This is a genomic window from Arthrobacter sp. 10T419 (assembly GCF_056394105.1).
This window is the reverse complement of record NZ_JBFTHF010000007.1, coordinates 55,195-111,433: the sequence shown is the minus strand read 5'-3', so window position 1 is coordinate 111,433 and position 56,239 is coordinate 55,195. Positions and strand designations below refer to the sequence as shown.

The 56,239-nt window shown below is 69.4% G+C and carries 53 protein-coding genes (2 of these 53 running past the window's edge); 32 read left to right on the top strand and 21 right to left on the bottom strand.

Annotated elements, in window-relative coordinates; genetic code table 11:
- Both uvrB and coaE read right to left on the bottom strand, forming a co-directional pair.
- Positions 1 to 551: the 5' portion of an excinuclease ABC subunit UvrB gene (gene uvrB, locus AC1DBD_RS12845; protein ID WP_441418675.1), read on the bottom strand. The gene continues 1,531 nt to the left of window position 1, outside the view; only the first 551 of its 2,082 coding nucleotides appear in the window; its start codon is at positions 549 to 551; the stop codon falls past the left edge of the window.
- A 64-nt stretch (positions 552 to 615) separates the two neighbouring features.
- Positions 616 to 1,833 carry a dephospho-CoA kinase gene (coaE, locus tag AC1DBD_RS12840; protein WP_441418674.1) on the bottom strand — a complete coding sequence of 406 codons (1,218 nt, stop codon included), beginning with the start codon at positions 1,831 to 1,833 and terminating at the stop codon, positions 616 to 618.
- A gap of 22 nt (positions 1,834 to 1,855) precedes the next feature.
- Here coaE and AC1DBD_RS12835 point away from each other — a divergent pair, with 22 nt between their 5' ends.
- From AC1DBD_RS12835 to AC1DBD_RS12825, 3 genes are all read left to right on the top strand, one after another.
- On the top strand, positions 1,856 to 2,557 hold the full coding sequence (locus AC1DBD_RS12835; RefSeq protein ID WP_476982262.1) for an IMPACT family protein: 702 nt from the start codon (positions 1,856 to 1,858) through the stop codon (positions 2,555 to 2,557).
- Positions 2,541 to 3,077, top strand: coding sequence for a GNAT family N-acetyltransferase (locus AC1DBD_RS12830; RefSeq protein WP_441418672.1), 537 nt, complete (start codon positions 2,541 to 2,543; stop codon positions 3,075 to 3,077). The genes AC1DBD_RS12835 and AC1DBD_RS12830 overlap by 17 nt, the downstream gene beginning before the upstream one ends.
- 304 nt (positions 3,078 to 3,381) lie before the next feature.
- Complete coding sequence (locus AC1DBD_RS12825; RefSeq protein WP_476982261.1) at positions 3,382 to 3,819, top strand: DUF1810 domain-containing protein; 438 nt, start codon at positions 3,382 to 3,384, stop codon at positions 3,817 to 3,819.
- Between the two features lie 568 nt (positions 3,820 to 4,387).
- Here AC1DBD_RS12825 and rpsA read toward each other — a convergent pair.
- The 3 genes from rpsA to polA all read right to left on the bottom strand — a co-directional run bounded on the left by rpsA (position 4,388) and on the right by polA (position 10,333).
- Positions 4,388 to 5,863 carry a 30S ribosomal protein S1 gene (gene rpsA, locus AC1DBD_RS12820; protein WP_175323298.1) on the bottom strand — a complete coding sequence of 492 codons (1,476 nt, stop codon included), beginning with the start codon at positions 5,861 to 5,863 and terminating at the stop codon, positions 4,388 to 4,390.
- Between the two features lie 211 nt (positions 5,864 to 6,074).
- Positions 6,075 to 7,361 (bottom strand): GNAT family N-acetyltransferase, encoded by a 1,287-nt coding sequence (locus tag AC1DBD_RS12815; RefSeq protein ID WP_476982260.1) that lies wholly within the window; start codon positions 7,359 to 7,361, stop codon positions 6,075 to 6,077.
- A 65-nt stretch (positions 7,362 to 7,426) separates the two neighbouring features.
- A complete protein-coding gene (gene polA, locus AC1DBD_RS12810) occupies positions 7,427 to 10,333 on the bottom strand; it encodes a DNA polymerase I (RefSeq protein ID WP_476892594.1) in 2,907 nt (968 codons plus the stop codon).
- Here polA and AC1DBD_RS12805 point away from each other — a divergent pair.
- On the top strand, positions 10,332 to 10,796 hold the full coding sequence (locus AC1DBD_RS12805) for a hotdog fold thioesterase (RefSeq protein ID WP_441418668.1): 465 nt from the start codon (positions 10,332 to 10,334) through the stop codon (positions 10,794 to 10,796). The genes polA and AC1DBD_RS12805 overlap by 2 nt on opposite strands.
- Positions 10,797 to 10,829: 33 nt before the next feature.
- Here AC1DBD_RS12805 and AC1DBD_RS12800 read toward each other — a convergent pair whose 3' ends face one another.
- From AC1DBD_RS12800 to AC1DBD_RS12770, 7 genes are all read right to left on the bottom strand, one after another.
- Positions 10,830 to 11,378: a dihydrofolate reductase family protein gene (locus AC1DBD_RS12800; protein ID WP_441418667.1), complete on the bottom strand. Its 549-nt coding sequence runs from the start codon at positions 11,376 to 11,378 to the stop codon at positions 10,830 to 10,832.
- Positions 11,379 to 11,492: 114 nt separating this feature from the next.
- Positions 11,493 to 11,714, bottom strand: a complete 222-nt coding sequence (locus AC1DBD_RS12795; RefSeq protein ID WP_441418666.1) for a hypothetical protein — start codon at positions 11,712 to 11,714, stop codon at positions 11,493 to 11,495.
- Positions 11,714 to 12,922, bottom strand: coding sequence for an inorganic phosphate transporter (locus tag AC1DBD_RS12790; RefSeq protein WP_441418665.1), 1,209 nt, complete (start codon positions 12,920 to 12,922; stop codon positions 11,714 to 11,716). Before AC1DBD_RS12790 ends, AC1DBD_RS12795 begins: the two co-directional genes overlap by 1 nt.
- Before the next feature lie 190 nt (positions 12,923 to 13,112).
- Entirely contained in the window at positions 13,113 to 13,796 is a 684-nt protein-coding gene (locus AC1DBD_RS12785) for a hypothetical protein (protein WP_441418664.1), read from the bottom strand.
- 84 nt (positions 13,797 to 13,880) lie between these two features.
- Positions 13,881 to 14,750 carry a universal stress protein gene (locus tag AC1DBD_RS12780; protein ID WP_441418663.1) on the bottom strand — a complete coding sequence of 290 codons (870 nt, stop codon included), beginning with the start codon at positions 14,748 to 14,750 and terminating at the stop codon, positions 13,881 to 13,883.
- A 220-nt stretch (positions 14,751 to 14,970) separates the two neighbouring features.
- On the bottom strand, positions 14,971 to 16,287 hold the full coding sequence (locus AC1DBD_RS12775; RefSeq protein ID WP_441418662.1) for an erythromycin esterase family protein: 1,317 nt from the start codon (positions 16,285 to 16,287) through the stop codon (positions 14,971 to 14,973).
- On the bottom strand, positions 16,284 to 17,666 hold the full coding sequence (locus tag AC1DBD_RS12770; protein ID WP_441418661.1) for an MBL fold metallo-hydrolase: 1,383 nt from the start codon (positions 17,664 to 17,666) through the stop codon (positions 16,284 to 16,286). Before AC1DBD_RS12770 ends, AC1DBD_RS12775 begins: the two co-directional genes overlap by 4 nt.
- 213 nt (positions 17,667 to 17,879) lie before the next feature.
- Here AC1DBD_RS12770 and AC1DBD_RS12765 point away from each other — a divergent pair, with 213 nt between their 5' ends.
- Entirely contained in the window at positions 17,880 to 19,637 is a 1,758-nt protein-coding gene (locus AC1DBD_RS12765) for a long-chain-fatty-acid--CoA ligase (protein ID WP_441418660.1), read from the top strand.
- Between the two features lie 326 nt (positions 19,638 to 19,963).
- Positions 19,964 to 22,321, top strand: coding sequence for an FdhF/YdeP family oxidoreductase (locus AC1DBD_RS12760; protein ID WP_476926174.1), 2,358 nt, complete (start codon positions 19,964 to 19,966; stop codon positions 22,319 to 22,321).
- A gap of 84 nt (positions 22,322 to 22,405) precedes the next feature.
- Here AC1DBD_RS12760 and AC1DBD_RS12755 read toward each other — a convergent pair whose 3' ends face one another.
- Together AC1DBD_RS12755 and AC1DBD_RS12750 are read right to left on the bottom strand one after the other, a co-directional pair.
- Positions 22,406 to 22,723, bottom strand: a complete 318-nt coding sequence (locus tag AC1DBD_RS12755) for a DUF6457 domain-containing protein (protein WP_441418658.1) — start codon at positions 22,721 to 22,723, stop codon at positions 22,406 to 22,408.
- Between the two features lie 123 nt (positions 22,724 to 22,846).
- Positions 22,847 to 23,827, bottom strand: a complete 981-nt coding sequence (locus AC1DBD_RS12750) for a LysR family transcriptional regulator (protein WP_441418749.1) — start codon at positions 23,825 to 23,827, stop codon at positions 22,847 to 22,849.
- Between the two features lie 118 nt (positions 23,828 to 23,945).
- On the opposite strand from AC1DBD_RS12750, the gene AC1DBD_RS12745 reads away from it, so the two are divergent.
- From AC1DBD_RS12745 to AC1DBD_RS12705, 9 genes are read left to right on the top strand one after another with little or no spacing between them, the layout of a single operon-like run.
- Positions 23,946 to 24,848: an FAD binding domain-containing protein gene (locus tag AC1DBD_RS12745; RefSeq protein WP_476926173.1), complete on the top strand. Its 903-nt coding sequence runs from the start codon at positions 23,946 to 23,948 to the stop codon at positions 24,846 to 24,848.
- 5 nt (positions 24,849 to 24,853) lie between these two features.
- Entirely contained in the window at positions 24,854 to 25,417 is a 564-nt protein-coding gene (locus AC1DBD_RS12740; RefSeq protein WP_476982259.1) for a (2Fe-2S)-binding protein, read from the top strand.
- Positions 25,414 to 27,807 (top strand): aerobic carbon-monoxide dehydrogenase large subunit, encoded by a 2,394-nt coding sequence (locus tag AC1DBD_RS12735; RefSeq protein WP_476982258.1) that lies wholly within the window; start codon positions 25,414 to 25,416, stop codon positions 27,805 to 27,807. The genes AC1DBD_RS12740 and AC1DBD_RS12735 overlap by 4 nt, the downstream gene beginning before the upstream one ends.
- 1 nt (position 27,808) lies before the next feature.
- Entirely contained in the window at positions 27,809 to 28,747 is a 939-nt protein-coding gene (locus AC1DBD_RS12730) for an XdhC family protein (protein ID WP_476926171.1), read from the top strand.
- Complete coding sequence (locus AC1DBD_RS12725; RefSeq protein ID WP_476982257.1) at positions 28,731 to 29,360, top strand: nucleotidyltransferase family protein; 630 nt, start codon at positions 28,731 to 28,733, stop codon at positions 29,358 to 29,360. Before AC1DBD_RS12730 ends, AC1DBD_RS12725 begins: the two co-directional genes overlap by 17 nt.
- Complete coding sequence (locus AC1DBD_RS12720; RefSeq protein ID WP_476926169.1) at positions 29,357 to 30,280, top strand: AAA family ATPase; 924 nt, start codon at positions 29,357 to 29,359, stop codon at positions 30,278 to 30,280. The genes AC1DBD_RS12725 and AC1DBD_RS12720 overlap by 4 nt, the downstream gene beginning before the upstream one ends.
- On the top strand, positions 30,273 to 31,610 hold the full coding sequence (locus AC1DBD_RS12715) for a vWA domain-containing protein (protein ID WP_476982256.1): 1,338 nt from the start codon (positions 30,273 to 30,275) through the stop codon (positions 31,608 to 31,610). The genes AC1DBD_RS12720 and AC1DBD_RS12715 overlap by 8 nt, the downstream gene beginning before the upstream one ends.
- Complete coding sequence (locus tag AC1DBD_RS12710) at positions 31,610 to 32,353, top strand: SRPBCC family protein (RefSeq protein WP_476982255.1); 744 nt, start codon at positions 31,610 to 31,612, stop codon at positions 32,351 to 32,353. Before AC1DBD_RS12715 ends, AC1DBD_RS12710 begins: the two co-directional genes overlap by 1 nt.
- A gap of 10 nt (positions 32,354 to 32,363) precedes the next feature.
- Complete coding sequence (locus tag AC1DBD_RS12705) at positions 32,364 to 33,509, top strand: XdhC family protein (RefSeq protein WP_476982254.1); 1,146 nt, start codon at positions 32,364 to 32,366, stop codon at positions 33,507 to 33,509.
- Positions 33,510 to 33,555: 46 nt separating this feature from the next.
- On the opposite strand, the gene AC1DBD_RS12700 is transcribed toward AC1DBD_RS12705, so the two are convergent.
- Complete coding sequence (locus AC1DBD_RS12700) at positions 33,556 to 34,101, bottom strand: NAD(P)H-dependent oxidoreductase (protein ID WP_476982253.1); 546 nt, start codon at positions 34,099 to 34,101, stop codon at positions 33,556 to 33,558.
- Entirely contained in the window at positions 34,098 to 34,967 is an 870-nt protein-coding gene (locus tag AC1DBD_RS12695) for an SDR family NAD(P)-dependent oxidoreductase (protein ID WP_476982252.1), read from the bottom strand. The genes AC1DBD_RS12700 and AC1DBD_RS12695 overlap by 4 nt, the downstream gene beginning before the upstream one ends.
- A 182-nt stretch (positions 34,968 to 35,149) precedes the next feature.
- Here AC1DBD_RS12695 and AC1DBD_RS12690 point away from each other — a divergent pair, with 182 nt between their 5' ends.
- The 4 genes from AC1DBD_RS12690 to AC1DBD_RS12675 all read left to right on the top strand — a co-directional run bounded on the left by AC1DBD_RS12690 (position 35,150) and on the right by AC1DBD_RS12675 (position 38,376).
- The gene (locus AC1DBD_RS12690; protein ID WP_441418646.1) at positions 35,150 to 35,770 is read left to right on the top strand and encodes an L-threonylcarbamoyladenylate synthase; all 621 of its coding nucleotides are present in this window, start codon (positions 35,150 to 35,152) and stop codon (positions 35,768 to 35,770) included.
- 114 nt (positions 35,771 to 35,884) lie between these two features.
- The gene (locus AC1DBD_RS12685; protein ID WP_441418645.1) at positions 35,885 to 36,511 is read left to right on the top strand and encodes a hypothetical protein; all 627 of its coding nucleotides are present in this window, start codon (positions 35,885 to 35,887) and stop codon (positions 36,509 to 36,511) included.
- A 125-nt stretch (positions 36,512 to 36,636) separates the two neighbouring features.
- Positions 36,637 to 37,068 (top strand): LexA family protein, encoded by a 432-nt coding sequence (locus AC1DBD_RS12680; RefSeq protein WP_441418644.1) that lies wholly within the window; start codon positions 36,637 to 36,639, stop codon positions 37,066 to 37,068.
- Positions 37,069 to 37,086: 18 nt separating this feature from the next.
- Complete coding sequence (locus AC1DBD_RS12675) at positions 37,087 to 38,376, top strand: Y-family DNA polymerase (protein ID WP_476982251.1); 1,290 nt, start codon at positions 37,087 to 37,089, stop codon at positions 38,374 to 38,376.
- Between the two features lie 98 nt (positions 38,377 to 38,474).
- On the opposite strand, the gene AC1DBD_RS12670 is transcribed toward AC1DBD_RS12675, so the two are convergent.
- Positions 38,475 to 39,332 carry an AfsR/SARP family transcriptional regulator gene (locus tag AC1DBD_RS12670; RefSeq protein WP_476982250.1) on the bottom strand — a complete coding sequence of 286 codons (858 nt, stop codon included), beginning with the start codon at positions 39,330 to 39,332 and terminating at the stop codon, positions 38,475 to 38,477.
- A 494-nt stretch (positions 39,333 to 39,826) separates the two neighbouring features.
- Between AC1DBD_RS12670 and AC1DBD_RS12665 the strand changes: the two genes are divergently transcribed.
- The 4 genes from AC1DBD_RS12665 to AC1DBD_RS12650 are packed head-to-tail and all read left to right on the top strand — an operon-like array spanning position 39,827 to position 42,558.
- On the top strand, positions 39,827 to 40,252 hold the full coding sequence (locus AC1DBD_RS12665; RefSeq protein WP_476982249.1) for a cupredoxin domain-containing protein: 426 nt from the start codon (positions 39,827 to 39,829) through the stop codon (positions 40,250 to 40,252).
- Positions 40,249 to 40,725: a hypothetical protein gene (locus tag AC1DBD_RS12660; protein ID WP_476982248.1), complete on the top strand. Its 477-nt coding sequence runs from the start codon at positions 40,249 to 40,251 to the stop codon at positions 40,723 to 40,725. The genes AC1DBD_RS12665 and AC1DBD_RS12660 overlap by 4 nt, the downstream gene beginning before the upstream one ends.
- Before the next feature lie 34 nt (positions 40,726 to 40,759).
- Positions 40,760 to 41,509 (top strand): CDP-alcohol phosphatidyltransferase family protein, encoded by a 750-nt coding sequence (locus AC1DBD_RS12655; protein ID WP_476982247.1) that lies wholly within the window; start codon positions 40,760 to 40,762, stop codon positions 41,507 to 41,509.
- A 23-nt stretch (positions 41,510 to 41,532) separates the two neighbouring features.
- The gene (locus AC1DBD_RS12650; protein WP_476982246.1) at positions 41,533 to 42,558 is read left to right on the top strand and encodes an isopenicillin N synthase family dioxygenase; all 1,026 of its coding nucleotides are present in this window, start codon (positions 41,533 to 41,535) and stop codon (positions 42,556 to 42,558) included.
- Positions 42,559 to 42,570: 12 nt separating this feature from the next.
- Here the strand turns inward: AC1DBD_RS12650 and ligD are convergent, their stop codons facing one another.
- From ligD to AC1DBD_RS12635, 3 genes are read right to left on the bottom strand one after another with little or no spacing between them, the layout of a single operon-like run.
- A complete protein-coding gene (gene ligD / locus AC1DBD_RS12645) occupies positions 42,571 to 43,593 on the bottom strand; it encodes a non-homologous end-joining DNA ligase (RefSeq protein ID WP_476892616.1) in 1,023 nt (340 codons plus the stop codon).
- 46 nt (positions 43,594 to 43,639) lie between these two features.
- Positions 43,640 to 46,189, bottom strand: a complete 2,550-nt coding sequence (locus tag AC1DBD_RS12640) for a cation-translocating P-type ATPase (protein ID WP_441418636.1) — start codon at positions 46,187 to 46,189, stop codon at positions 43,640 to 43,642.
- The gene (locus tag AC1DBD_RS12635; RefSeq protein ID WP_441418635.1) at positions 46,189 to 47,472 is read right to left on the bottom strand and encodes a class I SAM-dependent methyltransferase; all 1,284 of its coding nucleotides are present in this window, start codon (positions 47,470 to 47,472) and stop codon (positions 46,189 to 46,191) included. The genes AC1DBD_RS12640 and AC1DBD_RS12635 overlap by 1 nt, the downstream gene beginning before the upstream one ends.
- Before the next feature lie 154 nt (positions 47,473 to 47,626).
- Here AC1DBD_RS12635 and AC1DBD_RS12630 point away from each other — a divergent pair, with 154 nt between their 5' ends.
- From AC1DBD_RS12630 to AC1DBD_RS12610, 5 genes are all read left to right on the top strand, one after another.
- Positions 47,627 to 47,977: a hypothetical protein gene (locus AC1DBD_RS12630; protein WP_441418634.1), complete on the top strand. Its 351-nt coding sequence runs from the start codon at positions 47,627 to 47,629 to the stop codon at positions 47,975 to 47,977.
- Positions 47,964 to 48,656: an alpha/beta hydrolase family protein gene (locus AC1DBD_RS12625; RefSeq protein ID WP_476926156.1), complete on the top strand. Its 693-nt coding sequence runs from the start codon at positions 47,964 to 47,966 to the stop codon at positions 48,654 to 48,656. The genes AC1DBD_RS12630 and AC1DBD_RS12625 overlap by 14 nt, the downstream gene beginning before the upstream one ends.
- Positions 48,653 to 49,588, top strand: coding sequence for an amidohydrolase family protein (locus AC1DBD_RS12620; RefSeq protein WP_476909426.1), 936 nt, complete (start codon positions 48,653 to 48,655; stop codon positions 49,586 to 49,588). Before AC1DBD_RS12625 ends, AC1DBD_RS12620 begins: the two co-directional genes overlap by 4 nt.
- 65 nt (positions 49,589 to 49,653) lie before the next feature.
- The gene (locus tag AC1DBD_RS12615; RefSeq protein WP_441418631.1) at positions 49,654 to 49,875 is read left to right on the top strand and encodes a hypothetical protein; all 222 of its coding nucleotides are present in this window, start codon (positions 49,654 to 49,656) and stop codon (positions 49,873 to 49,875) included.
- A 41-nt stretch (positions 49,876 to 49,916) separates the two neighbouring features.
- On the top strand, positions 49,917 to 50,141 hold the full coding sequence (locus tag AC1DBD_RS12610) for a VOC family protein (protein WP_476909427.1): 225 nt from the start codon (positions 49,917 to 49,919) through the stop codon (positions 50,139 to 50,141).
- 27 nt (positions 50,142 to 50,168) lie between these two features.
- Here the strand turns inward: AC1DBD_RS12610 and AC1DBD_RS12605 are convergent, their stop codons facing one another.
- Positions 50,169 to 52,853 (bottom strand): ATP-dependent RNA helicase, encoded by a 2,685-nt coding sequence (locus tag AC1DBD_RS12605; RefSeq protein WP_476982245.1) that lies wholly within the window; start codon positions 52,851 to 52,853, stop codon positions 50,169 to 50,171.
- Positions 52,854 to 53,008: 155 nt separating this feature from the next.
- Between AC1DBD_RS12605 and AC1DBD_RS12600 the strand changes: the two genes are divergently transcribed.
- The 4 genes from AC1DBD_RS12600 to AC1DBD_RS12585 all read left to right on the top strand — a co-directional run.
- On the top strand, positions 53,009 to 53,275 hold the full coding sequence (locus tag AC1DBD_RS12600) for a hypothetical protein (protein ID WP_476982244.1): 267 nt from the start codon (positions 53,009 to 53,011) through the stop codon (positions 53,273 to 53,275).
- Positions 53,276 to 53,604: 329 nt separating this feature from the next.
- Entirely contained in the window at positions 53,605 to 54,648 is a 1,044-nt protein-coding gene (locus AC1DBD_RS12595; RefSeq protein ID WP_175322614.1) for an NAD(P)-dependent alcohol dehydrogenase, read from the top strand.
- A 230-nt stretch (positions 54,649 to 54,878) separates the two neighbouring features.
- Positions 54,879 to 56,051, top strand: coding sequence for a class I SAM-dependent methyltransferase (locus AC1DBD_RS12590; protein WP_476982243.1), 1,173 nt, complete (start codon positions 54,879 to 54,881; stop codon positions 56,049 to 56,051).
- A gap of 27 nt (positions 56,052 to 56,078) precedes the next feature.
- On the top strand, positions 56,079 to 56,239 hold the beginning of the coding sequence (locus AC1DBD_RS12585; protein WP_476982242.1) for an N-acetyltransferase family protein. 343 nt of this gene lie beyond the right edge of the window; 161 of the gene's 504 nt are visible here — the first part of the coding sequence; its start codon is at positions 56,079 to 56,081; the stop codon falls past the right edge of the window.

Sequence of the window (56,239 nt, the reverse complement as noted above, 5' to 3'; positions counted from 1 at the left end):
TTCCGGAGCAGGTCGTCGCGGTTCATCTGGGCGCCCTTGCGCAGGGTCACCATGCCGGCGATGTATTCTTCCGGGGTGCCGAGGCCGTAGATGCAGGAAACGGTGGCAACCACAATCACGTCGCGCCGGGTCAGCAGCGCATTCGTGGCGGAGTGCCGGAGCCGTTCGACTTCCTCGTTGACGGAGGAGTCCTTCTCGATGAAGGTGTCCGTCTGGGCCACGTAGGCTTCCGGCTGGTAGTAGTCGTAGTAGGAAACGAAGTACTCCACCGCGTTGTTCGGCAGCAGTTCGCGGAATTCGTTGGCCAGCTGGGCGGCGAGGGTCTTGTTCTGCACCATCACCAGGGTGGGCCGCTGCACCTGTTCGATCAGCCACGCCGTCGTCGCGCTTTTACCGGTACCGGTGGCGCCGAGGAGCACCACATCCTTCTCGCCGTTCTGGATGCGCTCGGTCAGTTCGGCGATCGCGGCGGGCTGGTCCCCGGCGGGCTTGAACTCGCTGATGACCTCAAAGGGCGCCACGACACGGTTGATTTCCTGGGCAAGGCTCATGTTACTAATCTACCGCCGCCCTCCGACAGGAAGCCCTGATTCAGCTTTGGGCTGTACCCGCCGGTCAGGGTGCGTCGTACGACGGCGGCAGCCAGCCGGTGCGCCGGGCCCACTCTTCCATCCGCGGGGCGGCGTAGGCGGTGAACCACTCCTCCTTGTCCGCGGCGTAGGCCGCGGTGGACTTGTCCACGCCGTGCCGCCGGGCCGCGCGGCGCTTCTCCGCAAGGTAGTCGGCGCGCGCCCCGGCGTCGTCGCGCAGCCAATCGCGGAAGCATAGAGCGTACCGCCAGCCGGGCGATCCCGCGGCCCGGATGTGCAGGTTCACGGGCCGACCGGGGTCCGCGCTGCCGTGCACGCGCTTGTCCCAGTCGGCCGGGTCGGGATGGGCGGGCTTGGGGTTGTCCGGGCCGATGCCCGGCCAGCGCGGGTAGCCCGCCGCGGCCAGCAGCGGCTCCAGTCGGTCCGCCGTCGCCAGGTCCCGGACGGTGAGCTGCAGGTCCAGCACGTCCTTGGCCTCGAGGCCCGGGACCGCGGTGGAACCGATGTGGTCCACGGCGAAGATGTCCTGTGGGGCAACGGCGCGCAGACGGGCGGCGATCCGGGAGGCCTGGGCCGGCCAGTCCGGATTGGCGGGGCTGAGCACCGGGCCGCCGGAGCGCGGGGCCATCCGGTGCTTGGTCAGGTTCTCCGCGAACGGGAGCAGCCGGCGCTCCCAGAGCCGGTCCACCGCGTCCCGGAGTTCCTCCTTCGAGCCCGAGTTGTCCAGGACGACGTCGGCAGCCGCCAACCGGGCCTCCCGCGTGGCCTGGGCGGCCATTCGGGAGCGGGCCTCTTCGACCGTCATCTTCCGGTGTTCAACCATGCGCCGCACCCGGACGTCCTCCGGGGCGTCCACGACCACCACGAGATGGAAGTTGGCGCCCTGGCCGGTCTCGACCAGGAGCGGGATGTCCTGGACCACGACTGCGCCTTTCGGGGCGCCGGCGGCGAGGGCGGCGGCGCGCTCCCTGACGAGGGGGTGGATGATGCCGTTGAGCACTGCCAGGCGTTCGGGGTTGCCGAAGACGAGGGCGCCCAGGCGGGCACGGTCGAGGGCGCCGTCGGGGGCCAGGATGGAGGAACTGAAGGCTTCCACCACCCGCGCCAGCCCGGGCGTCCCCGGCTCGACCACCTCGCGGGCCAGCGCGTCGGCGTCGACCAGCACGGCACCCAGCTCGCGCAGCCGCGACGCGACCACTGACTTCCCTGAGGCGATGCCGCCCGTCAAACCGATCTTCAGCATTCCACCAGACTAAACTGAAGCAGTGCCAGTCGACGCGGTTTCTCCGGAAAGCAGAGCCACCGTTTACACCACACTGGCGGCCGGCGGCGGCTTCCGCCACGAGCTGGAGATCAAACGGTCCCGCTTCATCACCGTGCTCCAGCGCACCGCCGACGAGGAAAGCGCCCGCGCCCTGGTCACTGGCCTGCGCCGGGAATTCCACGACGCCCGGCACCACTGCTCGGCCTTCATCCTCGGCCCGGACCGCGCGGTGCAGCGCTCCAACGACGACGGCGAACCCTCCGGCACGGCCGGCATCCCGATGCTGGAGGCACTGCTGAAACGCGAAACCGGGCCCGGCACGACGGACCTCAGCGACGTGACCGCCGTCGTCGTCCGCTATTTCGGCGGGATCCTGCTCGGCGCGGGCGGACTGGTCCGGGCCTACTCCGAATCGGTGTCCGCCGCGCTGGAGCTCGCGCCGCTGGTGCGGCGCCAGCGGCTGCGGATCTGTGCCGTGCCGGTGCCACACGCCTCCGCCGGCCGGCTCGAGAATGAGTTGCGCGCGGCCGGGTATGTGATGGCCGGCACCAGCTATGATGCGCAGACGACGGTTCTTCGGCTGGCCCTGCCGGACGAACCCGTTGCGCTGGCGCAGGCCGCTGATCGCCTCGCGGCCCTCTCGGCCGGAAGCGCCGTGCTGCTGCCCGGAGAAACGGAGTGGATCGATGTTGCCATCAACTGAACCGGTGCCCGTGGTGGCGCTCGTGGACGTGACGGACCCGGTGCTGGAGCGGCTATTGGCGGTGGCGCTGCACGACGCCGACGCCGACGAGGTCACCCCGCCGCTGGGGACCGCCGAGGGTTGGAACACCGAACGGATCAGCTGGTTCCGCGACTACCACCACGCCGCCGCGGCAGGGCTCGACGGCCCGGCGCGGCAGAAAACCTGGGCAATCACGGCCGACGGCGAGCTGGCCGGTTCCATCCGGCTGCTGCGGGTTCCGGCTGCCCGGCCCGGGACGTTCCCGCAGGACGGCGGCGCATTGGAGACCGGGATCTGGCTAGGCCGGAGCTTCCGCGGGCGCGGCATCGGCCGGGAGGCATTGCGCCTGGTCAAGGCCGAGGCCGCGGCGGCCGGGGCGGACCTGCTGGAGGCGGAAACGACCCCCGGGAATGTCGCGGCCCAGGCCTTGCTGCGTTCCGCGGGTGCCGAGCTCGCAGCCGACGGGCGGCGGGTCAGCGCGCGTTTCAAGCTGGGGTAGCCGCGGGTGTGGACATGCCCAGTGCCCGGCCCCAAGAATGGACATGCTCCCCCAGAAACCTTGCTCCGCCACGGGGAGGGGACGTGCCCGGGTTCTGCCCCCGCCGAGGGACATGCCCAGCGCCCACACCGGGCAATGGGCATAATGCCATTATGCCCACCGCCCGTGCCCAGGAACGGACATGCCCTCCCCCGGGACGCCGGAAGAGTGGTTGGATGAGGGAAAGGCCATGTTCCGGCGCAAAAGACCGTTCCGGCGCCGGCGCAGCTACCGGGCTGTGAAACAGCGAATTAGGAGAATCTACGTGAACGACCCCTTCGACCTCTCACGCTTCGTGGAAGCCCAGGACTCTGCGGGAACCTATGAGGGTGCGCTGTCGGAACTCCGGGCCGGATCCAAGCACGGCCACTGGATGTGGTTCATCTTTCCGCAAATAGCCGGGCTGGGACAGAGCCCGACCTCACGCAAATATGCCATTTCATCCTTGGATGAAGCACGTGCTTTCCTGAACCACCCGGTCCTGGGTGCCCGCCTGCTGGACTGCGCCCGGGCGATCCTCGCCGTCGACGGCCGAAGCGCGGAGCAGATTTTGGGAGGCATCGACGCACGGAAACTGCACTCGTCGTCGACCCTGTTCCTCCGGGCCGCGCCCGACGAAGCAGTGTTCCAGCAGATCCTGGACAAGTACTTCGGCGGAGTCCCCGACGAGGCCACGGACCGGATCCTAAGCTCCGCGTCCTGAACAGTCGCGGCACCCGCCCCGACTCCCCGCGGGCCCGCGAGATTCAAGGAACATGCCCGGCGCCCGCCCGGGCCACTGGACATATTCGTACTATGTCCACTCCCCGGGCCGAGGACTGGGCATGTCCCCCCGCGGCATCCCGTGCCCCCCTCAGTGCATGGAACACGCCCGGCGCCCGGCCGGGCCACTGGACATATTCGTACTATGTCCACTCCCCGGGCCGAGGACTGGGCATGTCCCCCGCGGCATCCCGTGCCTCCCTCAGTGCAAGGAACATGCCCGGCGCCCGCCCGGGCCACTGGACATATTCGTACTATGTCCACTCCCCGGGCCGAGGACTGGGCATGCCCCCCGCGGCATCCCGTGCCCCCCTCAGTGCAAGGAACATGCCCGGCGCCCTCCCGGGCCACTGGACATATTCGTACTGTGTCCATTCCCCGGGCCGAGGACTGGGCATGTCCCCAAGCCCGCGCGGCCCCGCAGGAACCCGCCGCTTAACCCAAAGCGGGCCCCTGCACGTGGCAGGGACCCGCTTTGCTTGGCCCGGGGCGACCCGGGCCGGTGGCAACTAGTTGCCGGTCAGCTTCTCGCGCAGAGCGGCGAGGGCTTCGTCCGATGCAAGCGTGCCTGCACCGGTCTCGGCTGCGGCCGGCTCGGAGGAGTAGCTGGTGGTGCCGGAGTCGCTCTCGCCGGACGTTGCAGCGGCAGCGTCGTCGGCAGCGTGCTGGGCAACCTGCTTCTTGTGGGCTTCCCAGCGGGTCTGGGCGTCAGCGTACTGCTGCTCCCAGGCGGCGCGCTGCGTCTCGTAGCCTTCAAGCCACTCGTTGGACTCCGGATCGAAGCCCTCCGGGTACTTGTAGTTGCCCTCTTCGTCGTACTCAGCGGCCATGCCGTAGAGAGCCGGATCGAATTCGGTGGACTCGGCGTCGACGCCCTCGTTGGCCTGCTTGAGGGACAGCGAGATGCGGCGGCGTTCGAGGTCGATGTCGATGACCTTGACGAAGAGCTCGTCGCCAACGGAGACAACCTGCTCGGCCAGCTCAACGTGGCGCACGGCGAGCTCGGAGATGTGGACCAGGCCTTCGATGCCGTCTTCAACGCGAACGAACGCGCCGAACGGAACCAGCTTGGTGACCTTACCCGGAACAACCTGGCCGAGGGCGTGGGTGCGGGCGAAGGTCTGCCACGGATCTTCCTGCGTAGCCTTGAGCGACAGGGAGACGCGCTCGCGGTCCAGGTCGACCTCGAGAACCTCGACGGTGACTTCCTGGCCAACTTCGACAACCTCGGACGGGTGGTCGATGTGCTTCCAGGACAGCTCGGAAACGTGAACCAGGCCGTCTACGCCGCCCAGGTCCACGAAGGCACCGAAGTTGACGATGGAGGAAACGACGCCGGGACGAACCTGGCCCTTTTCCAGCTTGTTGAGGAACGTGGAGCGGACCTCGGACTGGGTCTGCTCGAGCCAGGCACGGCGGGACAGCACAACGTTGTTGCGGTTCTTGTCCAGCTCGATGATCTTGGCTTCGATCTGCTGACCGATGTACGGAGCAAGGTCGCGCACACGGCGCATCTCGACCAGGGATGCGGGCAGGAAGCCGCGCAGGCCGATGTCGAGGATAAGACCACCCTTGACAACCTCGATGACGGTACCGGTGACGACGCCGTCTTCTTCCTTGACCTTCTCGATGTCGCCCCAGGCACGCTCGTACTGAGCGCGCTTCTTGGAGAGGATCAGACGGCCTTCTTTGTCTTCCTTGGTGAGCACCAGGGCTTCGACCTGATCGCCAACGGAGACGACGTCTCCGGGGTCAACGTCGTGCTTGATGGAAAGCTCGCGGGAGGGAATGACACCTTCGGTCTTGTAACCGATGTCGAGCAGGACTTCGTCGCGGTCGACCTTGACGACGGTACCTTCGACGAGGTCTCCGTCGTTGAAGTACTTGATGGTGGCGTCGACTGCTGCGAGGAAGTCCTCGGCGGTACCGATGTCGTTAATCGCGACTACGGGGGTACCGGACTTCTCGGTTGAGGTGATGGTCATGTAGTAGGGGCTCCGTTGTGGATAGTTAGTCGGTCAGGCAAACCGTCCCACCCTCGTCGGCGACGCGGGTGAAGAACACGGCAAATCAAAGGCGATCCGCCGGGTCATCCTGATTTTGTGGATTAGATTGCGCACACGTAGTACACGCCCGTTTAGTCTAGTCGTATACGTCAACGCCGGTCAAAGCGCAACGGAGCCCGCCGGCGCCCTCCTAGAAGTGCGTGAGGCAGTGCGGTGCGCGTTCGACGGCGAACATCAGCCGCGCAGTCAGCGCGGCCCCCGGGGTGTGTTCGGTAAGCCGGCCGGCCGCCTGCAGGGTCACCGGGCAGACGGCGCCCAGGTAGATGGACCCGAGGTCCGCGACATCCAGCGTCAGCACCGGTTCGGCGTCGGGGGCCGGCGTAACCGTCGCCTCTCCCCCGTCGACCTGCAGGGCGAACGTCCCGGCCGCGAAGCCGAGGCTGTCGGTGACGCGCAACACGAGGGCTCCGTCGGCGGAATAGCGCCGGGCGGCCAGCGCCTTCTCCACGTCCAGTATCCGCAGCCAGAGCATGTCCCGGGCGTCCGAGGCATCAACACAGCGCGGGTCCGTGAGCGCCCACGGCAGCGGATCGTCAACGGGCGCCTCGTCCCAGGTCACGCGTTCGACGAGGTCGATGGCGCCGAGGTATTGCCACAGCTCCAGGTAGGCGGTGCGGGTGGCGGCCACCAGATCGACGACGTCCATCGTGTACGGGGTGCTGGACCAGCCGCCGAACTTGTAGGACACGTAGCCGTCCACGGCGCCGTCGGCGTCGTAGTGCAGCGCGACCTTGACTTTCGGGTCCTCACCGTCTTCCCGGCTGATGGAACCGGAAGCGAATTGCCGGTAAAACTCGTGCCGGTCCACCGAACCCGGCGTCTGGCGGTGCGAGCGTTCGAAGATCACCGGCGCCAACTCAAGGAGCACCTTGGGATCAGCCACCTCAACGCTCCCAACGGGCGTGTGGTTCAGGACGAAGCGGGCACTCGTGTCGACCTTGATCGACTGTTCCGAGGTCGCAACGCCGAAGCCGAACCGGCCGTAAATGGACGCTTCGGAGGCCGTCAGTGCCGCCATCGCCAGCCCCTCCTGCCGTGCCAGCCCCAGCTCCTCCGCCATCATGCGGCGCAACAGGCCGCGGCGGCGGTGCGAGGTCCGCACGGTGACGGCAGTCACGAGCCGCGTGTCCAGGAGCCGGCCGTAGCCAATGTTCAGCGTCTTGGTCATCGTGCCGAACGTTGCCACCGGTACATCGGTGCCGAGGGCATGCTCGGCCACCGGACCGGTCTGGTAGGCACCGGTCAATACCCGCCCGTCCGCGCGCTGCATCTCAAGGCCTCTGTCGACCCGTTCGTCGCTTCGGCGGGCGTCGTGGAAGCCGAAGGCTACGGCCCGCATCCAGGCGACCGACTCCGGGTATGCCGCGTCGTCCTTGGCCGCCGGTTGGAAACGCCTGATGTCATACTGCTCTGCCACGTGCTTCTCCCCCTGGAAATTCCTGCAACTTTGAAAGAACTGAACGCCCGGCTCCGGGGCCGGGCCTAGTGCCCTGCCTCGAACCAGCTGGAGCCGATGCCGATCTGGACTTCCAGCGGAACCGAGAGCTGCGCCGCGGCCCCCATCTGTTCCGTCACGAGCTTCTCGACGGCCTCGCGTTCGCCCTCGGCGACTTCGAGGACCAGTTCATCATGGACCTGCAGCAGCATCCGTGATTTCAGCCCCTGCTCGGCCAGCGCGCCGGACACGCCCAGCATCGCCCGCTTGATGATGTCGGCCGCGGAGCCCTGGATCGGCGAGTTGAGCGCGATCCGTTCGGCGTTTTCGCGCAGCTGGCGGTCGGTGCTGGTCAGGTCCGGGAGGTACCGGCGGCGGCCCTCGATGGTGGCGGTGTACCCGTCGATCCTGGCCTGGTCGACGACGCCGCGCAGGTAGTCGCGGACGGCGCCGAACCGGTCGAAGTAGTCCTTCATCAACGTCCGGGCCTCGTCAACGGAAATCTCCAGCTGCTTGGACAGGCCGAACGAGGTCAGGCCGTAGGCCAGCCCATAGGACATCGCCTTGACCTTGGAACGCATCGCACTGGTTACCTGGTCAGTGGGCACATGGAAGATGTTGGACCCCACGAACCGGTGCAGGTCCTCGCCGTCCTTGTACGCCTGGATCAGTCCGGCGTCGCCCGAGAGGTGGGCCATGATGCGCATTTCGATCTGCGAATAGTCCGCGGAGAGCAGGCACTCGTAGCCGTCGCTGACCACAAAGATGCCGCGCACACGGCGACCTTCCTCGCTGCGGATCGGGATGTTCTGCAGGTTCGGATTGTTGGAAGAGATCCGCCCCGTGGCTGCGACGTTCTGCGCGTAGGTGGTGTGGATCCGGCCGTCTTCCGCGACGGACTTCTTCAGCGACTCCAGCATCTGGCGCAGCTTCGAGGATTCGCGGTGCGCCATCAGCTGGACCAGGAATTCGTGCCCGGTCTTTTCCAGCAGGTTCTTGAGCGAGGCGGCGTCGGTGGTGTAGCCGGACTTGATCTTCTTGGTCTTGGGCAGGCCCAACTCGTCGAACAGGACGGTCTGGAGCTGCTTGGGCGAGCCGAGGTTCACCTCATGGCCGATGGCCGCGAAGGCCTGCTCCTGCGCGTTGTCGATCACCTTCGCGAGGTCCGCCAGCTGCTCATCCATGCGCGGCATGTCGATGGCAATTCCTGCCAGTTCCATGTCGGCGAGGACCCGGCTGACGGGCAGTTCAAGGGTGGTCAGCAGGTCCTGCGCTTTGCGCTCTTTGAGCTCTGATTCGAAGTAGCGGCTCAGGGCCTGGACGACGGCGGCGACGTGCACCAGCGCACCGGCGGCGGCAGCGTCGTCGCCGTCGAACGCCAGCTCAAGCTGGCCTTCCTTCGCGGCTTCCTGCGAAACCGCAACGTTGAGGTGGTGCTGCGCCAGCTCGGCGAGCTCGTAGCTGCGGCGGTCGGGCTGGATGAGGTAGCCGGAGATGGACGTGTCATCCACCACGCCCTCAAGTTCCAGACCGCGGGCAGTCAGCGCCTTCAGTGCGGCCTTGAACCCGTGCATCACCTTGGCGGCCTGGGGGTCACGCAGCCAGGCGGCCAGGACGTTTTCGGCGTCGGCGTCCTGCCGGGCCAGGTCGATGTACACGGCGGCGTCGTCACGCACGATCGCCAGCGCGGCGGCGTCCTCGCCGATCCGGCCCGGCACGAGGTCGACCGCCATGGCGGACCGCTTCCCGGCGCCGCCCGCGAGGAAGGCGCCCAGCTCGGCGGCGTCCGAGGGGATCGTGAAGTCCGGGGTTTCGATGCTTTCCCGCTCGGCTTCCGTCACTTCACTGCCGTACAGGGCAAAGAGTCGCGTCCGGATGGTCTTGAATTCGAGGGCGTCGAACAGCTCCTCAAGGGCGGCCTGGTCCGGCCGCGGGTCGGCGAGCTCGTCCAGGGTGACGGGCAGCTCCAGATCGGTGCGGAGCCGGTTGAGCCGCCGGTTCCGCTTGACCTCCTCGACGTTTTCGCGGAGGGCGTCCCCCACCTTTCCGCCGATCGCGTCAAGGTTCTCCAGGACGCCCTCAAGGCCGCCGTAGAGGTTGATCCATTTGGCCGCCGTTTTGGGCCCGACGCCGGGAACGCCGGGGAGGTTGTCCGCGCTCTCGCCCACCAGGGCGGCGAGGTCCGAGTACTGGGCCGGGCTGACGAAGTACTTCTCCTGGATGGCGTCCGCGTCCATCCGGGGAATGTCGCTGACACCCTTCTTGGGGTAGAGCACGAACACGTTGTCCGTAATGAGCTGGAAGGCATCCCGGTCGCCCGAGACCAGCAGCACCTCGTAGCCCGCCTTCTCCCCCATCGCGGCGAGCGTGGCCAGGATGTCGTCTGCCTCCCAGCCGGGCATCTTGATGGTCTTGATGCCCCACGCGCCCATGACCTTATCGATCAGGTCGATCTGGCCGCTCATTTCCCGCGGGGTCTCATTGCGTCCGCCCTTGTAGCCGTCGTACTCGGCCTTGCGGTGGGTGGTGTCATCGGAGACGTCGAAAGCCACGGCCACGTGGGTAGGCTTTTGCGCCTTGATCAGGTTAATCAGCATCGACGTAAAGCCATGCACGGCGTTGGTGTGCTGCCCGGTCGAGGTAGAGAACTTGTCCGCGGGCAGGGCGAAGAATGCCCGGAACGCCATGGAGTGTCCGTCCAGTACCAGGAGGCGGGGCTGGTCCGTGATGGGAATGACCGGCGCTTCGGTGGCGGAAACCTCGGGCCTGCTGCGCCGGGGCTTCTTCGCCGCCTCGGCCACGAGCAGGGAACCGCCGGACGCCGCAACGGCATCCGCCAGCGCATCGGTGGCGGCGGATGTTGTGCTGCCTGCGGCAGCCGTTGCAGTGCCTGCGGCAGAAGGGGAAGGGGCCGGTTTGGTAGTTTCGCTCACAGGTGCCAGCCTAGTTGCCATGATCGACAATTTCACGCCCGCCCCGTTCGCCGCCGAACTGGAAGCCGCCGGCGTTCCCGCGGAACTGCACGACTGGCTGGGCCGGATGGGGGTGGGCGCCCTCGTGGTGAAGATGGGAATCCACTTCCTCGAGTTGAGCCCTGAACGCACCGTCGCCACCATGCCCGTGGAGGGCAACACCCAGGTGGCTGGAATCCTGCACGGCGGCGCGCACGTGGTGCTGGCCGAAACGCTGGGGTCCTTCGCCGCCGGCATGCACGCCGGTCCGGGGCGACAGGCCCTGGGGATCGACGTCGGCGCGACGCACCACCGCGCGATCTCCTCCGGCACCGTGACCGGGACCTGCACCGCCATCCACCTGGGCCGCACGCTCACGACGCATGAAATCGTGATGACCGACGAGCAGGGCCGCCGGCTGTCCACTGCGCGGATCACCAACCTGCTGCGGGATGTGACCGAGTAGCCTTTCCGCGGTAAGCCGGGTTTCAGTCCCGCGTCAGGAGCCGCCCGGGAGGCGGTAGCGGAGCTCGACGATGCCGCGGCCCATGGTCTGCGACGAGAGCAGATCCAGCGGCGCCGTCGGGCGGGCCAGCGGAAGCAGCGGCTTCCCGCTGCCCAGGACGAGCGGGATGATCGAGATGATCAGTTCCGCCAGCAGTCCGGCGTCGGCGAATTGCGCGGCGAGGACACCCCCGCCCACCACCCAGACGTTCTTGCCCGCGGCGGCGTCCATCAGGTCCTCGGCGAATTCGGCCACGGGTCCGCGGACAAAGGTGATGTCCGTGCCTTTCGGGGCCGCCAGTTCGTGGTGCGTGAAGATCCAGCACGGGGTTCCCGGGTAGGGCCAGTTGCCGGGCTCGTGCTCGGTAAGCCAGGCGTAGGTTTCCCCGCCCATCACGATGCAGCCGACGTCAGCCATGAAGGTCTCGTAGCTCTCCTTGCCGCCGGCGAAGCCGTCGAACTGGAGCAGCCAGTCGAGGTCGTCGTCCGCGGTGGCGATGAAGCCGTCCAGGGAGGCCGCTACGAAGTACTGGAAGCCGGGCATGTGCATAGCGTAGCCACCGCCGGGGCCTTTTCCCAGAGCACCCGCTCGCAGAGCACCCGCTCCCGGGAGCACCGCTTCCGGAGCGGGGTGCCCGGCCGGCGCCGCCGCCGTCGGCTACTTGCTGAAGTACGGAATGATCAGGTACAGCCCGAAGAGCACCGCGATGCCGCAGAGGCCGAAGCAGACGTAGGAAAGCGGCCGGATCCAGCCCGGCTGGCTGGTCCGGACGTCCCCGGCGATGGCGGTGAGACGCACGCCCAGGGCGTAGAGAACGACGACGGTCACTGCGGAAACGAGGGTGGCCCCCGCTACCAGGACGAGTTCAAGCCACTTCATTACCGGCCACCCTTGGAGTTGTTGTTGCGGCTGACCGCAGCCGCCTTCTTCTTGGCGAACCGGATGGCCTGGCCGGCCTCTTCGACCTCGACGGCGTTGTGGTGGCCGACGTGGGACTTCCGGGACGCAACGAACATGTAGACCACGGCTGCCGTGCCGGCGACTGCGGCGATGACGAATCCGACCGTGCCGGTGTGCACCAGCATGGCGGTGAGGGCACCGACGATCCCGGCGGCCGGGAGGGTGAAGAGCCAGCCGACGACGATCTTCCCCGCGGTCCCCCAGCGCACGGTGGTGCCGCGGCGGCCCATCCCAGAGCCGATCACCGAGCCCGAGGCCACGTGCGTGGTGGAGAGGGCGAAGCCGAGGTGGGAGGACGCGAGGATGGCGGCCGCGGTGCTGGTCTCCGCGGCGAAGCCCTGGGCGGGTTTGACGTCGGTGAGGCCCGAACCCATGGTCCGGATGATCCGCCAGCCGCCGGAGTACGTGCCGATCGCGATGGCCAGGGCGCAGGCCGCAATGACCCAAAGCTGCGGTCCCGAGCCGGGAGCCTGGCTTCCGGCCGAGATGAGCACCAGGGTGATGATGCCCATGGTCTTCTGCGCGTCATTGGTGCCGTGCGCGAGGGCCACCAGGCTGGAGGTGAAGATCTGTCCGGTGCGGAACCCGCCGCGCTTCTGCGTCAGCTTGCTGCCGGTCTCGGGGTCATGGCGGGCCGTCAGCGCGTAGGCCAGCCGGGTGCACACGTAGGCCACGGCGGCGGCGATGACGGGGGCGAAAACTGCGGGCAGGAGGACCTTCTGGAGCACCGAGGTGAAGTTCACCGAGTGCAGGCCGATGCCGGCGATGGCCGCACCGATCAGGCCACCGAAGAGGGCGTGCGAGGAGCTGGAGGGCAGGCCCTTCAGCCAGGTGATCATGTTCCACAGAATGGCGCCCATCAGGCCGGCGAAGATGATGTCCGGGGTGATCTGGACGCCGTCGGACCCTTCCCGGATGATGCCGCCGGACACCGTCTTGGCCACCTCGGTGGAAAGAAACGCCCCCACCAGGTTCAGCACTGCCGCGAGGGCGACGGCGGTCTTGGGCTTGATGGCACCGGTCGCGATGGGTGTCGCCATCGCGTTCGCGGTGTCGTGAAATCCATTCGTGAAGTCAAAGAAAAGCGCCAGCGCAATAACCAGCGCCACCATTACGGTGATTTCCACCTGTTGCCCAATCTGCAGAGTCGACGGTCAGCAGTTTCATTCCCCGTGGCGGCCTTGCTTCTCACTGTTCACCCGCTGTTAAGCGGCGTGCACCCGCGCAGTTCACCAAAGCTGTCCTGAAACCCTATAGATCGTACGTGCCAATGGGTGCAGGGCAAAACAACGTGCCCGGCCGCGGAGCCGGCGGCGGTCAGCCCTGCGGTTTCCCCAGCGCCGGACCGGCGTCGAGCATGCCGGCAATCTTCTCCTCCAGGGAGGCCACCGTTGCCTCCGGCAGCACGATCAGGCCGTCCAGCTCCCGCCGTGCCCGCTTGTACGCCGTCTGCCGCTCGGCCGAGGTGGCGGCGCCGTCGGAAGCGATCCGCAGCAGTTTCCGGGCCGTGGCGAGCCGCTCGCGTTCCGGTCCGGTGAAGTTGCTGTCCTTGAGCCGGCGGGCCTCGCGCTCGGCGACGTCGAAGGCCAGTTCATAGCCGCGCACGGCGGCGCGGTATTCCGTCAGCCGGGCCGACGTCGTGAGCTGTCCGGGGTCCGCCGGGCGCAGGCCGTCGGCTTCGCGTTTGGCGCGCAGGAAGGCCACGGTGAGGGGCTCCCGCACATCAGTCATCACGGGGAAGTCAATCAGTTTGCCGACGTCCAGTTCGTAGTCCAGCCAGCGCCGGTTGACGGCGTCGTGGGCGTCGATGAGGGCCTGTACCTCGTCGCGGCCGGCCTGTTCCACCTCGGCCTGGTGGTTCTTCAGCCGGTACAGCTCCACCTTTCGGCGGTGCCGGCGTTCGGCGGCCTTGCCCCAGGAACGGGCCCAGTTGGCGAGCAGCGCGCTCAAGGGGAACACCAGCCACCAGTTGTGGCCGATAAAATTGAACAGGGAATCCACGGCAACATCCTCCCACCGGACCCGGGCAGCGGAAAGCCCCCTCCGTGAAGGGGGCCTTCGTGGCAAAACCCGCCAGCTACCGGGTCAGTCCTCGTGCTTGACCTTGTGCAGCCGGGTCACCACTGTGGGGCACGGTACGTTCAGCAACACGGCATGGGCCGTGGACCCGAGCACCAGCCTGGAGAAGCCGCCGCGGCCGCGGCTGCCGACCACCAGCAGCCGCGCCTCCCGGGCAAGGTCAACAAGGGCCTTCGCCGGCTCCGTGTCGGTTTCGAGGCGCTGGTGGACTACCAGGTCCGGGTACTTGTCCCCGAGGCCGGCCACCGATTCGGCCAGCACAATCCGGTCCTCCTCAACGATCGTCTCCGCGAGCCCGCTTTCGGGCAGCTGGTGTTCCACCCAGCGGGCCGGGCTGCGGAAAGCCAGGACCACGGTCAGTTCGTCGCCGCCGCGGTCGGCTTCGGCGGCCGCGAAAGCCACGGCCTGGAGCGACTCCTCCGATCCGTCCACACCGACCACCACGCCGTGGTTGCCCGTGCCGCGCTGGACCGGGACGACCGTGACCGGGCTGTCCGAGGCGCTCACGATCTGGAGGGCGCGGTCCGTCATTGGCCCGCCGTCCATCCAATGTTTGTCGTGGCCGCCGACGACGACCATGGACGCATCCTTGGATGCTTCCCGGAGCGCCGAACCCGGGCTTCCGTGCCGCAACTGGACGTCTACGTCCACGTCGGGGGCCTGGTTCTTCGCGTTGGCCTTGGCCTTCTCCAGCAGTTCCATCCCGGATTCGCGGATCAGCTCGTGGTACTGGAAGTCCGGCGACATCCAGCGGTCGTCCACGGCGTGGACGCATATGACCGGAAGTTTCTGCCGGGCAGCGCGGTCGAGTGCCCACGCCAGCGCGGCTTCGCTGCCCGCCGAACCGTTGATGCCGACGACGATTGGTTTACTCATGCTGAATCCTGCTCTTTTCCATAGCGTGAAGGTGTACGTGACCTCGACGGGATCCCGGCAGCGCACCGTTCTGTGACCACTGCTAAGACCGCGGCGGAGACCGTTGCTGGCGGCCGCTGCACTCCGGCATGACTCTCCGGCAGCTCCGAGGCTCTGCCGACACTTCAGTGTGCCCCGGCCCCCGGTGGCGGGTTAGGGCCTTAAGCCCCGCACAACCGGCTCAGAAGCCGGTCGGTTCGGTCTCGAATTCGGGCTCCCGGGGCGGGCCCTCATGGTGCACCGGGCGGAGCGCGGCCGTGTCCTCGAGCCAGATCAGGGCGTCGTAACGCTCCCCCATCCGGGTCGGGACGTAGTTCCCCTGCTCCCGCTCCGGGTGGTAGACCACCCCGATCGCCCGGTGGCCGAGCCAGGTCGAGAGCCACGGCCCGGTCCGGTCGTCGCCGAACTCCAGCACCGCCGGGACGCCCAGGGCTTCGTGCAGGAAATCCTCGTGGCTGCCGGGCCGCGCCGCGGGCACGGGCAGGATCCGCTCCGGTGTCCCCCAGGAGTCGGCGGCGATGACCGCGCCGCGGTGGGCGGCGAAGCCGACCAGCATGACGCCGTCGAGCGCGTGCCGCTCCCGCAGCAGCTGGCCGACGTTGACCAGGCCGTCCCGCGCCATGTCGGTGGCACGCGCGTCCCCTACGTGGGTGTTGTGCTCCCAGATGATGCCCTTGGATGCTGCGCCCAGGTGGCGGCTCAGCCGGTCGATCGTGTCCGCCATGTGATGGTCCCGGACGTTCCAGGACTGCCGGTCGCCGCGGACCATGATCCGGTAGTAGTGCTCGGCGTTGGCCGCGACCTCGGCGTTCTGGACGGCGTCGAACGCTTCCTCGTCGTGGTCGCCCGGGGTGAACACACGGCTCCGCACTTCGCTGAGCAGGGCCACGACGTCGGCCTCGCAGGAGTTCGGGACCAGCCGCGTGCTCCAGGCGTACTGGTGCGGGTCCTCGTGGTGCGGCAGGAAGCACTGCCAGGCGCGCATCGCGGCGGGCACGGCGTCGGGCACGTGTTCCTCGAGCCAGGCGATGATCTCGCGCAGCGAGTCCCAGAGCGAATAGACGTCCAGGCCGTAGAAGCCGACCCGTTCCGGCAGCGGCCGGCGGGAGTTCCAGGTGCGCAGCCAGTCCAGGAAGCCGGCCACTTCCTCGTTCGCCCACATCCAGGTGGGCCAGCGCTGGAACCCGGCGAGCAGCGCATGGACGCCCTGGTCCTGCCCGGTTTGGCCCCGGACCCACTGGTTGAGCCGCCAGCAGTCGGGCCAGTCCCCCTCCACGCCGATCCAGGTGTAGCCCTGTTCCTCGATCAGCCGGCGGCTGAGCGTGGCCCGCCAGGTGTAGAACTCGTGGGTGCCGTGCGAGGCCTCCCCGATCGCCGTGAAGCGGCACTCCGCGGCGCGCCGGACCAGTCCGTCCAGATCGCGTTCGGTGCGGAGCGGCCGCGCGAGGGAATGGATCTCGCCCAGGACGGATGCCTTGGTGACGTTGCCCGGGTTCACCGCGGGTCCCCGATGTCGATCCGCTCCAGGTGCTCCGGGACCCTGGCCCGCCAGCCCAGTTCACGCTTGATCCTCACCCGCAGCGCGTCAGAGGATTCCGGCTCGCCGTGCGTGATGTAGGTCATCCGCGGCGCCTCCGGTGCGGCCTTCATCCAGTTGATCAGGCCGTCAGTGTCCGCGTGCGCGGACAGGTTTTCCATCTGGATGACCTCGGCCCGGATCTTGACGTCTTCGCCGTAGATCCGGACCTCACGCTCACCCGCGGCGAGTGAAGCGCCGCGGGTGCCGCCGGCCTGGTAGCCGCTGAGGATGAGGGCGTTTTTGGGGTCGGGGCCGTAGGCGGCGAGGTGGTGCAGGATCCTGCCGCCGGTGAGCATGCCGCTGGCGGAAATGATGATCATTGGCCCGCCGCGCAGGTTCAGCAGCTTGGAGTCGTCCACGCTGCGGGTGAGCTTGGCGAGGCTGTACATGTGCTCGTATTCGTCCCGTTTGAGCCGGTGCTCCTCCGGATGACGCTGGTACATGTCCGAGGCGTCGATGGCCATCGGGCTGTTGAGGTACACCGGAATGTCCGGGATGGCGTTCTTGCGGCGGAGCCGGGAGAGGTAGAGCATGAGCGTCTCGGCCCGTCCGACGGCGAAGGCGGCGAACATCACCACCCCGCCGCGCTTGGCGACCCGTGTGATGATTTCCCCGAGCTGCTGTTCGGGATCCAGGGTGGAGTGCTTGCGGTTGCCGTAGGTGGACTCCGTGACAAGCACGTCCACGGCGCCCAGCGGCCGGGGCGGGAACATGAACGGATCGTCGGAGCGGCCAAGGTCGCCGGTGAAGTGCACCGACTGGGAGCCGAACCGGACGTGCACCTGCGCGGCCCCCAGGATGTGGCCGGCCGGAACGAAAGTCATTTCCATTCCGCCGCCAAGATCCAACGGGTCGTCGAAGTCGCGGATCTTGAAGCTGTTCAGCGACTTGACGGCGTCCGCGGCGGTGTAGAGCGGCAGCGCCGGGCTGTGCCGGGTGGATCCGCGGTGCGTGGCGTAGCGGGCCTCTTCTTCCTGCAGGTAGCCGCTGTCCGGCAGGATCAGCTTGCACAGCTCGGTGGTCCCGTCGGTGGCGTAGACCGGCCCGGCGAAGCCGTCCCGGACCAGCGCCGGGACGTAGCCGGTGTGGTCCAGGTGCGCATGGGTGAGGACGACGGCGTCGAGCGAGCGGGGCGGCACGGGGAAGGGCATACGGTTGCGCTCGCGGCTGCGTTTGTAGCCCTGGAACAGGCCGCAGTCGACCAGCACCCGGCGTCCGCCGGCTTCGAGCAAGTAGCGGGAGCCGGTCACGGTGTCCGTTGCGCCGAAGAACCGGAGGGTCGGCTGCTCGTGTTTCATGGTGCTTCCGTTCCCGAGTCCGTCAACCCCACCTTCCGCGCAATCCCGGCCCCCACCTAGGGCCAAAAGTCACGGGCGGCGGCCGGCAGCAGGCAGGGTACGGGCAGAGCGGCGGGGCCCGCACCGGTAGGCTTTTTCCGGCAGGCTCTCCGGGCAGGCCTTCGGGCGGGAAGGGAAACCGGACGCCGCCATTCCCAGTGGCAAGGACTACGCATGAACAAGAAATCACGCCCAGGCGCCCCGGTTTCCGGCCTCCCCTGGGCGGACCGTCCGTGGACGAAGCATTACAGCCAGGGCGTCCCTGCCGACCTCAAGCTGCCCACGGGTTCCCTCGTGGACCTGGTGGATTCCTCCGTCCGGCGCTTCGGAAGTAAGACGGCACTCGAGTTCTTCGGGGCTACGACCAGCTACCGGGAACTCGGGACGCTGATCAGCCGGGCGGCCGCCGGCCTGAAGAAACTGGGCGTGAAAGCCGGTGACCGGGTCGCCCTGGTGCTGCCGAACTGCCCCCAGCATGTGATCGCCTTCTACGCGGCGCTGCGGCTCGGTGCGGTCGTGGTGGAGCACAACCCGCTGTACACGGACCGGGAACTGCGCCATCAGTTCGAGGACCACGGGGCCGCCGTCGCGATCGTCTGGGACAAGGCGGTGGACCGGGTGCTGCAGCTGCCGGCCGACGTCGGGCTCCGGAGTATCGTCTCGGTCGGGCTGATCCCCGCGATGCCGCTGGCCAAGCGGCTCGCACTGCGGCTGCCGCTGCCGGCGGCCCGGAAGGCGCGGGCCGCGCTGGCCGCCGGGAAGCCCGCCCCCCGGGCCCACACGGGGGGTGCACCTCGCACGGTCCTGCCGTGGCACGACCTTCTTAAGGCGGGCGAACTGAAGAAACGGCACCCGCGCCCGGCGCCGGAGGACCTGGCGGTGCTGCAGTACACCAGCGGCACCACCGGGGCGCCGAAGGGCGCCATGCTCACGCACGCGAACCTGCAGGCCAACGCCGCCCAGGGGCGGGCATGGGTTCCGGGGCTCAAGGACGGGCGCGAAACTGTGTACGCGGTGCTGCCCATGTTCCACGCCTACGGCCTGACGCTCTGCATGACCTTCGCCCTCAGCATTGGCGCGCGGCTGGTGCTTTTCCCCAAGTTCGACGTCGACCTGGTGCTCAAGGCGTACCGGAAGTCTCCGGCGACGTTCCTGCCGGCGGTCCCTCCGATCTACGACCGGATCGCCGCCGCGGCGGCCCTGCGGGGCATCAGCCTCAAGGGCATCCGGTTCTCCATTTCCGGGGCCATGAACCTGCCGGCCGCGACCGTGGAAACCTGGGAGAAAGCAACCGGCGGGTACCTGATCGAAGGCTACGGGCTCACCGAGACCTCACCCATCTCGGTCGGCAACCCGTTCGGCCCGAGCCGCAAACCGGGCACGGTGGGTGTCCCGTTCCCGCTCACCGACATCCGCGTCGTGGACCCGCAGAACGTGAAAATCGACCGCGCCCCGGGCGAGGCGGGCGAGCTGCTGATCCGCGGACCCCAGGTCTTCGCCGGCTACTGGAACCGGCCGGAGGAAACCGAGGAGGCCCTGCTGGAGGGCGGCTGGTTCCGCACCGGCGACATCGTCTCGGTGGACAAGGACTACTTCGTCACCATCCGGGACCGGATCAAGGAACTGATCATCACCGGAGGTTTTAACGTCTCACCGACCGAGGTGGAGGACGTCCTCGCCGAATACCCCGGCGTCGCCGAGGTCTCCGTGGTAGGCCTGCCCCGGCCCGGCGGCGGCGAAGATGTCGTGGCCGCCGTCGTACCCGCCCCGGGGGGCACCCTCGATACCGGCGCCCTGCTGGATTTCGCGCGCGGGCAGCTGGCGGCTTATAAGGTTCCCCGCCGCGTCGCGGTCCTGGACTTGCTGCCGCGCTCGCTGATCGGCAAGGTCCTGCGCCGCGAGATCCGGGACATGCTGGTGGCCGGCCGCTGACGGAGGCGGGCCGGCTGCCGGGTCGCTGGGAACCCGGCAGCCGGCGGTCCCATCTCAAGCGTCCCGGACCCGGCCCCTGGCAGTTCTGCCGCGGCTGGACGTCCGCGGTCGGATGCCGCGCTTCTGTCTGCGGACGCTAATGGTGGTGCCAGCATCGGGGACGGACCTTGGGAAAATCTGGAGTCCGGCCGCCGTCGGCGCCTGCCCATTTCCTTACGGCGCTCCGGGCAAGCTGATAGGCCTGTCACAAGAGGGCAGGTAGGGTGCCTAGAGGTAGTTGTGCCGGCCGCCGGGCTACCGGCGGCGTCTGCAGAAGGGAAGTTGTCGTGACTCGTAAGACTCCGCGCGTTGAAGAAGAGAACGAAAAGGACCTGGAGGTCGGCGACGGGCCGAAGCACTGGGCCGCCGGCGTCCCGGGCGTCTACCACTCCATGAAGCCTGCCATTGAGCAGATGGGGCTGAACCGCACGCGCAAGACGGTCATGAAGATGAACCAGAAGGACGGCTTCGACTGCCCGAGCTGCGCCTGGCCGGACCCGCATCACCGGAAGGCCTTCGAATTCTGCGAGAACGGCGCGAAGGCTGTCACCTGGGAGGCGACTCCGGTGGTCATCCCGACGTCGTTCTGGGCGGAGCACTCGGTGAGTGAACTCCGCGACCGCTCGGACTACTGGCTGGGCATGCAGGGCCGGCTGACCGAGCCGGTCTATAAGCCCAGCGGCGAGGACCACTACAAGCCGATCAGCTGGGACGACGCCATCCGGATCATCACGGAGAAGCTCAAGGGCCTGGACTCCCCGGATGAGGCCTCCTTCTACACCAGCGGCCGCACCTCCAACGAAGCTGCCTTCCTGTACCAGTTGCTGGTCCGTGGCTACGGCACCAACAACCTGCCGGACTGCTCCAACATGTGCCACGAGTCCTCGGGCTGGGCGATGGGCCAGACCATCGGCATCGGCAAGGCCACGGTCAACTTCGACGATTACGCCGACGCGGACCTGATCATCATCATGGGCCAGAACCCGGGCACCAACCATCCGCGCATGCTCACCGAGCTGGAGAACTGCAAGGAGAACGGCGGCGAAATCGTCGCTGTCAACCCGCTCCCCGAGGCCGGGCTGCACCGCTACAAGAACCCGCAGAAGGTCAAGGGCATCATCGGCCGCGGCACGTCCATCGCCGACCAGTTCCTGCACATCCGGATCGGCGGGGACATGGCCCTGCTGCAGGCCGTCTCCAAGCGGGTGCTCGACGCCGAAGCGAAGAACCCCGGCACGGTCCTGGACCACGCTTTCCTCGCCGAGCACTGCGAAGGGCTCGAGGAGCTCAAGGAGCACCTGGCCCTGCTGGACGAGCAGGCGGTGCTGGAAGCGACCGGGCTGCGCACCGAGGAGATCGACGAGCTTGCCGCCCGCTACCTGAAGGCCGAGAAGGTCATCATCACCTGGGCCATGGGGATCACGCAGCAGAAGAAGGGCGTGGCCACGATCAAGGAGATCATCAACCTGCTCCTGCTGCGCGGCAACATGGGCAAGCCCGGCGCGGGCGCCTCACCCATCCGCGGCCACAGCAACGTGCAGGGCGACCGCACGATGGGCATCTGGGAACAGATGCCGCAGTCCTTCATGGAAGCCCTCGGCGAGGAATTCGACTTCGAACCGCCCCGCGAGCACGGCGTGGACGCGGTCGAGACCATCAACAAGATGCAGGACGGCGAGATCAAGGTGTTCATGGCCGTCGGCGGCAACTTCGTCGGCGCCATTTCCGACACCAACGCCGCCGAGGACGCGATGGCCGGGACGGAAATGTCCATCCAGGTCTCCACCAAGCTCAACCGCTCGCATGTGGTGACGGGCGCCGAGGCCCTGATCCTGCCCACCATGGGCCGGAGCGAGATCGACATCCAGGAATCCGGCGAGCAGTTCGTCTCGGTCGAGGACACGGTCTGCGCGGTCCACCCCTCCTGGGGCAGCGTGGAGCCCGTTTCACACCACCTGCTCTCCGAACCGGCCATCCTCAGCCGGCTCGGCAAAGCCCTCGTCGGCGACAAGATCAAGGCGGACTGGGATGGTTACGAGAAGAACTACGACCTGATCCGCGACCACATTTCGCGGGTCGTAGGCGGCTGCGAGGACTACAACACCAGGATCCGCCAGGAAGGCGGCTTCATCCTTGAGAACGGACCCCGGGACTCGCGCACCTTCCCGACGCCGACCGGCAAGGCCGTGCTCACGGTGAACGAACTCGAACACGTGGAGCGGCCGGAGGGCACCCTGATCCTGCAGAGCATGCGCTCGCACGACCAGTTCAACACCACCATCTACGGCCACAACGACCGCTACCGGGGCATCAAGAAGGGCCGCCACGTGGTGTTCGTGAATCCGGAGGACCTGACCGAGCTGGGCCTGGCCGACGGGCTGTTTGTGGACATCCACGGCCAGTACCAGGACGGCGTCGAGCGTGTACTGCGCAAGTTCCGCGTGGTCTCCTACCCGACGGCACGGGGCTGCGCCGCCGCGTACTACCCCGAAGCCAACGTGCTGGTGCCACTGAACCACACGGCAGAGGGCAGCAACACGCCGATCTCGAAGGCCGTCATCGTGCGCCTTGAGCCGAGCCTGGACCAGTCGCCGGACAGCCCGGCCCGGCTCCATGCAGCCCCGGGAGTCACCGTGCCGGCCTAGGCCCGCCGGCACCTCCGCCAAACGCAGGCAGGCCGCGCCCCCGGTGGGGACGCGGCCTGCTTTCTTTTCGCTACTGCTCCGGTGTTACTGGGCCCGCTTGGCCCAGCCCTCCTCGTCCGGGCCGCCGGCCTCACCGTTTTCGCACAGCTCGATGACCTTGTTGGACGCGGCGTGTACCGCCTCCTGGGTGCTCTTGCGGCCGTTGGTGGACGCCGTCCCGGCGGCGTAACCGACGATGAAAGCGCTGATGGCGTCCGCGTGCGGCCCGACCGCCTTCAGTGACTCGTCCGCGACTTCGACGATCTTGTCGTGGTCGACTTCCAGATCCAGGATCTGCAGGGCCTGGATCAGTCGGGCGCTCCAGTGCCGCAGCGAGCTGTCTTCATCTCGGGGCAAAGTCATGTGCTACTCCTCATCGTGGGGTGCTTGGGGTCAAGCGGGTGTCCCTCAAGGGGTAGCACCGATTCCGGCCAATGTGCAACGCGACACAGCCGCTCACCGCCAAGTCGCCGGCTCCCCCGGCCGTCAACTCCACAGGGCGACATGGAATTTCGAGCCGCGGCGCTCCAGCCCGCGCGAGCCGCCATGGGCGACCATCGCCGCGGTGGCGTCGGCCGTGCCGACGAAGCGCTGCAGGGTCTGGGCCATGGTGGTGGTCCTGTGCTGGTCCAGCGTGCTGGCCCACCACAGGCCGGCCACCGGGGTTCCGACGACGGGCAGCCGCACCAGCGTCCCGTTGGCGACTTCGGCGTGGACGATGTGCCCCAGGGCCAGCATGGTTCCCTCCCCCGCGCGCACGGCCGCAAGGGCCTCGGTCTCGCTGCTGAGCCTGATGATCTCCGGGGCGATGCCCAGCGACGCGAGCCAGCGGCCTTCCTCCGAACTTTCCAGGATGCCCGCGGGACCGGCGAACCAGGGCCTGCCCAGCAACCGTTCCACCGCGAGCGGGCCGTGCACCCGCCCCAGCGGATCGGCCGGGGCCGCCACGAAGGCCCGCTGGTAGCGGAGGAACGGGACGGACACCAGGCCCGGGACGGACGCGGGGCTGCCGGCGGGCGCGGGCGGCCTGGCGCCCAGGGCGATGTCGTAGGCGCGCTCCAGCAGCAGCCCGGCCAGGTCCTCGGCGGCTTCGGCGACGACGTCCACCGAGGCACCCGGTACCCGCTTGGTGAACAGGTCCAGCAGCCGGCCGGCAGCGTGCTCGGCAAACGGCGCGGTGGCGGCGATCTTCAGCCGGCCGGCGTCGTTCTTGGCATTGCCGACCTCCCAGCGGGCCTGGTCCGCGAGCCCGACAATGTCCTGGGCATAGTCCGCCAGGGCCCGCCCGCCGGGCGTCAGGGTGATCCCGCCCGAGGCCCGGACAAACAAGGGGTCGCCCAGGTCCTGCCGAAGCGCCGCGAGGGCCGCGGACACGGCCGGCTCGCTGACCCCGAGGGCGGCTGCGGCGGCGTGGAGGGAGCCCAGGCGTGCGACCAGCGCGAACGTCCGCAGCTGGCTCAACGTCATCGACACGGCTTCATAACCTTTCGCTTATGACGATGTTGACACCCTCATCGGGGCGGGGCAAGACTTGCGTTAATCGGCGCCGGGCGGCGTTGCCCGTGCCTTGGAGTGAGGTGGGACTATGCAGATTCCGGCTCCATTCGACTACGTTCGGGCCACCACGGTGGAGGACGCACTCGAGCTTCTGGCACGCCACGGTCCCGAGTCGCGGGTCATCGCCGGCGGCCACAGCCTGCTCCCGATGATGAAGCTCCGGCTTTCCCGGCCTGAATGGCTGATCGACATCAACGACCTCTTCGAACTCGACTTCATCCTGCGCGACGGCGCGGAACTACGCATCGGCGCGCTGACCCGCCACACCACGCTGCTGGAATCGGACGAGATCGCCCGGCTCTTCCCGATCGTCCGGGACGCGGAGCTGGTGATCGCGGACCCGGTGGTCCGCAACCGGGGCACCATCGGCGGCTCACTGTGCCAAGCCGACCCCGCCGAGGATCTCTCCACGGTGTGCGACGTCCTCGGCGCCGTCGCCGTGGTCCGCGGCCCCGGCGGCGAGCGCAGCCTGGCCATGCAGGACTTCCACCGCGGCCCGTACCAGACCGCCGTCGGCCAGGACGAGCTGCTGTGCGAGGTCCGCATCCCTATCAAGGCCCGTTCCGGCAGCGCCTACGAGAAGGTGGAGCGGCGCGTGGGCGACTGGGCCGTCGGGGCCGCGGGAGCATCCGTGACCCTCGCGGAGGACGGCAGCATCGCCGATGCCGCCATCGGGCTGACCGCACTGGGCCTGGACCACACCATCGCCGACGCCGCCGGACGGCTGCGAGGCAAGCGCCCCTCGGAAGAGCTGTTCGCCGACGCCGGCCGGCTGGCCGCGGCGGCCTGCGACCCGGTGGCGGACCAGCGCGGACCGGTCGACTACAAACGGCACCTGGCCGACGAACTCACCCGGCGCGTCCTGCGGCAGGCCTGCGCCCGCGCCGGCCAGAACGCCGGCCAGACGGCCCCCCAGACACAGGAAGGCTGAAGCGCATGCAGATCAGCATGACCGTGAACGGCAACGAAGTTACCTCCGACATCGAACCCCGCGTGCTCCTGGTCCACTACATCCGCGAGGTGCTCGGACTGACCGGCACCCACTGGGGCTGCGACACGAGCAACTGCGGGACCTGCGTGGTCCTGATGGACGGCCAGCCGGTGAAGTCCTGTACCGTCCTCGCCGCGATGGCCGCCGGGCACGACATCCGCACCGTCGAGGGTCTCGCCGCCGGGACCACGCTCGACCCCGTGCAGCAGGGCTTCATGGAGGAACACGGGCTGCAGTGCGGCTTCTGCACCCCGGGCATGATGCTCACCGCGCGCGCCCTGCTGGATAAGAACCCGCACCCGGACGACGGCGAGATCCGGCAGGCCATCTCCGGTCAGATCTGCCGGTGCACCGGCTATGCGACGATCGTCCGCTCGGTGCAGTGGGCGGCGGCCCATCCCGCGGCCGCGGCCGGCGGGGGCGAAGGGGCCGACGAGGTCCTCGACGGGACCGACACCGTGGTGGCGGACGTCGCCACGGAAACCGAAGACTCAGAGGTGAAGGCATGACCGTCATCCATGAGCGGGAGACCAACCCCGCTGCCGGCGACGCGGACCGGCCAATCGGCTACGGCCGCATCCAGCGCAAGGAGGACCCCCGCTTCGTCCGCGGCAAGGGCCACTACATCGACGACCTCGTGCTGCCCGGAATGCTGCACGGCGCCATCCTGCGCGCCCCCGTGGCGCACGCCCGGCTCGTGTCGATCGACACCACCAACGCCCTGGCCCACCCCAAGGTGCTCGCCGTCATCACCGGCAAGGACCTGGAGGGCCTCAAGCTCGCCTGGGCGCCGACCCTCTCCGCCGACGTCCAGGCCGTGCTGGTCACGGATAAGGTCCGGTTCCAGGGCCAGGAGGTCGCGTTCGTGGTGGCCGAGGACCGGTACGCCGCCCGCGACGCGCTGGAACTGATCGACGTCGAATACGATGTGCTGCCGCCCCTGGTCGACGCGCGCAAGGCCCTCGACGCCGACGCCCCGCTCATCCGGGACGAAATTGCCGGCCGGACGGACAACAAGATCTTCGACTGGGAGATGGGCAGCGCTGCCGAGACCGACGCCGTGTTCGCAAGCGCCGACGTCGTCGTGAGCCAGGAGATGGTGTACCCCCGCGTGCACCCGGCCCCGATGGAGACCTGCGGCGCCGTCGCCGACTTCGACCCCGTGGACGGCAAACTGACCCTCTACGAGACCACCCAGGCTCCGCACGCGCACCGCACGCTCTTCGCGATCGTGGCCGGCATCCCGGAGCACAAGATCCGGATCGTGTCCCCGGACATCGGCGGCGGCTTCGGCAACAAGGTCGGCATCTACCCGGGCTACATCCTCGCCGTCGTCGGCTCCATCGTCACCGGGCGGCCGGTGAAGTGGGTGGAGGACCGCTCCGAGAACCTGATGTCCACCTCCTTCGCCCGCGACTACATCATGACGGGCGAGATCGCCGCGACCAAGGACGGGAAGATCCTGGCCCTGCGCACCAACGTGCTGGCCGACCACGGCGCGTTCAACGCCACCGCCCAGCCCACCAAGAACCCGGCCGGCTTCTTCTCCATCTTTACCGGCAGCTACGACCTGCAGGCCGCCCACTGCAAGGTGACCGGCGTCTACACCAACAAGGCGCCCGGCGGGGTTGCCTACGCCTGCTCCTTCCGCGTCACCGAGGCCGTGTACCTCGTGGAGCGGATGGTCGACATCCTCGCCCGGAAGCTGGAGATGGACCCCGCGGAGCTGCGGCTGAAGAACTTCATCAAACCCGAGCAGTTCCCCTACGCGAACAAGACCGGTTGGGTCTACGACTCGGGCAACTACGAGGCGGCCATGCGGCTGTCCATGCAGCTGGCCGGCTACGAGGACCTTCGACGCGAACAACGTGAGAAGCGGGCCAGGGGCGAGCTGATGGGCATCGGACTCTCCTTCTTCACCGAAGTCGTTGGCGCCGGGCCGCGCAAGCACTTCGACATCGTCGGCCTGGGCATGGCCGACGGCGCCGAGCTGCGGGTGCACCCCACCGGCAAGGCCGTCGTGCGGCTGTCGGTGCAAAGCCAGGGCCAAGGCCACGAAACCACCTTTGCCCAGATCGTCGCGGAGGAACTCGGCATCCCGCCGGAGAACATCGACGTCGTCCACGGCGACACCGATCAGACGCCGTTCGGGCTGGGAACCTACGGGAGCCGCTCGACGCCGGTCAGCGGCGGCGCGGTGGCGCTCGTGGCGCGCAAGGTGCGCGAGAAGGCGAAGCTGATTGCCGCGGCCATGCTGGAGACCCGCCCGGAGGACCTCGAATGGGAAAAGGGCCGCTGGTTCGTGAAGGGCGATCCCACCGCCGGGAAGACCATCGAGGACATCGCGATGGCCGCGCACGGGACCATGACGCTGCCCGAAGGCGTCGACGGCAACCTCGACGCGGAAGTCACCTACGACCCGCCCAACCTGACCTTCCCCTTCGGCGCCTACATCTGCGTCGTCGACGTCGACCCCGGCACCGGGCGCGTTGTGGTGCGGCGCTTCATCGCAGTGGACGACTGCGGGACCCGGATCAACCCGATGATCATCGAAGGCCAGGTCCACGGCGGCCTGACCGACGGCGTCGGGATGGCCCTGATGGAGATCATCGAGTTCGACGCGGACGGCAACAACCTGGGCGGCTCCTTCATGGACTACCTGATCCCCACGGCCATGGAAGTGCCGGACTGGGAGACCGGGTTCACGGTCACGCCCTCCCCGCACCACCCCGTCGGCGCGAAAGGCATCGGCGAGTCCGCCACGGTCGGCTCGCCGCCGGCGATCGTGAACGCGGTGGTCGACGCGCTGGCGCCGTTCGGGGTCACCCACATGGACATGCCGTGCACACCGGCCAGGGTCTGGGCAGCCATGCAGGGCCGGGCAAGGCCGCCGATCTGAGATGACCACCGCCGCAGAATCCCTTGCCGCCCGGGCCGCCGAACTCACCGCCCGCCGCGAGCCGTTCGTGCACGCCACGGTGGTCCGCGCCCAGCATCCCACCAGCGCCCGCGCCGGGGACACCGCCCTGGTGCTGCCCGGCGGCGAGATCCAGGGCTTCGTCGGCGGGAACTGCGTAGAGTCCTCGGTCCGGGAGTACGGCCTGCAGGTGCTCTCCTCCGGGGAACCCCTGTTGCTGCGCGTCCTGCCCGGGGAGCTGTCCCGCCGGGCCGAGGAAGGCGCCGTCGAGGTGTCCAACCCGTGCCTGAGCGGCGGTGCGATCGAGATCTTCCTCCAGCCGCGCCTCCCTGCGCCCCGGGTTGTGGTGGTCGGGGCCGCGCCGGTGGCGCAGGCCTTGGCCGCGCTGGGGTCCGGGGTGGGTTTCGACGTTGAGCTCGCCGACGGCGGGTCGGCCGAACCCCGCCCGGACGACGCCGCCCTGATCGTCGCTTCGCACGGCAAGGCCGAGGAGGGTGCCCTCGAAGCCGCGCTGCGCGCCGGCGTGCCCTACGTCGCCCTGGTGGCGAGCGCATCACGCGGCGCCGCCGTGCTGGACTCGCTCGACGTGGACGATGCGCTGCGCTCCCGGGTGTACACCCCGGCCGGCCTTCAACTGGGCGCCCGCACCCCCGGCGAAATCGCCCTGTCCATCCTCGCCCAGCTGGTCCAGGAGCGGGCCGCGGCACGGGACGGCGCTCAGCACGGCGCGCAGGCCGGCGGGGTTCCGGCGCCGTCCACCCCGCAACCGGAAACCGCGGTCGACCCCGTCTGCGGCATGTCCGTGCCAGCCGTCGAATCGTCGCTGCAGCTCGAGCACAACGGCGCCACCGTGTACTTCTGTTCCCCCGGCTGCCGCGCGGCCTTCCGCAAGGATCCGGAGCGCTATGCCCTCAGCAGCTGAAGCACCCCGCATGGCCGGCACCGCGGCCGTCATCCTCGCGGCCGGGGCGTCGGCGCGCCTGGGTCGGCCCAAACAGCTGCTGCCCTACGGCGACGGCGTGCTGCTGGACGCCGTGCTTGCGACCGCCCGGCGCTGCGGGTTCGGCCAGACCGTGCTGGCACTGGGCGGAGCGGCCGAGCAGGTCCTCGGGGCCGTGGACACCACGGGCTGCGAGGTGGCGCTCAACCCGGACTACGGCCAGGGATGTTCGTCTTCGATTGCCGCGGCGATGGCCGTGCTGCGGCCTGGCACCGAGGCGGTGGTGCTGCTGCTCGGCGACCAGCCCGGCATCCGGGTGGAGAGCGTGCCCCCGTTGCTGCAGGCACTGGCCCGGCCCGACGGTCCCGGAGCGGCGGTGTGCCGCTACGACGACGGCGTCGGCCATCCCCTTGCCTTCGGCCGGCGGCTGCTGCCTGAGCTGGCGTCGCTGCATGGCGACAAGGCCGTGTGGAAGCTGCTGGAGCAGCGCGCGGACGACGTCGTCGAGGTTCCCACGCCGGGCAGCATCCCGCTCGACGTCGACACCGAGGAGGACTACCGGCGGGTGCTGGCCGAGCTGCAGGGGGCCGGGTGAACACGGCGGCCCGGACCGGGGCGGAGGAGGAAGTTCAGCGGCGGATCCCCGACGTCGCCTCGCTGATGGCGGCCCTGGACAAGCACGACTACCTGGCCGACACCGGGCTCGCCACCGCACTGTTCCTCGCGGTGCGGCTCCCCCAACCCATCCTGCTCGAGGGAGAGGCCGGCGTGGGCAAGACGGAGGCCGCGAAGACGCTGGCGCTGCTGCTGGACACCCCGCTGTACCGGCTGCAGTGCTACGAGGGGATCGACGCGGGCGAGGCACTCTACGAGTGGAACCACCAGCGCCAGCTGCTGGGCATCCGGCTGGCCGAGGCGCGCGATGCCGAGGTCAGCGAAGCCGAGCTGTTCGGCCCCCAGTACCTGCTGCGCCGGCCGCTGCTGCAGGCCATCGAACACCCGGGGCCGCGGCCGGCCGTGCTGCTGCTGGATGAGATCGACCGCGCCGACGCCGAGTTCGAGGCGTTCACCTTTGAGCTGCTCGCGGAGGCCTCGGTCACCATCCCGGAGCTGGGCACCATCCGCGCCACGCATCCGCCCATCGTGGTGCTGACCTCCAACCGCACCCGGGACCTGCACGACGCGCTGACCCGCCGCTGTCTCTACCACTGGATCGACTACCCCGGACCGGCCCGGATTGCCGAGATTGTGCGCCGCCGGGTGCCCGCCAGCAGCGGCCCGCTGGCGCTGCAGGCCGCGGCGGTGATCACGCGGCTGCGGACCCTGGACCTGGCCAAGCCGCCCGGGATTTCCGAGGCCATCGACTGGGTCTCGGCGCTCGCGGTACTGGGCATCGAACGGATCGACGCCGCGACGGCCGAACAGACCTGGGGTTCGATCGTGAAAAACCGCGACGACTTGGAGCTCGTCGGCTCCCGCGGCGCGGCCTGGCTGGTGGACGGCACCGATGGCTGAACCGAGGCAGCCCCTCCCGATGCGCACGACGCCGGCTGCCGGACCGCCGGCCGCCGGGCCGCCGTTCGTCGAGGCCGCCTCCCTGGCTGCCGCCTTCATCACGGCCCTGCGGGGCGCGGGCGTCACGTGCTCGCCGGACCGGGCGGCCCGGCTGGCGGTGGCACTCCGGCTGGTCCCGCCGACGAACCTGGAGCGGTTGTACTGGACGCTGCGGGTGGTGCTGGTCTCCAGCCGTGAGCAGTTGCCCGTGTTCGACGCCGTGTTTGGCGCCGTCTTCCGTGGCGGCTTCGATCCCGCCGCCGCGCTGGACCGCCACGCCGGCGAACCGGTCCCGGTCCCGGCAGCGCCGCCTCCCGCGGACGGTTCGCGCACCCGGGCCGCCGCCGACACCGGACGAGAGACCGAGCCGGGCCGCGCCGCCCGGCCGCCGCACCCCGCAGTAGCCGCGGGCCGGGACGACGCCGGAGACCGGCAGGGACCGGAGCGCGAGGCCGTCCTGGCGATGGCGTCCACGGAAGAACACCTGCACGGGATGAACTTTGCCGAACTCACCGAGGCGGAAGCTGCCGAGATCCGCCGGCTGGCCACCCGGATCCTGCTGGCAACACCCGTGCGCCTGAGCCGGCGCACGCGCAAGTCGCCGCACAGCAGCGCACGCCTGGACATCCGGGCCACCGTGCGGGCAGCCCGCCGCTCCGGCTACGACTCCCCCAGGCTCCTGTACGCCCGGCGCCGCGAGCAAAGGCGCAAGCTGGTGCTGCTCTGCGATGTCTCCGGCTCGATGGAACCGTACTCCCGGATTTTCCTCTCACTGCTGCAGGGCGCCGTCGCGAAGGCCGGGGCGGAGGCCTTCGTGTTCTCCACCAGGCTGACGCGCCTGACCCGGCAACTGGCCCAGCGCGACCCGGACCTGGCCCTTGCGCAGGCGGCCGCCACCGCACCCGACTGGGCCAGCGGCACCAGGATCGCCGAGAGCCTCCGGAGATTCGTGGACGAGCACGGCCGCCGCGGCCTGGCCCGGGGTGCCGTGGTGGTGGTCTTCTCCGACGGCTGGGCGCAGGAGGACCCGGCGCAGGTCGGGGCCCAGATGGCCCGGCTGCGCAGGCTCGCGCACCGGGTGGTCTGGGTGAATCCGCGGAAGGCAGCACCGAACTATCAGCCGTTGGCCGGCGGGATCGCCGCCGCGCTGCCCTACTGCGACGCGTTCGTCAGTGGACACAGCTACACGGCCCTGGCGGAGTTGGCGGCGGCAATCCGGGGCGACGACCCGCCCGTGCCGGCAGGACGCATAGGTGGAAGACAAGTGATCGCAAGTCAAGGGAGCAGCTAATGCAGATTGACAGCAGTTTCTCGGTGGTTGCACCGATCGGCAAGGTCTGGGACACGCTGATGGATTTCGAACGGGTGGCCGGTTGCCTCCCTGGCGCGCAGATCCTGAACAAGCTATCCGACGACGCCTACCAGGTGGGCATGACGGTGAAGCTGGGCCCGGTGAACATGCAGTACAGGGGCCTGCTCAACGTCCTGGAGCGGAACGCCGCCGAGCATCGGGCCGTACTCGGCGGCAAGGCGCAGGAAACCCGCGGCCAGGGCACCGCGGAAGCCAAGGTCACGCTGGCCCTGGCGGAAGAGGGGACCACGACGCGCGGGACGGTCAGTGCCGATCTGGCGCTCTCCGGCAAGGCCGCGGCGATGGGCAAGAGCGTGATCGGCAGCGTCACCGAGCAAATGATGGGGCTCTTCGCGGCCAACCTGCAGGCCATGCTCGCCGAACCGGCGGCGGCGGAGCCCCAGACCGCGCCGGTAGCACCCCCAGCCGCAACCACTGCCGCACCACCAGCCGCAACCGCTGCCGCAGGCCCCGGCACCGCAGCGCCGGCCACCGCAACACCAGGCAAGCCGTCGCCGTCGTCGGGCAGCCTTGACGCCTTCAGCCTCGCGAAGGGCATCGCTGCCGACCAGCTCTCCAGCCCCGGCAAAGTCCTCGGCCTGGTCGCCGCAGTGGCTTGCGTGGCTTACTGGGCCGGCCGGCGCTCGGCCTTCCGGATGCTCCGGCTCTGCGGAAGGCTCTAGGGAGAAGCTCATGCGGGACGTGCTGGAGGCCATCCTGCCGGACTGGCGGCAGGGCAGGACTGCCGGCCTGGCCACCGTCGTGAACACGTTCAAGTCCGCCCCGCGGCTTCCCGGCGCGTCGATGCTGGTCACCGCCGGCGGGGCCGCCGTGGGATCGGTTTCCGGCGGCTGCGTCGAGGGCGCTGTGTACGAGCTGGCCACCCAGGTCAAGGACGACGGCGTCCCGGTGCTGGTGCGGTACGGGATCAGCGACGACGACGCGTTCGCCGTCGGCCTCACCTGCGGCGGCATTATCGACATCTTCGTCGAGCCGGTCTCGCAGCAGCGCTTCGCCGAGCTCGACGGCGTACGGCAGGACATTGAGGATGAAAGGCGGGTGGGCGTTGCCACGGTGATCGAGCACCCGGACAGCAGCTGGCTGGGACGGCACCTGGTAGTGCGACCGGGCGGCTTCGAGGGGAATCTGGGCTCCGAGCGGGCCAACCTCGCCGTCGGCGACGACTGCCAGGGATACCTGGCTGCGGGGCGTACCGGCATCCTGAGCTACGGTCCTGACGGGGAGCGGCTGGACAGCGGGATGCGGGTCTTCTTCACCAGTTACGCCCCGCCGCCGCGGATGCTCGTTTTCGGGGCCATCGACTTCGCCTCCGCACTCGCACGGCTCGGGACCTTCCTGGGCTACCGGGTGACGGTCTGCGACGCCCGCGCCGTATTCGCCACGCCTGCCAGGTTTCCCGAGGCCGCCGAGGTGGTCAACGAATGGCCACACCGCTACCTCTCCGGCCAGCAGGACCAGGGCCTGGTCGACGAACGGACCGTCATCTGTGTGCTCACGCACGACCCGAAATTCGACATTCCGCTGTTGGAGGTGGCCCTGCGCGGACGGCCGGTGGCCTTCGTCGGCGCCATGGGGTCGCGACGCACCCACGAGGACAGAATGAGGCGCCTGCGAGAGGCAGGGCTGGGCGGGGCGGAACTGGCCCGGCTGCACAGCCCCGTGGGCCTGGACCTCGGCGCACGGACCCCGGAGGAGACGGCGGTGTCCATCGCCGCGGAAATCATCGCCAAGCAGTGGAGCGGCAGCGGTGAGCCGCTGCGGCAGCTGGACGAGCGGATCCACCACGACGAACAGAACCGCGAGCAACACCAGGCCTAGCGGCTGCCCGGCTACAGGGCTGCCCGCAGCCCGGGAAGCTCACCGCTCAGCGCGCGGCGGCGGGGACGGCCAGAAGCAGCTCCCGGTAGCGCGCGGCGTGCGCCGTCAGTTCCTCCGCCGTCACCCTCGGGGCCGCATGCAGGACCAGCGGGTCTGCCATTTCCAAGCCGCAGAGGTGCGCGGTGGCCTCCAGGGGACGCAGCAGCTCGGCCATGGTGAAGCGGTTGTGCCCCGTCGGCGTATATGAGGATTCGGGGCCGCCGGTGGAGATGACCAGCTGCAGCCGCTTGCCGTGCAGGGCGTCCCCGCCGGCGCCGTAGGCGAAACCGTAGGTGAGCACCTGGTCCATCCACTCCTTCAGCACACCTGGAACGGAGTACCAGTGCCACGGGAACTGCAGGACGATGGTGTCATGCCCGCGCAGGAGTTCCTGCTCCCGGGCGGCGTCGACGCGCCGGTCCGGGTACGCGGAGGCGAGTTCCCGGACGGTCACGCCGTCGAGGTCCCTGATGGCGGCGGCGAGCTGCGCGGTGATCCGGGACGCCGCCAGGTCAGGGTGGGCGACGACGACGAGCGTGCGGTGTGCGGTCATGGAAGGTTTGTGCTTCTTTCAGAATCGGGTTCGAGGCCTACCAGCGCGCTGCTGAGCCGCCAGAGGAGGTCGGCATCGGCCTGGTTGTAACTGCGTTTTGATGATTTCCTGGCTGTGCTGTTGGCAAAGTACTGGCCCGTGACATTGTCAAGCTCGGGCGCCGAGGCGAGGTGTATGGAGGTCCGGGCGCCTTGCTCCGGAGTCTTCATCCAGCGCTGGATCAGCGGCGTCAGGAACGCCTGCACCCGGCCCGGATCTTCCGCGCCGAACGCTGTCGCCACCACCCCGGGGTGCAGCGCGTTTGCCGTCACGCTGGTGCCGGCGAGCCGGGCGGCAAGGCCGTAGGTGAACAGGACATTCGCCAGTTTCGATTGGTTGTACGCGCGCTGGCCCGAGTAGGAGTGTTCGCCCTGCAGATCCGCGAAGTCCATGCGGCCCATGGCCTGGGCCCCTGAGGAGACTGTCACGACCCGTGCCGGCCCGCTCTCCTGCAACCGCTCCAGGAGCAGGTTGGTGAGCAGGAAAGGCGCGAGGTGGTTGAGCGCGAAGGTGTGTTCGAGTCCGTCAACGGTGGTGCGGCGGCTGTTCCAGAATCCGCCCACATTGTTGACCAGGACATCGAGGCGGTCCAGGGCCTGCAGCACCTCGTCGGCCAGGCGGCGGACCTCCTGCTGGGACGACAAATCTGCGATGAACACCTCGACGGGGGCCGACGCTACCGTGCGGATCTCCTCCGCTGCCCGCGCCGCCCGGTCAGCGTCGCGTCCCGTGATGGCCACCCGGGCGCCCCGGGCCGCCAGACCCAGCGCTGTGGCCTTCCCGATTCCGCCGGTGCCACCGGTGATCAGGACCGTCTTGCCTGCCATGGATCGCATTCGGGGCTCGCTCTCGCTGCTGGTTCGCCGGTCCACGCTTCCGCCTGCGGACCTAGACAGGACTGTCTATGCCGAACGAAGCTACCAGACAGAATTGTCTGTGCACAAGCCGGGGCCGTCGACGGCCGGAGCTGCCGCGCCGCGCGGGCCAGCCGCGGGCGTAAGCTCGTGCCATGGCGAGATATTTCGATGTGCACCCCGACAACCCGCAGCCGCGATCCATCACGCAGGTGGTGGAGATGGTCAAGTCCGGCGGCCTGATCGCCTACCCGACCGACTCCTGCTACGCCCTCGGCGCACAGCTGGGAAACCGGGACGCGCTGGACAGGATCCGCGCCATCCGGCACCTGGACGACAAGCACCACTTCACTCTGGTCTGCAAGGACTTTGCCCAGCTCGGCCAGTTTGTCCAGATCGACAACGACGTGTTCCGCAGCATCAAGGCCGTGACGCCGGGCAGCTACACCTTCATCCTGCCCGCTACCAAGGAAGTGCCGAAGCGGCTGCTGCACCCCAAGAAAAAGACGGTCGGTGTGCGCATCCCGGACAACAAGGTGGTCCAGGCGCTGCTGGCCGAACTCGGCGAGCCATTACTCTCCAGCACGCTGCTGCTCCCGGACGAGGAAGAGCCGCTGACCCAGGGCTGGGAAATCAAGGAGAGGCTGGACCATGTGGTGGACGCCGTCATTGACTCCGGGGACTGCGGAGCCGAGCCGACAACCGTCATTGATTTCTCCAGCGGCGTCGCCGAGGTCGTCCGCCACGGCATGGGCGATCCGTCGAGGTTCGAATAACGCCGGGAACAGCGACCGCCGGCTTGGCCCGGCGGGTACTTGCCGCGACGCCCCCGGCCCCCTAGTGTTCGGATCATGGCCGCGCCCGGGGGAAACGCACGCTGTCGACAACGCATGACGCCGACGCTGCTGTCCGTGGCGTGCCTCGTCATTGGGGCGGTGACGGCGGGCTGCGGTTCGGCTCCGCCGGCGGAGCCGGCCGGCGAGCCAGCACTGACCAAGCTGCCGGCAGCCTCGGCCGCGGCCGGGACGGGAGCCGGACTGTCGCCGGGCATGACCCTGGCGCCGGCGCCGCCCGTTCCGCCAGCCCCCGCCCGGCACGGTGCAGATGAATGCCTGCCGCAGCATGCCGGGGTCGCCGCGGCCAACGGGCCCCTTGAGTGCCAGTACTTCACTTCAGGCTCGATGATGCCGGCCTCTGTGCCCCGGGGTCCGGGACTGAGTTCCGGCGACTACGCCGTAAGGTTCAGCAGCGTGGGTGGCCACGCACTGATGACAGTGCGGATCCGCTGCGCTTCGTACGTGGTCAGGGTCGGCATTGCCGGCGAAACAATCACACCGGACCCGCGGACACTGGAAAGCTTTGTGGGCACGTGCAACTTCCCGTGGGACCAGGAACAAGCACGGATGAAGCGATACCTTCAGGCTCCGCTTCAGTTTGCGCGCCGGGAAAGCGGCATTGTGCTGCACAACCCGGAATGGGGAGTCACGCTGTTCGGCACCCCGTACGAGGCCGCCTGATCCCCCAGACCCCTCCTCCCGGGCCCGTGCCCGCACGTCCGGCCGGAACCTTCAGCAGGATCGGTCAAATGTCAGCCCCCGGGGCTACACTTTAATTCGAACGTATATTCGAAAAAGGGTGTGTTGTGGGCGTAATCATCGGGCCCCGCGTGATAGATGCGGGCACTTCCCTGCTGTCGGTCTTGGTCTCGCCGGTGGCGGTCGCCGCCGGCTATCCGTCGCCGGCGCAGGACTACTTTGACGGCAGGATCGACCTCAACGAGCACCTGATCAAGGACATCACCAGCACCTACGTCGTGCGGGTGTCAGGGGACTCGATGGAGGGCGCCGGCATCAGCGACGGGGACGAGTTGATCGTCAACCGGGCGCTCGAGCCGCGCGACGGGTGCGTCGTCGTCGCCGTCCTCGACGGCGAACTCACCGTCAAGCGCCTCCGCGTCACCCCGTCAGGCGTGGTCCTGCAGGCGGACAACCCGCGCTACCCCGACATCCGGGTCCCCGCCCTCTCCGACCTGGTCATCTGGGGCGTCGCCACCCGGTGCCTGCACCATGTCTGAGACCAATGTCTGAGCCCCATGCCTGAGGCCCGGCCCGGCGGCAGTATTGCCCTCGTGGATGTGAACTGCTTCTATGCCAGCGCCGAACGCGCGTTTGATCCCTCACTGGAAGGCAGACCGATGGTCGTGCTGTCCAACAACGATGGTTGCGCCGTCACCCGTTCGCCCGAGGCAAAGGCCCTCGGCATCCCGCTCGGGGAACCGTGGTTCAAACTCGCCCCGCGGGCCAAGGAGTGGGGGCTCGTGGCCAAGTCCAGCAATTACGAGCTCTATGGCGACATCAGCGCGCGGGTGATGGAACTCCTGGGCCGGTATTCGGCCTGGCTGGAGGTCTACAGCATTGACGAGGCCTTCCTGGGCGTGCGCGGAAACCCGGAGGAACTGCTGCTGCTGGGGCAGGCCATGAAGACGGCGGTCCGGCGGAACGTCGGTGTTCCGGTGTGCGTCGGCATTGCCGGGACCAAGACCCTGGCGAAACTGGCCAACAAGTGGGCCAAACACAACCCGGCGTTCGACGGCGTCTGCCACTGGGATTCCGTTCCCGCCGACCGGCAGGAACGTCTCATGGCCGGCCTGTCCGTGATCGAGCTCTGGGGCGTTTCCACGCGCCTGACCAAACGGCTGAACGCGCTGGGGATCCATACCGTGCTTGACCTTGCCAGGGCGGACCCGGTCCGGATCAGGGACCGTTTCTCGGTGGTGCTCATGCGCACGGTCCTGGAACTGCGGGGGACGCCCTGCATCCCGCTCGAAGAGGAACGCATCGGCCGCGACCAGCTGATCTTCAGCAGGTCGTTCGCGACGCCGATCAGCACACCGGCCGGAATGCGCCAGGTCCTCGGGATCTACGCGCAACAGGCCAGCGCCCGGCTCGCCCGGCACGGCCTGCAGGCCAAAGTCCTGACTGCTTTTGCCGCCACATCCCACTACAACCCCCGGGACAGTTCGCACCCCTCGGTGTGCGTTTCGCTGCCGATGCCCACCGCGGACCCGGTGCTGCTGGCCAGGGCTGCCTACGCCCTGCTCCCCCGGATCGACGACGGCGTCAAGTATGCGCGGGCCGGCATCATGGTGACCGACCTGCGCCCGACAGCCAACCAGGCCCCGCTGGCCGTGTTCGAGAACCCGCATGAGGAGCGCGGCATCGGCACGCTGCTGGAGGAGGTCAGCCGGAAGTACGGCCGGGGCTCCATCGGACTGGGCCACGCCGGAATCCGCGGCGGCCCCGACTGGACGATGAAGCGCGACATGCTCTCCCCGCGCTACACAACCCACTGGGACGAACTCCCCGTGGTCAAGGCCGCCTGACGGCGCCGGCACGAAGGTAGGACCGGGGCACCGTGGCACCGGGGCACCGCAGTGCGCCATGCCGCCCGGACTCCGGCGCGCAGCGCCGCCCTGATCGATCAGGCCGTGGTCCGGACCCGCTGCAGGAAGGAATCCAGGATCCGTCCGGCGTTCTCACCTAGCCGGTCATCGACCGCCGGACTCTGCGGTCCCGCCACGTGCAGCCGATCCCACAGCAACAGGAGGGCCGCCAGCACCTCGGAGAGCCCCGTATCCGACTCCGCGCGCCGCCGCAGCAGCCGGAGGTGCGCCGCCTGCAGGGCCGGTCCCGGAGAGCAGGCCAGGTCGCGGCTGAAGAGGCGGCGGCAACGGTCATAGGCGGACAGGCCCTCGACCGGGAGGCCCGCGATTTCATACGCCGCCACCAGGGCCAGCCAGGCCCGTTCATTCAGCGGCTCCAGCCGGACGGCCGACTGCGCCCAGCGGATCCCGTCGTCGTGACGACCCAGGAGCGTTGCCGCCTCGGCGGCGGAGATCATGGCCGCCACGCGTTCGGCGGCGTGACGAGTACGGGCTTCGTCGGCCCAGTCGGCGACGAGTTCAAAACCGAGGAGAGGCTTGGCGGAGAGTTCCAGCGCTTCGACCAGGAACCGATAGGCCCTGGCCGGCGCGGCAAGGTCAGCTGCGCTGAGCAGGCAGCGGAAGCGCGAGAGGTCCAGGTCCACGAGGCCGGGATCGAGCACGTATCCGCTGTTCGCGGTCCGGAGTGGTCCCGTTTTGGTCTGTCCCGGCTGGATTGCCCGGCGGATGCCGCTGACATAGCTCTCCAGCGTGGCCACGGCCCCGTCGCTGGCACTTGGCCCCCAGAGGATTTCGATCAGCCGGGTCTTGGAGACCGGCGTGCCCAGGTTCAGCAGGAGAATTTCCAGAATGTGCCGCGGCTTGCAGCCGCCCAGATCCGCGGCCGTGAGTGCCACACCCTCACGGCGGACTTCCAGTGATCCAAAAAGCTGAACCGATATGGCTGGTGCTGTTGCCGGCAAGTTGTGCATGATGTTCTCCGATTTCCCGGGCCCCGTTGCAATCGCGTTGGTCAAAGACATGCCGCCTCCCGGAGCCACCGTGACACGGTGGCCCGGAGGCAGCAAGCGTAGGAAACTACCCGATTTTCGGGAGGCCAAAAGTCGGGTAGGGGCATCCGTGCGTTGAGTACGCACCCCCGAGGAAATACAGGTAGCCGGCAGCCTGGCCAAGTAGCTTCCGGGGGCAAGCAGGGCTCCTTCAAGTAGCCCTGCACCCTCACCGGGTCTGTCGCGCCGGGCCGTCGTTCGCTCCACGCCCCCCTCGGAGCGCCCGGGAATTTCGGCTGAAGACCCCGCCGGCGCACCGGCGCCATGTGCCCGTAACGGGAGCAGAATTGAAGCAGGCAACTTCACGTCCACAGCCGCGTCAAGGTCTAAGAGGGTGCGCTATGAACACCGGGAATGTTCGCGTCACGCTGCTGCTCGCGGCGGTCCTGCTGGGTGCCGCGGGATGCGCCCCGGGAGGCGGGAGCACGGCTCCGGCGAGCGCATCCGCGACAGAGGGCATGCAGATGGGCTCCGGAGCCTCCGGCGGCCCGCCCGGCAGTTCGTCCGCGGCGGCGTCGACGGCGGCGATCACCGTGCGCGACTTTGCGTACGGCACGCCGCTGGTCGTCGCCGCCGGGGCGCAGGTCACCGTGACGAACATGGACAGCGCCGAGCACACGGTCACCGCGGACGACGGCCCGGCGTTCGACGTCGACGTCAAGGGCAGCGGCGGCACCGCCACCTTCACCGCGCCGTCAAAGCCGGGAACGTACGCCTATCACTGCACCTTCCACCCCGGCATGCACGGAACGCTGACGGTCAAGTGAACGTCCCGATCCGCAGTGGGACGCGGGGGCGGGACCTGGCCCTGCGGTCGCTGACGGCCGTGGCCCTGCTGATCGACGCCGGGGTCCACCTCCATCTCGCACCCGGCTACCAGGCCGGATCCCCGCAGGGTATCGGCCAGGGCACCCTCTTCCTGCTCGAATCCGCGGCGGCGGCGCTCGCCGCCCTGGCCGTCCTCCTGGGCGGCAGCAGGACCGCCTATGCGTTCGCCTTGCTCGTGGCGTTGAGCGCCTTCGCTGCCGTCGTGTTCTACCGCTACGTGGACCTGCCCGCATTCGGCCCGTTTCCGGCCATGTACGAGCCCGTCTGGTACCCGGAGAAGACGGTCAGCGCCATTGCGGAGGGTGCCGGAGTTGCGCTGGCGGGCATCGGCCTGGCTTGGACCCGGCACGCCGGCCAGCCCTCGCCGGCCGGCCCGCCAGTCCGCCGCCGCCCTGACCGACCCCCGAGCTGAGAAGTGCGTTGTTAGCATTGGGGGCGAGGTGACCATGCCCCACAGATTCCCGCGCCGTGCGGCGGCCGACGTGACCGCCGCCGTGGCTGCCTACCTCGGGGCCGGCAGCTGGCTCGCATCCCTTGGCTCCCCCGGCGTCACAGCCGGTGTCCTGGCCGTCGGGGCCGGCGCCGCCGTGCTCGTCCGTACGGCCGGGTCCATCCTGCTGCGGGAGCCCCGCGTGTGCACGCCGGCCGACCGCGTCACCCTGGTCCGCGCCGTGCTGGTGGCGTGTTGCGCTGCCCTCACGGTCGCCGGCATCCTTGGCCGGCAACCGCCCGCCGCGGTCCTCGTCTTCCTGGGCGCCGCAGCCTTCGCGCTCGACGCCCTGGACGGTCCTGTGGCGAGGCGGACCGGGACCGCGTCCGCGGCGGGAGCGCGCCTGGACACCGAGACCGATGCGGCGCTCACCCTGGTGCTGTCCTGCGCCGCTGCGGTGTCCACCGGGGCGTGGGTCCTCCTGATCGGACTCATGTACTACGCGTTTGCCGTCGCGGGCAGGTTCCGTCCGGGCCTGCAGAAGACTCTTCCGCCGTCGCCCCTCCGCAAGGCCATCGGTGCACTTCAGCCCTTTGCCCTGCTGCTGGCCCTGACGCCGGGTGTCCCGTCCGCGGCGGGCACGACGGCGCTCCTCGTGGCGCTTGCGCTCCTGCTCATCTCGTTTGGCCGTGACACTGCCGCGCTGGAGCGGCTGCACCGCTCCGGCCCCGTTGCTGCCGCCACTCCGGGCACCTTCAATAGCTGAAGTACCGGTGCTACCTTGCAGTGATGGACACTCGAACCGAATCAATCCCGGTGTTGGACCTGGGTGCGGCGAGAAACGACGACGGTTCATTCAACCCCGCCTTTGTTGCCGAGCTCCGCGACGCCAGCCACCGGGTGGGCTTCTTCCAGTTGATCGGCTATGGCGCCACCGGCGCGCAAGTCGATGAGCTCTTCGACGTCACGCGCCGGTTTTTCAATCTTCCGGAAGCGGACCGGCTGGCGCTGGACAACCGCAAGTCGCCGCATTTCCGCGGCTACACGCGGCTCGGCCACGAAGTGACGCAGGGACGGCCGGACGCACGGGAACAGCTGGACTTCGGTCCCGAGCGCCCCGCCCTGCGCGACTACCCGGCCGAGCAGCCGTACTGGCTGATCCAGGGGCCCAACCTCTGGCCGGATAAGGCCCTCCCGGAGCTACGCACCGTCGCCATGGCCTGGGCCGACCGAATGTGCGTGGTGGGCGCGGAACTGCTGCGCGCGATCGCGGTCTCGCTGGACCTTCCGGAAGACCACTTCGCCGCCGCCTTCGAGGGGACACCCGCGTGGATGGCCAAGCTCACGCACTACGTCGGCGGCGTGGTCCCGGCGGCCGGAACCCAGGGCGTCGGTGCGCACGCCGACTACGGCTTCGTCACCCTCCTGCTGCAGGACCGTGTGGGCGGCCTGGAGGTGCGGCCGCACGGCAGCGACGACTGGATTCCGGTGGCGCCGCTCGAAGGGGCCCTGGTGGTGAACCTGGGCGAAATGCTGGAGGTTGCGACCCAGGGGTACCTCTCGGCGACGATCCACCGGGTGCAGGCGCCGCCGCCCGGCGTCGACCGCTATACGGTTCCGTTCTTCTGGTCGCCGCGGCTGGACGCCGTCATCGATCCGGTCCCGCTGCCGCCGGCCCTGGCGGCGCAGTCCCGCGGGCTTTCGGACGATCCGGACAACCCGATGCTCGCCTCCTACGGGGCGAACGTGCTCAAGGGCTGGCTCCGCGCCCACCCCGAGGTGGCCAGGCTGCACCACCCCGAACTGGTCCAGTAAGAGGGTCCGTTTCTAGTCCTTGCTCCGGGCCCGGCTGGGCTGCACCCGCGGCGGCTCGCCGGGCATTTTCGGGAAGTCGGGCGGGAAGGGAAGCTCGCCGAGACCCGCGGCCACGTCCCGTTCCCACCACCCGAGCAGGGCCTCGATGGAGCCTGGGCTGGCATGCATGTCCGCCCACGGATCCCCGGTGGCCTTGAGCCGGGCGGGAACGGTGGCGACGGTGAAGTCCTTGGGGTCCGCGCCGTCCAGCTCGTCCCATTCCAGCGGGCAGGATACGGTGGCGGCGGGCAGCGCCCGCGGGCTGTAGGCCCCGGCCATGGTGCGGTCACGGTTGGCCTGGTTGAAGTCGATGAACACCCGCGTGCCGCGTTCCTCCTTCCACCACGCTGTGGTGACCTGCTCCGGCATCCGGCGCTCGAGTTCGCGCGCGGCGGCGATGACAGCGTGCCGCACCTCGAGGAACTCATGCGCGGGCTCGATCGGTGCGAAGACGTGGAGCCCGCGGTTGCCGGAGGTCTTGATGAAGGCCGTCAGCCCCGCTTCGGCCAGCACCTTGCGCAGTTCCTGGGCCGCCGGCACGGCGTCCCGGAAGCTGGTGCCCGGCTGCGGGTCAAGGTCGATCCGCAGCTGGTCCGGGTTGTTCGGGTTCGCAGCCCGCGACGCCCACGGGTGGAAGACCACAGTGTTCATCTGCACCGCCCACACCGCGGCGGCTATCTCATCGATCACCAGCTGGGGATGCGACCGGCGGCTCGGATAGACCACGTCCACGGCCCGCACGAAGTCCGGGGCCCCTTTGGGCGGGTTCTTCGAGAAGAACTGCTCGCCGTCGACGTCGCCGGAGAACCGCTGCAACGTGATGGGGCGGCCGCCATTAGCGGCCAGGAATGCGTCCCCGACGGCGACCATGTAGTGGGCCAGGTCCAGCTTGCTCAGGCCCGCTTCGGGCCACAGCAGCCTGCTGGGACTGGAGATCCTGACTTCCCTGCTGCCGTCTGGTCCCGCAACGGAGACCGTCGTTTCTTCCCGCGCCATGAGGATCAAGCTACCCCGGGGCGCTGTCCAAGGAAAGGAGGCAGCGTCAGGGCCGGCGGACGGTCTTGTAGATTTCGAACCAGACCACCCCGGCGGCCCCGGCCACGAGCGCCAGCAGCCAGTCCCCCGGCCCCAGCGGCCCCAGGTCGAAGGCGCCGCGCAGCCCCGGGACGCTCAGCAGCACCACCAGGAACAGCGCCGCACCGCCGACCACCCACTTCAACGTCCGGTTCCGGCGCTCGCGGAACGTCCGCCAGACCGGCAACCGCCAGGACCGGTTCACCAGGATCAGCGACAGGTTGCCGATGACCAGGGTGGCGAAGGAGACCGAACGGACGACGTCGTCCGCCTTCCCGCTGCCGATGCTCCAGAGGTAGACGCCGACGACGGCCGCCAGCACGGCGAGCCCCTGGCAGGCGGCGATGACCAGGACCCGGCGGCCGAAGATGCCCTGGCCGGCCTTGCGCGGCGGCTGGTCCATGATCGCCGGGTCGATCTCCTCGGCTTCGAAGACCACGGAGCACGCCGGGTCGATGATGAGTTCCAGGAACGCGATCTGGACCGGCAGCAGCACCAGCGGCCACTCGCTGACGAAAACCGGCAGCAGGGACATGCCGACGATCGGGACGTGGACGGCGATGGTGTACGCCAGCGCCTTGCGCAGGTTGTCGAAGATCCCGCGGCCCTGGCGGATGCCGCCCGCGATGGAACTGAAATCGTCGTCGGTGATGACCAGGTCCGCGGATTCGCGGGCCACATCGGTGCCGCGCGCGCCCATGGCGATGCCAATGTCCGCCGCGCGCAGGGCCGGGGCGTCGTTGACGCCGTCGCCGGTCATGCCGACCACCTCGCCGTTGACCTTGAGGGCACGGATCAGCCGGAGTTTCTGCTCCGGCACCATCCGTGCGAACACGCTGACGGTCCGGATGCGCCGGGCCAGTTCATCATCCGCCATGGCCTCGAGCTCGGGGCCTGTGATGACGCCCGCGCCGTGGTCCAGGCCGATCTCGCGGGCGATCGCCAAAGCCGTTCCGGGATAGTCCCCGGTGATCATCACGGTCCGGACCCCCGCCCGCGCGCAGGCCGCGACGGCGTCGGCCGCGCCAGGCCGCAACGGGTCGTTCAGGCCCACGAGGCCGAGGTACTCAAAGTCGAAATCACGCTGGAATTCCGGCAGGCTCCCGGCCCGGTCGAACACGGCGCGCGCCACGGCGAGGACCCGTTGGCCGCCGGCGGTGGCCGTCTCGACTTCGGAGGTGAGGACCGCAAGCTGGGCCGGGTTCAGGCGGCACAGCCTGGCAATCGCTTCCGGGGCACCCTTGGCGGCCACGACGTAGCGGTTTCCGTCGGGCGCGCGCCAGACGTGCGAGAGGGCCAGCAGGCCTTCGGAGAGCGGGTACTCCCGCACCAGTTCCCAGTCGGCGTGCAGGTGTTCGCTGTCGGCGAGGTACTTCGCGCCCACCGCTTTGAAGGCCTTGTCCATCGGATCGAAAGGATCCACCGGGGAGGCGAGCACACCGAACTCAGCGATCGCGTGGAAGGCCTCCGGCAGCGGCCGGTCGTCGACGGTGAAGCTCTGTCCCCCGACCACCAGCTGGCGCACGGTCATGCTGTTCAGGGTCAGGGTACCGGTCTTGTCTACGCAGATGACGGTCGCCGCACCCAGGGCCTCGATCACCGGCGAGCGCCGGGTCAGCACATGCTTTTGCGACATCCGCCACGCGCCGAGGGCCAGGAACACGGTCAGCACCACCGGGAACTCCTCGGGCAGCATCGCCATCGCGGTCGCGATGCCGGCCAGCAGTCCTTCCAGCCAGTTCCCCCGGGTCAGCCCGTACACGACCACGACGACGGCGGCGGCCGCCAGGCCGAACACGGCCACGTACCGGACCAGCCGGTCGATTTCCCGTTGCAGCGGGGTGGGTTCCTGTTCGATGGAGCGCAGGGCCGAGCCGATGCGGCCCAGTTCGGTGCCCGCTCCCGTCGCCTTGACCAGCGCCAGGCCGTGGCCCTTCACCACCAGGGTGCCGGAGAAGATCCAGGGCGTCGCGTCCCCGCCTGGCCGGCCCAGCGCCTCCGCCGCGGCAAGGGCCGCGTCCGGTACCTTGCGGACCGGGACCGACTCCCCGGTCAGGGCGGATTCGTCCGCCGCGAAGTTGCGGGCCTCCAGCAGCACCGCGTCGGCCGGCACCCGGTCCCCTTCGGCGAGCACGGCGAGGTCCCCGCGCACCACCTCGCGCCCGGGGATGCGTATCTGCTCCCCGTCGCGGACCACGAGTGCGCGCGGGGAGGACAAATCCCGGAGGGCTGCGAGGGCGTTCTCGGTCTTGCGCTCCTGATAGATGGAAATACCGATCACCACCACGACGAAGGACATCAGCAGCACGCCGTCGAGCAGTTCGGCCAGCAGGAAGTTCACGGTCCCGGCGACCAGCAGCAGGAGCAACATGGGCTGGCGGATCACGGCCCAGCTCTGCTGCAGGAGATTGCGCGGCTTCGCTGTCGGAAGCTCGTTCGGCCCCTCGGCCGCCAGCCGCCGGGCTGCCTCCGCTGCGGAGAGCCCCTCCGCGACGGCGGCGGCCGGTCCGGGTGTCATCAGAGCCAGGCGGTCCGGCGCAGCGGGGGTTCGGCGCCACCGGCGCGCTGCACCAGGACCTGGTTCACTCCCGTGGTTCCGGCCTCGAATCCCAGCGCACTGGCGGCCATATAGAGCCGCCAGACCCGGGCCCGGCCCGGACTGCTGGCCCGAACGGCCTCGTCCCAGTGGCGTTCCAGGTTCTGCACCCATGCCCGCAGGGTCAGCGCGTAGTGCGGGCGCAACGCCTCGACGTCGAGCACTTCCAGGCCGCTGGCCTCCAGGGCGCCGATCATCTCGGTGAGGCTGAGCATCTCGCCGTCCGGGAAGACGTAACGCGGGATGAAGGAGTTCGGATCGGGGTCGGTCGGTCCGGCGTTCCAGGAGATGGCGTGGTTCAGCAGCCGGCCGCCGGGGCGGAGCAACCCGTGCAGCCGGGAGGCGTAGTGGCCGATCTGTTCGCGGCCCACATGCTCGGACATGCCGATGGAGCTGATCGCATCGAACGGTCCGTCCGACACGTCGCGGTAGTCCTGGATCCGGATCTCGACCCGGTCCGTCAGCCCTGCTTCCGCCACCCGTTTCCGTGCCAGTTCCGCCTGCTCGGCGGACAGGGTGACGCCGACGACGTCGGCCCCGTAGCGTTCAGCGGCGTGGATGGCGAAGCTGCCCCAGCCGCAGCCAACGTCCAGCACCCGCATGCCTGGCCGGAGTCCGAGCTTGCGGCAGACCAGATCAAGTTTTGCTTCCTGCGCCGCGTCCAGGCCCGTCCCGGGAGTGTCCCAGACCGCGCAGGAGTAAACCAGGGACGGGCCAAGCACGAGGGCGTAGAAGCTGTTCCCGACGTCGTAGTGGTGCGAGATGGCGGCGGCGTCGCGCCTGCGGGAATGCCGCCGGCCCTTGCGCGCCACGCGGGCCTCCTCGGGGGGCGGGGCCGGGTTCGGTCCCAGCGCGCCGAGCCGCACCGCGGCCGCGGCCAGGGTCCCCAGTTCCCGGACGGTGGGGCGCCGGAACGGCCCGGGCTCGGCGAATTTCCCCGCCGAGCTGAGGGCGGCGAAACTGGCAAAGATGTCGCCGGGCGCCTCAATCTCGCCGGCGACGTAGGCCCGGCTCAGGCCCAGCTGGCCGGGCGAGAAGAGGATCCGCCGCAGCGCCCGGCGTGAGTGGAACACCAGCAGCGGGGCGCCCTCCGGTCCGGCTTCCGAACCGTCCCAGGCGCGCAGCCGGAGCGGAATGTCCGTGGTACCGAGCACGATGGCCAGCGCAGCGGCCAGCCGCGACGCGGCTCCAGCAGTAGTCGACATGGTTCTTTCCTCTCAGCCGGTGGCTTGCCCCAGCCCCAATCTATTGGCAACCGGGACGCCCGAACAGGGGCCGGACGTCCCGGAATCGCGCGCTTCGGCAACGGTCGGCGGGCCGCTCTGGTGCTCGCCGCGGCCGGTGATTAGGGTGGCAGACATGGCTGAGGCATTTTCGTCCCTCGTGGACGCGTTCAAGAACGTGGGGGTGTCCCGGGCGTACGGCGCTCCCGTGCAGCTCGACGGCGAGGAACTGATCCCCGTGGCGCTGGTGTCGTTCGGGTTCGGCGGCGGGAGCGCCCCGGCCTCCGAGGACGCTCCCGCGGGGTCCGGCGGCGGGGGCGGCGGCTTCGTCCTGCCGCTTGGCGTTTATGCCCGCAGCCGGGGCGGCCGCGTCGTGTTCCGGCCCAACCCGGTCGCGGTGCTGCTCGGCCTGGCACCGGTGGTCTGCGCTGTTGGTTTGATGCTGCGGGCTGTGTCACTGCGGGGACTCCTGCATGGCCGCCGCTGAACTCCCGCTGACCATCGACGTCGACGGCACGGCAGTATCCGGGATCTACGCCAGGCCGCCGAGACCCGCCGCGACTCTTGTCGTCGCCCACGGCGCAGGGGCCGGGATGGAGCACCCGTTCCTTCGGGGTTTCACCGCGACCTTGAACGACGACGGCGTCGCAACGCTGCGGTTCAACTTCCCGTACCGCGAGGCGGGCCGGAAGTTCCCGGACCGGCCGCCGGTGGCCATCGCGGCCTGGCGGGCGGCGATGGCCGCGGCCGCTGCCCGTTCCGAGGGCGAACCGCTCTGGGCCGCCGGGAAGTCCTTCGGCGGCCGGATGGCGTCGATGGCGGTCGCGGAGGGCATGCCCGCGGCCGGTCTGGTGTACCTCGGCTATCCGCTGCATCCGCCGGGCAAACCGGAGAAACTGCGTGACGGACACCTCTACGGGCTCACCGTGCCGATGCTGTTCCTCCAGGGCACCAGGGACACCTTCGCCACCCGCGGGCTGCTGGAGTCCGTGGTGGAGCGCCTCGGCCCGGCCGCGACGCTGCAGTGGCGTGAGGGCGGGGACCATACCTTCGCCGTGGCCGGGGCGAAGCGGTCGCCGGAAGAGATCGGGGCGGGCCTTGCGGCCGCGGTGGCGGATTTCATCCGGCTGCACAGCGCCGACCCGGCCTCCGAGGGCGCCCGGTGAAAGGGACGGAGGTGCCGGGCACCCGCACCGGCCGGCCGGGATCACTGGGCGACGGCGACGTCCCCGCGTGGTGGCAGCGGCTGGGGTTGCCGGGGCTGATCGACATCCACACGCATTTCCTCCCCGAGCGGATGCTGCGGCGGGTCTGGGCGCATTTCGATGAGGCCGGACCGCTGGTGGGCAGGCCCTGGCCGATCACCTACCGCACGGACCAGGACAGCAGGTTGGCCCGGCTCCGGCAATTGGGGGTCCGACGCTTCACCGCCCTTACCTACGCGCACCGGCCCGGGATGGCGGCGGACCTCACGGACTTTGCCCTGGACCTCGCCTCGGCTGAGCCGGACTGCGTGCCCAGCGCCACGTTCTACCCGGAGGACGGCGTGCTGGGGCAGGTCGAGTCTGCCCTCCACCGCGGCGCGCGCGTCTTCAAGATCCACGCCCAGGTGGGCGGTTTCGACCTGCGCGAGCCGGTCCTGGACCCGGTCTGGGGACTCCTCGCGGACGCGGCCGTTCCCGTGGTGGTGCATGTGGGCAGCGGCCCGGTGCCGAGGGCCGGGTTCACCGGCCCGGACAAGCTTGAGGGCGTGCTGCGCCGGCATCCCGGGCTCACCGCCGTCGTCGCGCATCTGGGCACGCCGGAATACGGGGAATTCCTTGCCCTGGCCGAAAAGTTCCCGCGCGTCCACCTCGACACCACGATGGCGTTTACCGACTTTTTTGAAGAGGTGGCCCCGTTCCCGGCCAGGCTGCTGCCGAGGCTCTCGGAATTTGCGGACCGGATCGTGCTCGGCAGCGACTTCCCGAACATCCCGTACCCCTACGCGCACCAGCTTGAGGCACTCGAACGGCTCCGCGACAAGGAGCCACGGCTCGACGACGACTGGCTGCGGGCGGTGTGCTGGTTCAACGGCGAACGGCTGATCGGCAGCTGATCCCCAGTTGTTCCGGTTGCGGGCAATGGTTCCCATAACGGCTCCGAGGCTGAATGATGGTGCCCATGAGCAAACCATATGAAGCGTCCCGGCGCGTCGAATCCAGCAATCCCGAGGCAGTGGCAACAGCGGTCCGGGAGGCCACCCACGAACTCCGCGACGAACTTCAGCGCGACGGGATCGAGGTCAGCTTCCAGGACCTGGCCCTGCTGGGCCATTCGGAATCCTGGGACGGCGAGGGCCAGCGCTGGGTCCACGTTGCCTGGGAGGGCGCCGAGGCCGGGTAGCAAGGGTGCCCACCGGCGGGCCCCGGGACTAGCATCCGCTCATGATGACGAAGCTTTTCGCCTACCTCAGCTACCAGGATGCCCCTGCCGCGCTGGACTGGATGGAGCGGCTCGGGTTTGAGGTCGTCCGCCGCGAGGACGGGGCCGGGGGCCGGGTCGTCCATGCGGAAGTCCGCCTCGGCGGTGCAGTGCTGGCACGGGTGCTGGACCCGCAAGGACAGGAGTGGAACGCCGGGACGTATGAACCCGGTCTTCCCGGGGCTTGACGGAGCTGCGGGGGTCGGCCCCGGCCGTCACATCCTGCTCTTGACCCTGGCCGTCGCGGGTGCCGTCCAGGGATCCTCAGGCCAGGGATGCTTCGGGTAGCGGCCGCGCATCTCCGCCCGGACCTGCGCGTAGGGCCCGGACCAGAAGGATGCCAGATCGTCGGTCACCGCGAGCGGCCGTCTGGCAGGCGAGAGCAGGTGGAACAACACCGGCACGCGGCCATCCACCAGCCGCGGCGTCTGATCCCAGCCGAAGCACTCCTGCAGCTTGACCGCGACCACCGGCCGGCCGCCGTCGTCATCCGCCTCGGGGTAATCGATCCGCACCCGCGAGCCGCTGGGTACCTCCAGCGCCTCCGGAGCCAACTCCCCCAGCCGTCCCGCTTCGGGCCAGGGCAGCAGCCGCCGCAACGGTTCGGCGAGGCCGATGCCGCTCGTTGCGGCACCGGCGGCCAGGGCCTCGAGCTCCGGCGCCAGCCACTCGTCCAGCCGGGCCAGCAGGGCGGGCTCTGACATGTCCGGCCAGGGTTCGCCCAGTTCGCGGTGCAGCAGGGCCAGGCGCCGGCGCAAGGCGTCCGCCGCCGCCGACCAGCCGATCGTCTGCAGCCCTGCCTGCGCCAGGGCGCGGGCCACCGCGGCGCGGCCTTCCGCCGCGGACGGACGCACCGGCGTCGAGGAGAGCATGATCGCGCCCAGGCGGCGTTCCCGGCGGGCGGTGACCCGGCCCTGGGCGAATCCTGCCTCCACGGTGTCGCTGAGCAAATGCCGCGCGGCGGCCTCCGCGGCCTCCGCCGTCAGCGGCGCGGCGGACCGGATGACCGCGCCGGTTCCGGCCGCGTCTTTCCCGTCGGCGCGCGAAACCTCGGCAACGGCGAGCCACTCGTGGCCGGCCAGGCGGCTGCCGCCCGGGAGCCCGGCCCGGGTTCCGGAGGACAGCAAGTAGCGCTCGTCCGGTCCCGGGACCCGGCGCGCCACCCGGTCCGGGAACGCGAGGGCGACGACGAATCCGGTGCCGTCCGTGCCGGCTGCGGGCGCCGTCGGCAGCGACGCCACGCTGCCGGACTGCGGCTGGCGGGCAATGGCCTCCATCCGCCGGACGTCGTCCGCCCAGCGACGGGACCCCGGGTCGTTGCCGGAGCGCAGGGCGCTCAGTAGTCCGGGCAGGTCGGCGCCGGGGGCGCGTTGTCCGCCGGCGACGACGGCGACGGCCTCTGCCGCGGTGCGGTGCCCCACGGCGGCGGCGCCGTCCAGCAGGGCGCGGGCGAGCCGCGGATCCGCCGGAATCCGGGCCAGCGTCTTGCCGAGCTCCGTGGCCAGGCCCGCGGGTCCCACCGCGCCGAGTTCGCGCAGCACTTCAACGGCCTCGTCCATCGCAGCCTTGGGCGGGGCGTCCGGGAGTGCCAGCCCGCTGCCGCCCGGCGAGCCCCAACAGGCCAGCACCAGGGCTGCGCCCGTCAGGTCGGCGACGACAATCTCCGGGGTCTGATGGGCAGGGGCGGCTCCGTAGCTCTTCTGGTCATAGCAGCGGACCACGCGTCCGGGGCCCAGCCGGGCGGCCCGGCCGGCGCGCTGTTCAGCGGAGGCCCGGGAACAGGACACGGTCACCAGGCCCGTCATGCCGCGCCCCGCGTCCCGCCGCGGTTCGCGGGAGAGGCCGGAATCGACCACCAGGCGTACGCCCGGCACCGTCAGGGAGGACTCGGCGAGCGCGGTGGAGACGATGATCCGAGCGGGTTCGCCGGGGCTGCGGCCGGATACGGCCCGGTCCTGAGTGGCCGGGCCCACCTGGCCGTGCAGCTCCAGCACCTCTGCCGTCACCCGGCCGCGCAGCCGGGCGGCGACGTGGGAGACCTCCCGCGCACCCGGGACGAAGACCAGGGCATCTATGTCCTCTCCGGCGGCGAGCGCCGCGGCGTGGGCGTCAGCGGCCGTATCCGCCACATGGTCCAGGAACGCGCGCGTCACTCCCCGGGCGTCCAGGCGGGCGGCCGGCGCGGGCGTCCACTGGACCTCGAGCGGGTACAGCGCGGAAGGACAGCCCACAACGGGAGCCGCGCCGCCGCCGTCGTGCCCGCCGGCCCCTGCGCCGCGCCCCTCCGGCAAGGTGTCCGACGGCGGCGTCGTGTCCCCCAGCAGGGCGGCGAAGCGCGGCGCGTCCAGGGTGGCTGACATGGCGACGAGCGTGAGGTCCCCGCGCAGATGGCGGACCTCGGCGAGCATGCCGAGCAGCAGGTCGGTCTCCAGTCCCCGTTCGTGGACCTCATCGAGCACCACCGCATCGGTGCCCTCCAGCCCGGGATCGGCGAGGAGGCGGCGCAGCAGGATGCCTGGAGTGACGAACTCGATCCAGGTGCCGGGGCCGGCCTGGCGGTCGCCGCGGACCGTGTAGCCGACGCGCCCGCCCAGCGGGCTGCCGTCCAAAGCGGCGAGGCGCCGGGCCGCGGAACGCGCGGCGACGCGGCGCGGCTGGGTCACCACGATGCGGGGGGCGCGCACACCGGCGCCGTGGGCAAGGTTGGCCAGCAGCGGCGGCACCAGGGTGGTCTTGCCCGTACCCGGAGGCGCCTCGACCACCGCCGTGCCCGCCGGGGATCCCGCCTGCAGGGCCTCCGCGAGCTTGCCCAGGGAAGCGGCAAAGACCAGACCGGTTCCAATGGAGCCGAGATCGAAGGGCTTGTCCGCCAGGTTGGGAGCGGTGGGCGTTGGAGTCACTCCTCCATTGTCCCCCGCCGCGCCTGGCGGCAGTTCTGCGGGCCCATCCTGCCTGCCCGGCCCGCCCTGTATCGGCTTCAACGCCTAGGCTGCGGCGCGGAGGGAGGGGAAACTACGGAAGACTGGAACTTCTCAATCACAAAGGTGGCACCCCATTGATTAATCTCCAGCAGGACGCCGAGGGCTTCATCCGGATGAACCGGCACTTCCCCGCCAGCACGCCCATCACCATCACCTTCGCCGACGGCTCCACCGAAGAAGTCACCGGCCGGCAGCTGAACACGGCCTACGACGACGCACTCGCCGAGTACCGCGCGCAGAACCACTTGGACGCCAAGGGCTTTTCCCGTGCGCCCAAAAAGAGAGTCGATCCGGGCAACAAGATCGAATTCGTCCGCGTGCACCCCGGCATGGCCGGCTAGCAGCGCCGGGGAGGGAGGCCCTGCCAGTACCTGTACCAGCAGGGACTCCCCCGCCGCCGCGGCAGGCAGTTGAATGGAACCGTGAGCCAGCGCCTCGCCGCTGGAGCAGTCCCTTTCCGGAGCTGCGACAAGAGCTGGACCAGAAAAAGTGTCCCGCTTCGGAACAATCCACCCCGGCAGGGTGTTGGCTCATACTGTGGCCCCGGACGGCATGCCGTCCGGCCACAGCGCCATCGTGGGCCGGCAGGTTCAGAGGCGCCCCCCAAGCCCCTGAACCTACTCCTCTCCCCCACGACCGCGACTTTCGAACCGACTCTTACTGGAGAAGAATGCTTACTGTAAACGCTTACGCCGCCCCGTCCGCCACGGAGGACCTCGTCCCCACCACCATCGAGCGCCGCGACGTCGGCCCGCACGACGTCCTGATCGAGATCAAGTTCGCCGGGATCTGCCACTCGGACATCCACACGGTCCGCGGCGACTGGGGACCGCAGTCCTACCCGCTCGCTCCCGGCCATGAGATCGCCGGCATCGTGACCGAGGTCGGCTCGGCCGTCACCAAGCACGCCGTCGGTGACCGCGTCGGCGTCGGCTGCATGGTGAACTCCTGCGGCGAGTGCGCCAACTGCCAGGCCGGCGAGGAACAGTACTGCCTCAAGGGCAACACCGGCACCTACGGCGCCGTGGACCGCGACGGCACGATCACCCAGGGCGGCTATTCCACCCACGTCGTCGTGACCGAAGACTTCGTGGTGAGGATCCCCGAGGGCATCGAGCTCGACGTCGCCGCTCCCCTGCTGTGCGCCGGCATCACCACCTACTCGCCGCTGCGCCACTGGAACGCCGGCCCCGGCAAGAAGGTCGCCGTCGTCGGGCTCGGCGGGCTTGGACACATGGCTGTCAAGATCGCCCACGCCATGGGCGCCGAGGTCACGGTCCTCTCGCAGTCCCTCAAGAAGCAGGAAGACGGCTTGCGCCTCGGCGCGGACCACTACTTCGCCACGAGCGACGAGAATACCTTCACCGAGCTCGCCGGCACCTTTGACCTGATCATCAACACCGTGAGCGCCTCGATCGACATCAGCTCCTACCTGCAGTTGCTGCGCCTCGACGGCACCATGGTCAACGTGGGCGCCCCGGCCGAGCCGCTGCCGGTCAACGCGTTCGCCCTGATCGGCGGCCGTCGCTCCTTCGCCGGCTCGATGATCGGCGGCATCCGCCAGACCCAGGAGATGCTGGACTTCTGCGCCGAACACCACCTCGGCGCCGAGATCGAGGTCATCCCGGCCGAGAAGATCAACGAGGCCTACGAGCGCGTGCTGGCTTCCGACGTGCGCTACCGCTTCGTGATCGACACCGCGACCCTGGTCTAGTTCCGGGGAGCTTTTCCGCGCTGCGGTTCCGGACGTACGACGCGCAAACGGTCCGGCGCTATGGGGATTCCCGTAGCGCCGGACCGTTTCCGTATCACCAGGCGGTTTCCGCCGCGGAAACCCGCCCCGGCAGCGGTTCAGCCATCACCCGCTGCACGCCCCGGAACCGCCACCCCTTGCCGGTTACGGCCCGTGGGAGGAAGATGTCGGGCACATCAGGGAGGCCCGCCATGATCCAGCTTGGCAAGTTTGAGACACTCCGCGACACCCTCGGCCGGCACCTACGTCTGAGGGTCCGGCAGGGAGCGCCCAACGGCCCGCACCCGGCCCCGCCTCGGCGACCGGCACAGGGACCTGCGGCGGCGGCCCTGTTCCGGGTGATCCAGCTGGCGCTGTTCCCGGCGGGGACAGCGGGCTACCTCTGGGCACTGCCCAAGCTGCTGGTCTACAGCCGGCGGACCGGAGTCTCGGCCACCCTCCTGGCCTCTCTCCACACGCGGTTCATGCAGCACCGGCTGGGCACCAGGGATGATGAGCCGGCCGAGCGGCTCATGATGGTCATGCCCAACGTTTCCCGGACGGGTTTCAGCCTGGTCGCGGCCCCAACGATCGCCGCCCACGGTGCGACCGGCTACGTTCCCAGGGTCTACCGCTACCCCTACGAGGGCGAGGCGCCGTTGAGGCACCAGGATTCGGCACGGACGAGCTTTTTTGATGCTGCCCTCCAGCGCCATCTTCCCGGCGTGGGCCAGCTGGTCATCCTCGGGGCGGGCTTCGACACCCGCGCCTTCCGGTTCTCCGGAGCCGACCACGTGCGCTGCTTCGAGGTGGACAAGCCCCTGACCCAGGCCTTCAAGCTCGGCATGCTGAAGCGTGCCGGACTGTCCACACAGCTGGCGAGCTACGTCGCCGCCGACCTCCGGACGCAGGATTGGTGGAGCAAGCTCCTGGCCGCCGGTTTCGACCCCGACCGGCCGGCGTTCTTCCTCTGGGAGCCTGTGACCATGTACCTGGACCGCGCTTCCGTCGAGGCGACGCTCCGCCGGATCGGCGGTGGAGCCGCCGGCAGTGTGGTCAGTTTCGACTATTTCGCCCCTTTGCCGGCGAGCCCCTCGACTTCGGAATCGACAACACTCCCCCGGCACGGGATCGCGCCGTGGAGTTCCTCCGGCCCTTCGGCCTTGCCATGGAGGAACACCGAAATTTCGGCAAAGAGACCCGACGGCGGGGCGCGCCGGCCGGCTTCGTCACCGCCGTCGTCGGCCAAGCAGGGTAACCCGACCGGAAAGGAACTGTTCACCTTCCGACGGCCTTCCCGTCGTCCGGATATCACCATCCGGAAACGCCGCCGCAATAAAGCGGGTGCAAGCTGGAGGGGACTCCCAAAGGGTGTCTCGTTATAAGAGGTTGCTAGAGAGAGCAGGGCTGCCGTGAATCCCCTAATCATCCTGACCGCGGCCACCGGCCCACGCGAGGGCGCCCGCCCGGGCACCGCGATACGGCCCATCCAGGCAGCCGACCTCCCTGAGCTGTCCGTAATGTACCGGGACTCCTATGCGAACGGCCTGCCGCAGCCCGAGGACCGCGCCGT

Coding starts and splice junctions, on each gene's coding strand:
- AC1DBD_RS12745 (WP_476926173.1), top strand. CDS start 23,946: ATGCAGATTCCGGCTCCATTCGACTACGTTCGGGCCACCACGGTGGAG.
- AC1DBD_RS12690 (WP_441418646.1), top strand. CDS start 35,150: ATGGCGAGATATTTCGATGTGCACCCCGACAACCCGCAGCCGCGATCC.
- AC1DBD_RS12735 (WP_476982258.1), top strand. CDS start 25,414: ATGACCGTCATCCATGAGCGGGAGACCAACCCCGCTGCCGGCGACGCG.
- AC1DBD_RS12800 (WP_441418667.1), bottom strand. CDS start 11,378: ATGCCCGGCTTCCAGTACTTCGTAGCGGCCTCCCTGGACGGCTTCATC.
- AC1DBD_RS12615 (WP_441418631.1), top strand. CDS start 49,654: ATGAGCAAACCATATGAAGCGTCCCGGCGCGTCGAATCCAGCAATCCC.
- AC1DBD_RS12730 (WP_476926171.1), top strand. CDS start 27,809: ATGACCACCGCCGCAGAATCCCTTGCCGCCCGGGCCGCCGAACTCACC.
- AC1DBD_RS12635 (WP_441418635.1), bottom strand. CDS start 47,472: ATGTCGACTACTGCTGGAGCCGCGTCGCGGCTGGCCGCTGCGCTGGCC.
- AC1DBD_RS12655 (WP_476982247.1), top strand. CDS start 40,760: ATGCCCCACAGATTCCCGCGCCGTGCGGCGGCCGACGTGACCGCCGCC.
- AC1DBD_RS12750 (WP_441418749.1), bottom strand. CDS start 23,827: ATGACGTTGAGCCAGCTGCGGACGTTCGCGCTGGTCGCACGCCTGGGC.
- coaE (WP_441418674.1), bottom strand. CDS start 1,833: ATGCTGAAGATCGGTTTGACGGGCGGCATCGCCTCAGGGAAGTCAGTG.
- AC1DBD_RS12665 (WP_476982249.1), top strand. CDS start 39,827: ATGAACACCGGGAATGTTCGCGTCACGCTGCTGCTCGCGGCGGTCCTG.
- AC1DBD_RS12725 (WP_476982257.1), top strand. CDS start 28,731: ATGCCCTCAGCAGCTGAAGCACCCCGCATGGCCGGCACCGCGGCCGTC.
- AC1DBD_RS12650 (WP_476982246.1), top strand. CDS start 41,533: ATGGACACTCGAACCGAATCAATCCCGGTGTTGGACCTGGGTGCGGCG.
- AC1DBD_RS12830 (WP_441418672.1), top strand. CDS start 2,541: ATGTTGCCATCAACTGAACCGGTGCCCGTGGTGGCGCTCGTGGACGTG.
- AC1DBD_RS12640 (WP_441418636.1), bottom strand. CDS start 46,189: ATGACACCCGGACCGGCCGCCGCCGTCGCGGAGGGGCTCTCCGCAGCG.
- AC1DBD_RS12805 (WP_441418668.1), top strand. CDS start 10,332: ATGATCGACAATTTCACGCCCGCCCCGTTCGCCGCCGAACTGGAAGCC.
- AC1DBD_RS12755 (WP_441418658.1), bottom strand. CDS start 22,723: ATGACTTTGCCCCGAGATGAAGACAGCTCGCTGCGGCACTGGAGCGCC.
- ligD (WP_476892616.1), bottom strand. CDS start 43,593: ATGGCGCGGGAAGAAACGACGGTCTCCGTTGCGGGACCAGACGGCAGC.
- AC1DBD_RS12740 (WP_476982259.1), top strand. CDS start 24,854: ATGCAGATCAGCATGACCGTGAACGGCAACGAAGTTACCTCCGACATC.
- AC1DBD_RS12710 (WP_476982255.1), top strand. CDS start 31,610: ATGCAGATTGACAGCAGTTTCTCGGTGGTTGCACCGATCGGCAAGGTC.
- AC1DBD_RS12715 (WP_476982256.1), top strand. CDS start 30,273: ATGGCTGAACCGAGGCAGCCCCTCCCGATGCGCACGACGCCGGCTGCC.
- AC1DBD_RS12700 (WP_476982253.1), bottom strand. CDS start 34,101: ATGACCGCACACCGCACGCTCGTCGTCGTCGCCCACCCTGACCTGGCG.
- AC1DBD_RS12685 (WP_441418645.1), top strand. CDS start 35,885: ATGACGCCGACGCTGCTGTCCGTGGCGTGCCTCGTCATTGGGGCGGTG.
- AC1DBD_RS12770 (WP_441418661.1), bottom strand. CDS start 17,666: ATGAAACACGAGCAGCCGACCCTCCGGTTCTTCGGCGCAACGGACACC.
- AC1DBD_RS12595 (WP_175322614.1), top strand. CDS start 53,605: ATGCTTACTGTAAACGCTTACGCCGCCCCGTCCGCCACGGAGGACCTC.
- AC1DBD_RS12795 (WP_441418666.1), bottom strand. CDS start 11,714: ATGAAGTGGCTTGAACTCGTCCTGGTAGCGGGGGCCACCCTCGTTTCC.
- AC1DBD_RS12675 (WP_476982251.1), top strand. CDS start 37,087: ATGCCTGAGGCCCGGCCCGGCGGCAGTATTGCCCTCGTGGATGTGAAC.
- rpsA (WP_175323298.1), bottom strand. CDS start 5,863: ATGACCATCACCTCAACCGAGAAGTCCGGTACCCCCGTAGTCGCGATT.
- AC1DBD_RS12765 (WP_441418660.1), top strand. CDS start 17,880: ATGAACAAGAAATCACGCCCAGGCGCCCCGGTTTCCGGCCTCCCCTGG.
- polA (WP_476892594.1), bottom strand. CDS start 10,333: ATGGCAACTAGGCTGGCACCTGTGAGCGAAACTACCAAACCGGCCCCT.
- AC1DBD_RS12695 (WP_476982252.1), bottom strand. CDS start 34,967: ATGGCAGGCAAGACGGTCCTGATCACCGGTGGCACCGGCGGAATCGGG.
- AC1DBD_RS12780 (WP_441418663.1), bottom strand. CDS start 14,750: ATGAGTAAACCAATCGTCGTCGGCATCAACGGTTCGGCGGGCAGCGAA.
- AC1DBD_RS12610 (WP_476909427.1), top strand. CDS start 49,917: ATGATGACGAAGCTTTTCGCCTACCTCAGCTACCAGGATGCCCCTGCC.
- AC1DBD_RS12705 (WP_476982254.1), top strand. CDS start 32,364: ATGCGGGACGTGCTGGAGGCCATCCTGCCGGACTGGCGGCAGGGCAGG.
- AC1DBD_RS12625 (WP_476926156.1), top strand. CDS start 47,964: ATGGCCGCCGCTGAACTCCCGCTGACCATCGACGTCGACGGCACGGCA.
- AC1DBD_RS12630 (WP_441418634.1), top strand. CDS start 47,627: ATGGCTGAGGCATTTTCGTCCCTCGTGGACGCGTTCAAGAACGTGGGG.
- AC1DBD_RS12590 (WP_476982243.1), top strand. CDS start 54,879: ATGATCCAGCTTGGCAAGTTTGAGACACTCCGCGACACCCTCGGCCGG.